Source organism: Kitasatospora sp. NPDC059462 (assembly GCF_042749955.1).
Taxonomy (GTDB): Bacteria; Actinomycetota; Actinomycetes; order Streptomycetales; family Streptomycetaceae; genus Kitasatospora.
The window spans coordinates 1-52,057 of record NZ_JBHYUU010000038.1; the positions used below are offsets into that span (position 1 = coordinate 1).

Annotated in this window: 41 protein-coding genes, 2 tRNA genes and 3 pseudogenes; 24 read left to right on the top strand and 22 right to left on the bottom strand. The window is 74.0% G+C overall.

Annotated elements, in window-relative coordinates; genetic code table 11:
• Positions 1 to 61 precede the first annotated feature (61 nt).
• The 3 genes from ACFXAM_RS12890 to ACFXAM_RS12900 all read right to left on the bottom strand — a co-directional run bounded on the left by ACFXAM_RS12890 (position 62) and on the right by ACFXAM_RS12900 (position 2,042).
• Positions 62 to 832, bottom strand: coding sequence for a CDP-alcohol phosphatidyltransferase family protein (locus tag ACFXAM_RS12890; protein ID WP_380290378.1), 771 nt, complete (start codon positions 830 to 832; stop codon positions 62 to 64).
• A 111-nt stretch (positions 833 to 943) separates the two neighbouring features.
• A complete protein-coding gene (locus tag ACFXAM_RS12895) occupies positions 944 to 1,666 on the bottom strand; it encodes a YidC/Oxa1 family membrane protein insertase (RefSeq protein WP_380290380.1) in 723 nt (240 codons plus the stop codon).
• A gap of 76 nt (positions 1,667 to 1,742) precedes the next feature.
• Positions 1,743 to 2,042, bottom strand: coding sequence for a DUF6412 domain-containing protein (locus ACFXAM_RS12900; protein ID WP_380290382.1), 300 nt, complete (start codon positions 2,040 to 2,042; stop codon positions 1,743 to 1,745).
• A gap of 150 nt (positions 2,043 to 2,192) precedes the next feature.
• Between ACFXAM_RS12900 and ACFXAM_RS12905 the strand changes: the two genes are divergently transcribed.
• Both ACFXAM_RS12905 and ACFXAM_RS12910 read left to right on the top strand, forming a co-directional pair.
• Positions 2,193 to 2,477 carry a type II toxin-antitoxin system Phd/YefM family antitoxin gene (locus ACFXAM_RS12905; RefSeq protein WP_380290384.1) on the top strand — a complete coding sequence of 95 codons (285 nt, stop codon included), beginning with the start codon at positions 2,193 to 2,195 and terminating at the stop codon, positions 2,475 to 2,477.
• Positions 2,470 to 2,892 (top strand): type II toxin-antitoxin system VapC family toxin, encoded by a 423-nt coding sequence (locus tag ACFXAM_RS12910; protein WP_380290386.1) that lies wholly within the window; start codon positions 2,470 to 2,472, stop codon positions 2,890 to 2,892. The genes ACFXAM_RS12905 and ACFXAM_RS12910 overlap by 8 nt, the downstream gene beginning before the upstream one ends.
• Before the next feature lie 51 nt (positions 2,893 to 2,943).
• Here ACFXAM_RS12910 and ACFXAM_RS12915 read toward each other — a convergent pair whose 3' ends face one another.
• Positions 2,944 to 4,047 carry a Gfo/Idh/MocA family oxidoreductase gene (locus ACFXAM_RS12915; RefSeq protein WP_380290388.1) on the bottom strand — a complete coding sequence of 368 codons (1,104 nt, stop codon included), beginning with the start codon at positions 4,045 to 4,047 and terminating at the stop codon, positions 2,944 to 2,946.
• A gap of 495 nt (positions 4,048 to 4,542) precedes the next feature.
• Between ACFXAM_RS12915 and ACFXAM_RS12920 the strand changes: the two genes are divergently transcribed.
• The 4 genes from ACFXAM_RS12920 to ACFXAM_RS12935 all read left to right on the top strand — a co-directional run bounded on the left by ACFXAM_RS12920 (position 4,543) and on the right by ACFXAM_RS12935 (position 8,738).
• Complete coding sequence (locus ACFXAM_RS12920; RefSeq protein ID WP_380290390.1) at positions 4,543 to 5,322, top strand: HAD-IIA family hydrolase; 780 nt, start codon at positions 4,543 to 4,545, stop codon at positions 5,320 to 5,322.
• An 84-nt stretch (positions 5,323 to 5,406) separates the two neighbouring features.
• Entirely contained in the window at positions 5,407 to 6,633 is a 1,227-nt protein-coding gene (locus tag ACFXAM_RS12925; protein WP_380290392.1) for a low temperature requirement protein A, read from the top strand.
• A gap of 168 nt (positions 6,634 to 6,801) precedes the next feature.
• Complete coding sequence (locus ACFXAM_RS12930; RefSeq protein ID WP_380290451.1) at positions 6,802 to 7,479, top strand: uracil-DNA glycosylase; 678 nt, start codon at positions 6,802 to 6,804, stop codon at positions 7,477 to 7,479.
• A 149-nt stretch (positions 7,480 to 7,628) separates the two neighbouring features.
• Positions 7,629 to 8,738: a glycoside hydrolase family 6 protein gene (locus ACFXAM_RS12935; protein ID WP_380290394.1), complete on the top strand. Its 1,110-nt coding sequence runs from the start codon at positions 7,629 to 7,631 to the stop codon at positions 8,736 to 8,738.
• Positions 8,739 to 8,848: 110 nt separating this feature from the next.
• Here the strand turns inward: ACFXAM_RS12935 and ACFXAM_RS12940 are convergent, their stop codons facing one another.
• The 4 genes and pseudogenes from ACFXAM_RS12940 to ACFXAM_RS12955 all read right to left on the bottom strand — a co-directional run.
• Complete coding sequence (locus ACFXAM_RS12940; protein ID WP_380290396.1) at positions 8,849 to 10,780, bottom strand: galactose oxidase-like domain-containing protein; 1,932 nt, start codon at positions 10,778 to 10,780, stop codon at positions 8,849 to 8,851.
• Between the two features lie 9 nt (positions 10,781 to 10,789).
• On the bottom strand, positions 10,790 to 12,775 hold the full coding sequence (locus ACFXAM_RS12945; RefSeq protein WP_380290398.1) for a glycosyltransferase family 2 protein: 1,986 nt from the start codon (positions 12,773 to 12,775) through the stop codon (positions 10,790 to 10,792).
• A gap of 332 nt (positions 12,776 to 13,107) precedes the next feature.
• A pseudogene (locus ACFXAM_RS12950) lies at positions 13,108 to 13,737 on the bottom strand (3-oxoacid CoA-transferase subunit B); the annotation flags it as partial.
• A 93-nt stretch (positions 13,738 to 13,830) separates the two neighbouring features.
• Positions 13,831 to 14,580 (bottom strand): annotated as a pseudogene (locus tag ACFXAM_RS12955) (CoA transferase subunit A); the annotation flags it as partial.
• A gap of 340 nt (positions 14,581 to 14,920) precedes the next feature.
• Between ACFXAM_RS12955 and ACFXAM_RS12960 the strand changes: the two are divergent.
• From ACFXAM_RS12960 to ACFXAM_RS12985, 6 genes are all read left to right on the top strand, one after another.
• Entirely contained in the window at positions 14,921 to 16,171 is a 1,251-nt protein-coding gene (locus ACFXAM_RS12960; RefSeq protein WP_380290400.1) for a substrate-binding domain-containing protein, read from the top strand.
• 146 nt (positions 16,172 to 16,317) lie between these two features.
• Positions 16,318 to 17,019: an ABC transporter ATP-binding protein gene (locus ACFXAM_RS12965; RefSeq protein WP_380290402.1), complete on the top strand. Its 702-nt coding sequence runs from the start codon at positions 16,318 to 16,320 to the stop codon at positions 17,017 to 17,019.
• Positions 17,016 to 17,795: an ABC transporter ATP-binding protein gene (locus tag ACFXAM_RS12970; protein WP_380290404.1), complete on the top strand. Its 780-nt coding sequence runs from the start codon at positions 17,016 to 17,018 to the stop codon at positions 17,793 to 17,795. The genes ACFXAM_RS12965 and ACFXAM_RS12970 overlap by 4 nt, the downstream gene beginning before the upstream one ends.
• Positions 17,795 to 18,661: a branched-chain amino acid ABC transporter permease gene (locus tag ACFXAM_RS12975; protein ID WP_380290406.1), complete on the top strand. Its 867-nt coding sequence runs from the start codon at positions 17,795 to 17,797 to the stop codon at positions 18,659 to 18,661. The genes ACFXAM_RS12970 and ACFXAM_RS12975 overlap by 1 nt, the downstream gene beginning before the upstream one ends.
• A 161-nt stretch (positions 18,662 to 18,822) precedes the next feature.
• Positions 18,823 to 19,872 (top strand): branched-chain amino acid ABC transporter permease, encoded by a 1,050-nt coding sequence (locus ACFXAM_RS12980; RefSeq protein WP_380290453.1) that lies wholly within the window; start codon positions 18,823 to 18,825, stop codon positions 19,870 to 19,872.
• Positions 19,869 to 20,840 (top strand): alpha/beta fold hydrolase, encoded by a 972-nt coding sequence (locus ACFXAM_RS12985; protein WP_380290408.1) that lies wholly within the window; start codon positions 19,869 to 19,871, stop codon positions 20,838 to 20,840. The genes ACFXAM_RS12980 and ACFXAM_RS12985 overlap by 4 nt, the downstream gene beginning before the upstream one ends.
• Positions 20,841 to 20,853: 13 nt before the next feature.
• Here the strand turns inward: ACFXAM_RS12985 and ACFXAM_RS12990 are convergent, their stop codons facing one another.
• Both ACFXAM_RS12990 and ACFXAM_RS12995 read right to left on the bottom strand, forming a co-directional pair.
• Positions 20,854 to 22,143 carry a hypothetical protein gene (locus tag ACFXAM_RS12990; protein ID WP_380290410.1) on the bottom strand — a complete coding sequence of 430 codons (1,290 nt, stop codon included), beginning with the start codon at positions 22,141 to 22,143 and terminating at the stop codon, positions 20,854 to 20,856.
• Positions 22,144 to 22,392: 249 nt separating this feature from the next.
• Positions 22,393 to 22,989 (bottom strand): DedA family protein, encoded by a 597-nt coding sequence (locus ACFXAM_RS12995; protein ID WP_380290412.1) that lies wholly within the window; start codon positions 22,987 to 22,989, stop codon positions 22,393 to 22,395.
• Between the two features lie 501 nt (positions 22,990 to 23,490).
• On the opposite strand from ACFXAM_RS12995, the gene ACFXAM_RS13000 reads away from it, so the two are divergent.
• Positions 23,491 to 24,606 carry an LLM class flavin-dependent oxidoreductase gene (locus ACFXAM_RS13000; RefSeq protein WP_380290414.1) on the top strand — a complete coding sequence of 372 codons (1,116 nt, stop codon included), beginning with the start codon at positions 23,491 to 23,493 and terminating at the stop codon, positions 24,604 to 24,606.
• A gap of 21 nt (positions 24,607 to 24,627) precedes the next feature.
• On the opposite strand, the gene ACFXAM_RS13005 is transcribed toward ACFXAM_RS13000, so the two are convergent.
• Together ACFXAM_RS13005 and ACFXAM_RS13010 are read right to left on the bottom strand one after the other, a co-directional pair.
• A complete protein-coding gene (locus ACFXAM_RS13005; protein ID WP_380290416.1) occupies positions 24,628 to 26,820 on the bottom strand; it encodes a putative bifunctional diguanylate cyclase/phosphodiesterase in 2,193 nt (730 codons plus the stop codon).
• Between the two features lie 424 nt (positions 26,821 to 27,244).
• Positions 27,245 to 27,673: an OsmC family protein gene (locus ACFXAM_RS13010; protein WP_380290418.1), complete on the bottom strand. Its 429-nt coding sequence runs from the start codon at positions 27,671 to 27,673 to the stop codon at positions 27,245 to 27,247.
• A gap of 291 nt (positions 27,674 to 27,964) precedes the next feature.
• On the opposite strand from ACFXAM_RS13010, the gene ACFXAM_RS13015 reads away from it, so the two are divergent.
• Both ACFXAM_RS13015 and lepB read left to right on the top strand, forming a co-directional pair.
• Entirely contained in the window at positions 27,965 to 28,327 is a 363-nt protein-coding gene (locus ACFXAM_RS13015) for a chorismate mutase (protein WP_380290420.1), read from the top strand.
• 130 nt (positions 28,328 to 28,457) lie between these two features.
• Positions 28,458 to 29,246: a signal peptidase I gene (lepB, locus tag ACFXAM_RS13020; RefSeq protein WP_380290422.1), complete on the top strand. Its 789-nt coding sequence runs from the start codon at positions 28,458 to 28,460 to the stop codon at positions 29,244 to 29,246.
• A gap of 19 nt (positions 29,247 to 29,265) precedes the next feature.
• Here lepB and ACFXAM_RS13025 read toward each other — a convergent pair whose 3' ends face one another.
• From ACFXAM_RS13025 to ACFXAM_RS13035, 3 genes are all read right to left on the bottom strand, one after another.
• Positions 29,266 to 30,354, bottom strand: a complete 1,089-nt coding sequence (locus tag ACFXAM_RS13025) for a DMT family transporter (protein WP_380290424.1) — start codon at positions 30,352 to 30,354, stop codon at positions 29,266 to 29,268.
• A gap of 85 nt (positions 30,355 to 30,439) precedes the next feature.
• Positions 30,440 to 32,932 (bottom strand): transglycosylase domain-containing protein, encoded by a 2,493-nt coding sequence (locus ACFXAM_RS13030; protein WP_380290426.1) that lies wholly within the window; start codon positions 32,930 to 32,932, stop codon positions 30,440 to 30,442.
• Between the two features lie 371 nt (positions 32,933 to 33,303).
• Positions 33,304 to 33,377, bottom strand: a tRNA-Lys gene (locus ACFXAM_RS13035).
• Positions 33,378 to 33,630: 253 nt separating this feature from the next.
• Here ACFXAM_RS13035 and ACFXAM_RS13040 point away from each other — a divergent pair.
• Both ACFXAM_RS13040 and ACFXAM_RS13045 read left to right on the top strand, forming a co-directional pair.
• Positions 33,631 to 34,377, top strand: a complete 747-nt coding sequence (locus ACFXAM_RS13040) for a DUF998 domain-containing protein (protein WP_380290455.1) — start codon at positions 33,631 to 33,633, stop codon at positions 34,375 to 34,377.
• Entirely contained in the window at positions 34,374 to 35,279 is a 906-nt protein-coding gene (locus ACFXAM_RS13045; protein ID WP_380290428.1) for an alpha/beta fold hydrolase, read from the top strand. Before ACFXAM_RS13040 ends, ACFXAM_RS13045 begins: the two co-directional genes overlap by 4 nt.
• Positions 35,280 to 35,395: 116 nt before the next feature.
• Here the strand turns inward: ACFXAM_RS13045 and ACFXAM_RS13050 are convergent.
• The 5 genes from ACFXAM_RS13050 to ACFXAM_RS13070 all read right to left on the bottom strand — a co-directional run bounded on the left by ACFXAM_RS13050 (position 35,396) and on the right by ACFXAM_RS13070 (position 40,650).
• Positions 35,396 to 35,469 (bottom strand) — tRNA-Lys (locus ACFXAM_RS13050).
• Between the two features lie 98 nt (positions 35,470 to 35,567).
• A complete protein-coding gene (locus ACFXAM_RS13055; protein WP_380290430.1) occupies positions 35,568 to 36,326 on the bottom strand; it encodes a DUF4239 domain-containing protein in 759 nt (252 codons plus the stop codon).
• Positions 36,327 to 36,401: 75 nt separating this feature from the next.
• Positions 36,402 to 38,576 (bottom strand): dipeptide ABC transporter ATP-binding protein, encoded by a 2,175-nt coding sequence (locus tag ACFXAM_RS13060; RefSeq protein ID WP_380290432.1) that lies wholly within the window; start codon positions 38,574 to 38,576, stop codon positions 36,402 to 36,404.
• A complete protein-coding gene (locus ACFXAM_RS13065; RefSeq protein WP_380290457.1) occupies positions 38,573 to 39,544 on the bottom strand; it encodes an ABC transporter permease in 972 nt (323 codons plus the stop codon). Before ACFXAM_RS13065 ends, ACFXAM_RS13060 begins: the two co-directional genes overlap by 4 nt.
• A gap of 122 nt (positions 39,545 to 39,666) precedes the next feature.
• Entirely contained in the window at positions 39,667 to 40,650 is a 984-nt protein-coding gene (locus ACFXAM_RS13070; RefSeq protein ID WP_380290433.1) for an ABC transporter permease, read from the bottom strand.
• 425 nt (positions 40,651 to 41,075) lie between these two features.
• Here ACFXAM_RS13070 and ACFXAM_RS13075 point away from each other — a divergent pair, with 425 nt between their 5' ends.
• Both ACFXAM_RS13075 and ACFXAM_RS13080 read left to right on the top strand, forming a co-directional pair.
• Entirely contained in the window at positions 41,076 to 42,782 is a 1,707-nt protein-coding gene (locus ACFXAM_RS13075; protein WP_380290435.1) for an ABC transporter family substrate-binding protein, read from the top strand.
• A 573-nt stretch (positions 42,783 to 43,355) separates the two neighbouring features.
• Positions 43,356 to 44,549 carry a low temperature requirement protein A gene (locus ACFXAM_RS13080; protein ID WP_380290437.1) on the top strand — a complete coding sequence of 398 codons (1,194 nt, stop codon included), beginning with the start codon at positions 43,356 to 43,358 and terminating at the stop codon, positions 44,547 to 44,549.
• A 170-nt stretch (positions 44,550 to 44,719) separates the two neighbouring features.
• Here the strand turns inward: ACFXAM_RS13080 and ACFXAM_RS13085 are convergent.
• Positions 44,720 to 45,658 (bottom strand): annotated as a pseudogene (locus ACFXAM_RS13085) (LysR family transcriptional regulator); the annotation flags it as partial.
• Between the two features lie 343 nt (positions 45,659 to 46,001).
• Here ACFXAM_RS13085 and snpA (ACFXAM_RS13090) point away from each other — a divergent pair.
• From snpA (ACFXAM_RS13090) to ACFXAM_RS13105, 4 genes are all read left to right on the top strand, one after another.
• The gene (gene snpA / locus ACFXAM_RS13090; protein ID WP_380290439.1) at positions 46,002 to 46,646 is read left to right on the top strand and encodes a snapalysin; all 645 of its coding nucleotides are present in this window, start codon (positions 46,002 to 46,004) and stop codon (positions 46,644 to 46,646) included.
• Positions 46,647 to 46,800: 154 nt separating this feature from the next.
• On the top strand, positions 46,801 to 47,415 hold the full coding sequence (snpA, locus tag ACFXAM_RS13095) for a snapalysin (RefSeq protein ID WP_380290441.1): 615 nt from the start codon (positions 46,801 to 46,803) through the stop codon (positions 47,413 to 47,415).
• Positions 47,416 to 47,669: 254 nt separating this feature from the next.
• Positions 47,670 to 48,326: a pentapeptide repeat-containing protein gene (locus tag ACFXAM_RS13100; protein ID WP_380290443.1), complete on the top strand. Its 657-nt coding sequence runs from the start codon at positions 47,670 to 47,672 to the stop codon at positions 48,324 to 48,326.
• A gap of 213 nt (positions 48,327 to 48,539) precedes the next feature.
• Complete coding sequence (locus tag ACFXAM_RS13105) at positions 48,540 to 50,654, top strand: phosphocholine-specific phospholipase C (RefSeq protein ID WP_380290445.1); 2,115 nt, start codon at positions 48,540 to 48,542, stop codon at positions 50,652 to 50,654.
• Between the two features lie 23 nt (positions 50,655 to 50,677).
• On the opposite strand, the gene ACFXAM_RS13110 is transcribed toward ACFXAM_RS13105, so the two are convergent.
• The gene (locus ACFXAM_RS13110; protein ID WP_380290447.1) at positions 50,678 to 51,475 is read right to left on the bottom strand and encodes a phosphoribosyl-dephospho-CoA transferase MdcG domain-containing protein; all 798 of its coding nucleotides are present in this window, start codon (positions 51,473 to 51,475) and stop codon (positions 50,678 to 50,680) included.
• Positions 51,476 to 51,716: 241 nt separating this feature from the next.
• On the opposite strand from ACFXAM_RS13110, the gene ACFXAM_RS13115 reads away from it, so the two are divergent.
• On the top strand, positions 51,717 to 51,983 hold the full coding sequence (locus tag ACFXAM_RS13115) for a hypothetical protein (protein WP_380290449.1): 267 nt from the start codon (positions 51,717 to 51,719) through the stop codon (positions 51,981 to 51,983).
• The last annotated feature ends 74 nt before the right edge of the window (positions 51,984 to 52,057 follow it).

Genomic DNA, 52,057 nt, shown 5'->3' on the forward strand with positions numbered 1-52,057 from the left:
CCGACCCGCAGGCCGGCGCGCCGTCGCGCGCCCGGTTCGGTCCCGGGCCGGCGGCGTCTGCTCAGCGCAGGCGCGAGGAGGACAGGATCGACGCCAGGTGCGCGACGACCATGCCCCAGGTGATCACGGTGATCGCGGCGACCGTCGCCTGCGTCGGGTCGGTGTGGCCGACCACCGCGTCCACGACCGCCGCCGCCAGCAGCACCAGCGAGGCCTCGATCCCGTTGGTCACCCGGTGGATCTTGAAGACCGACGCCAGCCGGCGTGCCGTCGCGATGCCCTGCGAGCGCGGCTGCGTCGACTCCTCGTCCGCCGGCGCCATCCCGCTGCGCGCCCGCGCCACGTCCACCAGGTCCGTCGACGCCTTCAGCAGCACCACGCCCAGCGCCGCCGCCAGACCCACCGACACCCACAGCTCCGACCCGCCCCGGGCCGCCCGGACGCCCGCGCCGATCATCAGCGCCGCGTCGGCCAGGTACGCGCCGAGCCGGTCGACGTACACCCCGGCCATGCTGAACTGCTTCTTCCAGCGGGCCACCTCGCCGTCCACGCAGTCGAACAGCAGGAAGCCCTGCATCAGCACCACCGCCAGCACCGCGCCCGGCAGCCCCGGGATCAGCAGCGCGGCCCCCGCGCCCACCCCGCAGACCACCATCACCCAGGTCAGCGTGTTGGGCGACACCGGGGTCCGCACCAACTGGCGGGTGACCCGCAGGGAGACGGCGCGCATGTAGAGCCGCCCCGCCCAGTGCTCCCCGTTGCGGCTCGCCAGCTTCGCCTGCGGCTGGCAGACCTCCCGCAACTCGGCCAACGCCGGAGCAGCGACCGTCATGGTCCGACCCTTCCCTTCGCCTGTCTGGTCCCACCTGTGTGATCGTCCGGCCGACCGGCCCAAACGATCACACAGGCTAGAGGAGGTCCGGCGCCGGCTCCGACCCGGGCGTCACACCAGCGCGACGCCGCCCGCCGGCTCCGGTGCGCCGTCCCGGTACAGCCAGGCGCGTTCGGCGGCGGACCAGGCGGTGGTGGTCAGCAGGTAGACCCCGGCCGCCAGCGGCACGAGGGCGGCGAACAGCACCGTGCCGAAGGACAGGTACGGCAGCACCGCCGACCCGGGCTGCGGCGGCGCGCCCCCGCCCCCCGCCGCCTTCGCCGCCTGCTCCGCCTGCGCGCGCCGGGCCCGCCGGAAGCCGGTGTACGCCACCGCCGCCAGGCCCGCGTGGAGCACGGCGAACACCGCCCACTGCCCCGCGCCCTGCGCCGCGCCCACGTGCAGGCCGAGCGGGGCGCCGAACAGGGTGTGGCCGAGCAGGTCGTTCGGGGTGGTGAACAGCCGGTACATCACCGAGAAGAAGGGGATCTGCACCAGCATCGGCAGGCACCCCGCGAAAGGCGAGGCCTGCTCCTCCCGGTACAGCTCGGCGAGCGCCGCCCGGAGCTTCTCCGGGCGGCCCTTGTGCTCGCGGTTCAGTTCGGCGATCCGCGGCGCCAGCCGGGCGCGCGACTTCTCGCCGCGCGCCGCCGCCCGCGCCAGCGGGTGCAGCGCCAGCCGGACGCAGACGGTGAACAGGACGATCGCCAGTGCCGTCGGAACGACCTGCGCGAGTGCGGCGACGGCATCGTGGGCCAGGGTGACGGCCGGGTCGAGCACAGCGAAAACGGACATGGTGGAGCGAGCCCTCCGGGGTCTCGGGGTACGAGTGGTCGACGGAGGACGGCCGCGCGGGCGGTTCTTCGAGGGGTTACGCGGCCGCCGGGACCGCTCCCGGCGCCCTCGGGCGCCGCCGGCCCCGGGCGTCCGGATCGCGCTGCGGGAGGAACGCCGTCCGGAACGCGCGCCTGCGCAGCATCCCGTCCCGCACGTTCGCCGGCGCCCCCGCCCCCAGCAGCCGGGCGACGACCAGCGCCCCCGCGACCGCCCCGGCCACCAGCACCACGGCGGCCGCTGCCGCCACCGAGGTCAGCGACCCGCCGCCCTCGGCGAGCCACCCGCCCCCGCTCAGCACCCGGAGCACACCGAGCAGCATCGCGACCACCGTCACGTCCCCGCCCTCCTCCCGCGCCCCGGATCGGGCCTTCGGACCAGGAAGACGACCGGGCCCCCGCCCGGGTTCCCGTTCCCGGGGCTCGAAGGACGGACCGGTGCCCGCACGGGTGTAGCCGTGGGTGCTACGCGGGGCTACCTTGGGAGGATGAAGACGATTACCCAGCGGGAGTTCCGGAACAACTCCGCCGCGGTGATGGACGCCGTGGAGGCGGGGGAGATCTTCCACATCACCAGGAACGGGGTCGAGGTCGCGGAGCTGCGGCCGGTGGCGGGGCGGCGCAGGCTCACCGCGGAGGAGCTGGTGGCGCGGCACGTGAAGCTGCCGCGGGTGGACTACCAGCAGATGCGCAAGGAGGCCGAGGACTACTTCGGGCCCGAGGAACTGGTCGGGGACGAGGACGGCGACCCGTTCGAGCGACCGCGTGGCTGAGCGGCGCAGGGCGTCCCGGCGGCGGCCGGCCGGGGTGCTGGACACCTGTGTCTACATCGACCTGGCCCTGCTCAGCCCGGCCGACCTGCCGGCCGTGCCGGAGCTGACCGCGATCACCTTCGCCGAACTGCAGCAGGGCGTCTCGATGGCCCGCGACCCGGTCAGCCGGGCGGCCCGGATGGAGGTGCTGGGCGCGGCCATGGCGGACTTCGAGCCGCTGCCCTTCGACGCGGCCGCCGCCGCCCGGTACGGCACCCTGGTCACCCTGACCATCGCCGCCGGGCGTCAGCCGCGTCCGCGCCGGATCGACCTGATGATCGCCGCGATCGCTTCCGCGCACGGCCTGCCGCTGTACACCCGCAACCTCGCCGACTTCAAGGGCCTGGGCTCGGCCGTCGAGGTCATCGGCGTCTGACCGGGGTCGGACCGGGGTCGGGCGGGTGCGCGGCGGCGGGCCGGCGCGCGGTCAGCCGAGGCGGACCGTGGTGCCGGTGGCGGCGGAGGCGCGGGCGGCCTCCAGGACGGCGAGGGTGGCGACGGCGTCGCGCGGGTCGACCGGGGGCGGGGTGCCGGGGGTGGCCAGGGCGGCGGCGACGCCCGCGTAGAAGGCGGGGTAGTCGCCGGGCTCGGTGGGCACGGTGACCGACGACTCGTCGGTGCCGAGCACGCCGTCGCGGGCCGGGTCCTCGGCGCCCCAGGGGGTCGCGGCGTCGGGGCGCAGGCCGGAACGCAGGGCGGCCTCCTGGGGGTCCATGCCGGACTTGACGTACCCGGCGGTGTCGCCGAGGACCCGCAGGTGGGGGCCGACCAGCGGGGCGAGGGCGCTGGTCCACAGGTGGGAGCGGGTGCCGTCGGCGTGGGTGAGGGCGACGAAGGCGTCGTCGTCGACCACCGCGCCGTCGCGCCGGACGTCGATCTCCGCGTACACGGTGTCGACCGGCCCGAAGAGCGTGAGCGCCTGGTCGACGAGGTGGCTGCCGAGGTCGTAGAGGGTGCCGCCGACCTCGGCCGGGTCGGCGAGCTCGCGCCAGCCGGGCTTGGGCTTGGGGCGGAAGCGCTCGAAGCGGGACTCGAAGCGGTGCACCCGGCCGAGCGCGCCCTCCCGGACCAGTCGGGCGGCGGTGAGGAAGTCGCCGTCCCAGCGGCGGTTCTGGAAGACGGTGAGCAGGGTGCCGTCCGCCTCGGCGAGCGCGCAGAGCTCGGCCGCCTCGGCGGCGGTCCCGGCCAGCGGCTTGTCGACCACGGTGGCCAGTCCGGCGGCCAGCGCGGCGCGGGTGAGCGGGGCGTGGGTGCGGTTGGGGGAGGCGATGACGACCAGGTCGAGCGCCTCCGGGTCGGCGAGCAGCTGCTCGGGGGTGTCGACGGCGCGGGCGCCGGGGTGCTCGCGCCGCAGCTGCTCCCGGCGCTCCGGGTTGGCGGTGACCACCGCGTCCAGCCGGAGCCCGGGGGTGGTGGCGATGAGCGGGGCGTGGAAGGCGGAGCCGGCCAGGCCGTAGCCGATCAGACCGACGCGGAAGGGCGGGTGGTTGCCGGAGGGGGTGGCCGGGGCTCGGCGCGCGGAGGTCGTCATGCGCCCTACTCAACCACGGCGCGCCCATCCGGCCCGGGTTTCGGCGCCGGGCGCGGGGGCGGGTCCGCGGCGGGGACGTGCGGGGCTGTGCGGGGCTGTGCGGGGACGTGCGGGGCTGTGCGGCGACGTCCGGGGGGACGTCCGGGAGGACTGTGCCGCCGCCGCGGTGGGGGACGCGGCGGCGTGGCGTTCACGGTAGCCGTGCCGGGCCGCGCTGCCGAGGGGCATCGCTGCGGTTAGGGACGCCTTAAGGAGCCCTTGAGGAGGGCATGTCGACCGGTGCGGGAGGGGCCGGGGCCGTTCCGTCCAGCGGGACGTACTGCCGTCGACCAGGTGTGCGGATTAGGCTGTGGCCGGTTGGGGCAGCCAGCAGTACCCCCGGCGGTCCGGTGTCCCGAGGAGGGTCCGGCCGGTGGGAGGCGCAACGGTGACGGCGATGCGCCGCAATTTCGTACGACCATCGCATGACATGGCAAGACTTCGGGAGACACGCACGTGGCAGACCGCAAGCCCATCGAGTCCTGGCTGACCGACATGGACGGTGTCCTCATCCACGAGGGCACCCCCATTCCCGGCGCGGAGGAGTTCCTGCGCCGGCTGCGGGAGTCCGGCAAGCCGTTCCTGGTCCTCACCAACAACTCCATCTACACCCCGCGCGACCTCAGCGCCCGACTGGCCGGCATGGGCCTGGAGGTGCCGGAGGAGTGCATCTGGACCTCGGCCCTGGCCACCGCCAAGTTCCTCAAGGGCCAGCGCCCCGGCGGCACCGCCTACGTGATCGGCGAGGCGGGACTGACCACCGCGCTCTACCAGGCCGGCTACGTGCTGACCGACAACAACCCGGACTACGTCGTCCTCGGCGAGACCCGGACCTACAGCTTCGAGGCGCTCACCAAGGCGATCCGCCTGATCAACCAGGGCGCCCGCTTCATCTGCACCAACCCGGACGAGACCGGCCCGTCCACCGAGGGCGTGCTGCCGGCCACCGGCTCGGTCGCGGCGCTGATCACCAAGGCCACCGGCGTCGAGCCGTACTTCGTCGGCAAGCCCAACCCGCTGATGATGCGCGAGGCGCTCAACACGGCCGGCGCCCACTCGGAGACCGCCGTCATGATCGGCGACCGGATGGACACCGACATCGTGGCCGGCATGGAGGCCGGCATGGAGACCATCCTGGTGCTCACCGGCCTCACCGCCGCCGCCGACGTGGAGCGTTTCCCGTACCGGCCGACCCGGGTGGTCAAGTCGATCGCGGACCTGGTCGAGCTGGTCTAGCCTCGGCACTGCTGTTTGCGGGCCCCGCCCCGGCCATGACGGCCCGGGGCGGGGCCCGTTCGCCGTGCGCGTCGGGGAGGACGAATGGGCAGCGCGGGGGAGCCGGCGGGTGAGCCGGTGGAGAAGCGGGTCACCTGGGCGGAGCTGTACTTCGACCTGGTGTTCGTGTTCGCGATCACCCAGGTGTCGGGGCTGTTGCACCACCACCACGACTGGGCGGGCGTCGCCCGGGCGCTGGTGGTGTTCGTCCCGGTCTACTGGTGCTGGGTCGGCACCACCGTGCAGGCCAACATCCGGGACGTGGACAACGCGCGGGACCGGCTCGGCATCCTCGCCGTCGGCCTGACCGGTCTGGTCATGGCCCTGGCCGTGCCCGGGGCGTACGGCAGCCGGGGCGTGCTGCTGGGCGCCGGGTACTGGGCGGCCCGGGTGGTGCTGCTGCTCCTGCTGGTCCGCGTCCCCGGCGTCTGGCGCGGCCCGTACGGGGTGGGCGTGCTGGTCAGCGGGCCGCTGCTGGTGGTGGGCGGACTGCTGCCGGAGGGGTCACGGGTCTGGCTCTGGGCGCTGGCGGCGCTCTGCGACCTGTCCGCGCCGCTGGTGTTCCGCCGCCGGCTGGCCGACGTCTCCTACCACCCCGCGCACATGCCGGAACGGTTCGCCCTGTTCCTGCTGGTCGCGCTCGGCGAGTCGATCGTCGGGATCGGCGCCACCGCGGCGGCGGCCCGCCTGGACGCGGCCGAACTGCTCGCGGTCACCGCGGCGTTCACCATCTCGGCCGGGCTCTGGTGGCAGTACTTCGTCTACGCGGCCGATGCCATGCACCACGCCGTGGTCGTCGCGGACTCGCGCCGGGACGTCGTGCGCCGGGTCTTCCAGTACGGGCACCTGGCGCTGGTCGCCGGCGTGATCGCGGTGGCGGTCGGCTTCGGCGAGACGGTGGCCGATCCGCGCCGGGCGCTCGGCGCGGGCTCGGTGGCGCTGCTCTACGGGGGCTGCGGGCTGTACCTGCTGACCTTCGGCTACACGCGCTGGATGATGTTCCGGTCGGTCGCGACGACCAGGCTCGGGGCGGCCGCGGTGGTGCTGGCGCTCGCGCCGGTGATGGTGCGCTGGCCGGCGATCACCGCGCTGCTGGCACTCGCGGTGGTGCTGGTGGCGCTGAACGTCGTCGAGCACCTGCGGGTGGCGCGGGCGGCGCGGGTGGAGGCCGGCGGGGCGGGCCGCGGGACGGCGGGCGAGGCGGCGGGCAAGACGGTCGGTGAGGCGGTCGGTGGGGCGGTCGGGGACCCGGTTGTCGGTGGGCCTGTGTAGCGTTCGGGGTGAAAGAGGGCGCACGGCGCGAGGGGCGCGATGTGCCCGCAGGTCGGGGCGGTGCCGCGGTGAGCGGCCGTCCGGTGGGAGGTTGAGGTCGTCGTGACGGACACGGTCGAGGCGGGGACGGTCGAGGCGAACGTGGGCGGGGCGGAAGCGGGTGCCGGCCTGGAACTGCCGGAGTCCTGGCGCGAGGTGCTGGGCGCCGAGACGGAGAAGCCGTACTTCGCGGAGCTGGCGGCCTTCGTGGCGGCCCAGCGCGCGGAGCACCAGGTCTTCCCGCCGAGCGGGCAGGAGTTCTCCGCGCTGGAGGCCACGCCGTACGAGAAGGTCCGGGTGCTCGTCCTCGGCCAGGACCCGTACCACGACGACGGCCAGGCGCACGGCATGAGCTTCTCGGTGCTGCCGGGCACCAAGACGCCGCCGTCGCTGCGCAACATCTTCAAGGAGCTGGACGCCGACCTCGGCATCCCGGCGCCGGACAACGGCTACCTGATGCACTGGGCCGAGCAGGGCGTGCTGCTGCTCAACGCGGTGCTCACGGTGCGCGCGCACGAGGCCAACTCGCACAAGGCGAAGGGCTGGGAGAAGTTCACCGACGCGGTGATCAAGGCGGTGAGCGCGCGCGAGGAGCCGGTGGTCTTCGTGCTCTGGGGCAACTACGCCAAGAAGAAGCTCCCGCTGATCGACACCGACCGGCACGTGGTGGTCCAGGGCGCCCACCCGTCGCCGCTGTCCGCCAAGCTGTTCTTCGGCAGCCGGCCGTTCTCGCAGATCAACACCGCGCTGGACGGCTTCGGCGTCGACCCGATCGACTGGCGGATCCCGGACCTCAAGCAGGCCTGAGCCGCCACGCCCCCTCGCTCCGCCTGACGGGGCGTCTCGCGGCCCACCGGCGCCCGCCGTTCACCCGATCGTGAGCGGCGGGCGCGGTCCGGTGTGCGAAGCTTGGGGCCCGCCGGGTCGCCCGGACCGGGCAGGGGGAGGGGCGGCACGTGCGCCGAGTGGGGCGAGGGGCGGGGTTCCGGCCGGCCGTGGGGGCGGCGCTGCTGGGACTGCTGACGGCTGTCGCGGGGTGCGCGGGGGCGGGCTCCGGGGGGAGCGCCGACGCTCCGGGCGGGACCGCAGGCGCCGGGGGTCCGACGGCTGCGCCCTCCGCTCCGGCGGCGTCGTCCGGGGCGGGGGGCGGGGCCGGCCCCGGCACGCTGCCGCAGCTGCCCGGTCAGACCTTCTACGTCTCCGACCAGACCCCCGTGGCCCGTCAGTCGGCCGTCCTGCGCGGCCAGGGCCGGACCGCCGAGGCCGACAGCCTGCTGCGGATCGCCGCCCAGCCGTCCTCGCACTGGCTCGGCGACCAGGCGGCCCGGGACATCGCCGACCAGGTGAGCCGCAGCGCCGCCCGGGCCGACCGCACGCCGGTCTTCGTCGTCTACAACATCCCGCACCGGGACTGCGGCCTCTACTCGGCCGGCGGCGCGTCCGACGCCGCCGCGTACCGGTCCTGGATCACCGGGCTGGCGGAGGCGCTCGGCGACCGCCGGGCCTGGGTGGTGCTGGAGCCGGACGCGATCGCGCACACCCTGGACAACTGCGGGGTCAAGGGTGATGCCGCCGCCGAGCGGTACGGTCTGCTGGCCTTCGCCGTCCAGGAGTTGAAGAAGCGCCCGCAGGTGCGGGTCTACCTGGACGCGGGCAACCCCGGGTGGACGCAGGACCTTCCCGCGCTGGCCGGGGCGCTGCGCAGGTCGGGGATCGCGGCGGCCGACGGCTTCGCGGTGAACGTCTCCAACTTCTTCACCACCGACCGCAACGCGGCGTACGGCGCGCAGCTGTCCGCCCTGCTGGACGGCAAGCACTTCGTCGTCGACACCAGCCGCAACGGCAACGGCCCGCTGGACGCCGAGGCGTGGTGCAACCCGCCCGGCCGTGCGCTCGGCGCGCCGCCCACGACCGAGACCGGGCGGCCCGGCGTCGACGCCTACCTCTGGATCAAGAACCCGGGGGAGTCGGACGGCGAGTGCGGCCGCGGGGAGCCGCCGGCCGGCGAGTTCTGGCTCCCGTACGCGCTGGGACTGACGGGGGCCGTCGCCGGTACGGCGCGGTAGCGGCCCGGCTGCGTGGGCGGCTCTACGGCGTCACGGCTCTATGGCTCTACGGCTCGGCGGCTTGTCAGCTTGTCGGCTCGGGGGTTTTCCTCGGCCCGGGGCGTGACCTGTCAGGGTGTGACCTGGATCCAGCGGGCCTGCGACGGGGTTCCGGCGGCGTCCGTGACGAACAGCATGTACCAGCCGGGCGGCAGCAGGTTCGGGTTGGCGGGCAGGGACAGCGTCACGCCGTCCGCCGTGCGCGCCGTGACGTCCAGGGCCACCGAGCGCTGCTCGACGTCGGTGGCGTGGGTGACCGAACTCGGCCGGACCAGCTTGGCGGTGACGACGCCCTCCGGCGCCGGGGTGGTCACCCGGATGCTGCCGCCGAGCGCGGCGGCGGCCGGGGCGCCGGTCAGCCGGGGCCGCTCGCCGTGGAACAGGTAGGGCGGGCTGTAGATCTCGATCCGCTGCTCGAAGGTGCCCGGTTCGGTGCCCGCCTTGTCGTTGAAGAGCGGGTCGGAGCCGAGCACCGCCACCCGGCCGTCGGGCAGCAGCAGGGCCTCGGCGTGGTAGTTGCGGCCGATGGCGGGCTCGGCGGCGGTGCTGAAGGTGTTGGTGTCCGGGTGGTAGGTCTGCGCCTTGAGCAGGTCGCTGCGGTGCTTGCCCCGGTAGTCGCTCGATCCGCCGGTGGTGAAGACGGTGTCGTCGGGCAGGATCACGCTGTTGAGGTACCGGGTGCCGCCGGCCGGCAGGTCGGGGCCCGGGGTGAACGCGGGCCGGGCGGCGGCGAGGTCGGCGATGTCCGTGCGGGCGGTGGACAGCGGGGACTCGCCGACGCCCCCGCCGCCGAGCACCATCACCTTCTGCGCCTGCGCGGGCGGCAGCAGGACGGAGGAGGACGTCTCGGTGAGCTGTGGGTCGCGCAGGCCGGGGACGGGGTGGAAGCTGTTGTCGGCGAGGTCCCAGAGGCCGGGCTCGCGGCCCTTGTCGGCGGGCCCGTAGCCGGCGTTCGAACCGGAGTAGAAGAGCTTGCCGGACGCGGTGAGGAAGATCGACGGGTACGTCGGGAAGTAGCGGTCGGGCGCCTTTGACCAGGTCCGGCTCGCCGGGTCGTAGATCTCGTTGTCGTTGCCGCTGAGGATCTGGCCGGTGTCGTCCAGCCCGGAGACGGTGACCACCCGGCCGTCGCCCAGCCCGGTCAGCGTCGGGTACCAGCGGGCGTAGGCCATGTCGGTGACCTGCTCGTACATCTCGGTGTCCGGGTTGAACTCGAAGGCGGCGCGGATGCCCTGGTAGTCCTGCTTCTCCAGGGTCATCCGGTCGGCCGTGCCGTAGAGGTTCCGGGCGTCGGCGCCGGTCAGGCCCTTGATCGTGTACTGGGCCGGGGAGTCCAGCACCGAGTCCCGGCCGGGTGCCACCGCCTCGGCGAACACCTTGACCTCGGAGGCCTTGACGACGGTCGCGGCGCCGGCGCCGGTCTTGGTCGCGGCGGGGACGGTGAGGTCGGCGGTGGAGACGTACTCGCGGCCGTTCGGCGCGCGGAAGACGGTGCCCCGGGGGAGGCTGCGGGCGGCGTCCGGGTCCTCGTTGCGGACCCGCATGGTGCCGGCCGCCTTCTTGACCGCGCTGTCCAGCGCCTCGTAGCGGCGGGTGCCGCCGGCGACCAGCATCCTGCCGTCGGGCAGCGCGGTGTGGCCGCCGCAGAACATGTCGGCGGGGGTCGGGACCGCCTTGTAGGTGTTGGCGGCCGGGTCCCAGAGCAGGCTCTTGAAGGTGCCGGCGTCGAAGTCCTTCTGGTTGTTGCCGGACCCGGCGATGATCAGGACCTTGCCGGTGCGCAGCAGGGCGGCGTGGATGGCGTTGATCCGGAACTCGGCGGGGAGCACCAGGGTCTGCCAGTGGCCGTACCCCGCCTTGTAGGCGGGGCGGTTGACGACGTAGTGGTGGTACTGGCCGGTGGCGAAGCCGAGTACGGCGGGTGCGTTCATCCCGGCCACGGTCAGGGCGACGGTGCTGCCGAGGGCGAAGCGCCGGGTGCGGCCGGTGTGGCGGATCTTCACGGTGGTTCGTCATCCCCTCGTGGCGGGTGCGGGCTCTGCGGTGTCCGTGTCCGTGTCCGTGTCCGTGGCTGGTGCTGGTGCTGGTGCTGGTGCTGGTGCTGGTGCTGTGGCGGTTGCTGGTGCGTGGGCGGAGCCGGCGGCTGCTCCGGCCGGGGTGAGGGCGAGGGTGGAGACGGGCCGGGCCCGGCGGCGGCGCACGGCGTCCGCGGCGAGCAGCAGCACCGGCAGCACGCTGAGGAGGAGGGCCAGGCAGGCCCAGGCCCGCATGGCGACGTGGTCGTGGCCGGTCCGGAAGGAGGCCGCGACGGCGCCGCCGAACACCACGGCCCAGAAGAGGTGGAGGCGGAAGGTGGCCGGCCGGTCGGGGCTGGTCGAGGTGCCCTTCGGCGTCACCACGAAACGGCTGCGGATCCGCAGCAGGGTCTGCAGGAGCGAGGCCGCGTAGACCGGGCCGCACAGGGCCGACATCACCATGCCCGCCACCCCCGACGAACCCGCCGGCTCGTGCGGGCTCACGTTGTGCTTGCGGTTCCAGGTGTAGAGCAGCATCTGCAGGGCGGCCGCGTCGCTGTAGAGCGCCATCCAGACCTCGGAGGACACGTGGACGCCCGAGGCGCCGAAGCCCAGGTAGAGCACGCTGGAGACCCCGCCGAGCAGCCAGGTCAGCGCGGCCATCGGGTAGAAGGAGACCAGCAGCGTGTAGTTCAGCAGCCGGCCCGGCGACAGCCCCCACGCCGCCCGCCAGTACTGGGTCAGCAGCGTCTCGTACGTCCCCCGGCTCCAGCGCAGTTGCTGGGAGAAGAAGTCCGTCCAGGAGGACGGTCCCTCGCCGATCGCCAGCACGTCCGGCGTGTAGACCGACTTCCAGCGCGCGCCGGTGGCCGGGTTGCGCCGCCGGTGGAACTCCAGGCCGGTGGCCATGTCCTCGGTGACCGAGTCGTAGAGCCCGCCGATCGAGCGCAGCGCCTCCAGCCGCACGGCGTTGTTGGTGCCGACGAACATCGGTGCGCCGTAACGGTTCCCGGCCCGCTGGACCAGGGCGTGGAACAGGTACTGCTGGCTCTCCGAGAACTTGGTGACCAGTGAACCCGAGCTGCGGTAGTTCCCGTAGACCTGCGGGCCGACGACGAACGCCACGTCGGGGTCGCGGAAGTAGCCGAGCATGCGCTCGCAGAACTCGGGCAGCGGCACGTGGTCGGTGTCCACCGAGATCCAGAAGTCGTAGTCGGCGCCGTACGCCTGGAGCCAGCTGTTGTAGTTGCCGTGCTTGGTCCTGGCGCGGAACCGGCCCTTGGGCGTGTTCCACTGCGGGATCTCGTCCCGGCTGAAGTGGCGAACGCCCAGCTGCTCGCAGAGCTCGCGCATGGCGGGATCGTTCCCCTCGTCCAGCAGCCAGACCTGGTAGGGCCCGTCGTGCCGGACGGCCAGGGCGGCGGTGAGCGTGGCGCGCACCATCTCGGGCGGTTCCTTGCCCGGGACGAAGGTGGTGAGGAACGCCACCCGGGTGCCGCGTTCGGGCGTCACCGGGACCGGATCGCGGGCGGCCAGCGTCGCATGGGCGTTGGAGACGACGTTGACCAGCCGGAACGCCTCGACCACCGCGATGATCCCGATCATCACCTTGTCGCCGACCAGCAGCCAGGTGTCGGTCTCGCCGGGCCGGACCGGCCAGTGGCCCGGCTGGAGCAGCCAGACCAGCAGCACGGTCTCGACCAGGGGCGCGGCCAGCAGGAGCAGCGCGGCCCGGATGCGGTGCGGCTCGCGGCTCAGCAGGCTGCGGTACCGCACCTGGTACGGCTCCCCGGCCGCGCCGGCCTCGGTGGCGCCGGCCTCGGCCGGGGTGACGTCGGTGGCGGTGACGTCGGTGGCGGGGCCGGCGAGGTGGCTGAAGTAGGCGTAGTCGTACGGGGCTTCGGGCACGGCGACCGGCTCCGGCGGGGCGGGCGGAGCGGACGGGCCCGCGTCCTGCACCCGACGCGAGAACGGCCCGGCCATGTGCGCTCCCCCTCGTGGCCGGCCGTGCGGACCTGCCTCTGGTGCGTACTCCGACCGGGGGTGTGCGACCCGGTGCGCCGCGCGGTCGCACGGCGGCGGACGACCGGTTCCCCCGGAGCCCCGCGCCGATGCCGGGCCGGCGTCCGGCGAACCGCTCCGCCTCCGGGATTCCTGCGGTTCCGGCGGCCCCGGACTCCCTTCCGGGGATGCCGGGATCCCCGGGCTTCCTCAACTGTCGCGGAGGGGCCGCCCGATTGCAACCGGTCCGGGGAATGATCGATGTGCGGGCATGTGGACATGGCGATTCCCGGCCAATCGCAGGTGGGCCCGTGCTATGCGGGGGCCGAACCACCCGGTGGCAGCAGGGCGGCCCCGGTGGCCGCCCGCACCTCGTCGAAGGTCACCCCGGGTGCCGTCTCGACCAGCCGCAGGCCCTGGGGCGTCACGTCGATCACCGCGAGGTCGGTGACGATCCGGTCCACAACCCCGAGGCCGGTGACGGGAAGTGACAGTCGTTCGACGATCTTCGGCGAGCCGTCCCGTGCCGTGTGCTCCATCACGACGATCAGCCGCCGGGCGCCGTGCACCAGGTCCATCGCGCCGCCCATGCCCTTGACCGTGCTGCCGGGGATCATCCAGTTGGCGAGGTCCCCGGCGGCTGAGACCTGCATCGCGCCGAGCACGGACACGTCGATCCGGCCCGACCGGACCATGCCGAAGGAGGACGCGGAGTCGAAGGACGAGGCCCCGGCGGCGAGCGTCACGGTCTCCTTCCCCGCGTTGATCAGATCCGGGTGCTCGTCGCCCTCCACCGGGTACCCGCCGACGCCCAGGACGCCGTTCTCGGAGTGCACCACCACGTGTACGCCGGGCGGGGGGTGACCGGGGATCAGCGTCGGCAGTCCGATGCCCAGGTTGACGTACTGGCCGTCGCGCAGCTCGCGCGCTGCCCGGGCGGCGAGCGCGTTCCGGGCGTCGGTGGCGGTCGGTGCCGTGGGGGTCGGCGTGGTGGGGGTCGGCGTGGTGGTGGTCGGTGCGGTGGCGGCATGCGTGCTGCCGGCGGCGCGGACGGTGCGCCGCTCGATCCGGCGGTCCTCCGGGTCGGCCGCGACCACCCGGTCGACGTACACCCCCGGCAGGTGGACGGCGTCCGGGTCCAGCTCGCCCGGCTCGACGATCCGGTCCGCCTCGACCACGGTGATCCGCCCGGCCATGGCGCAGAGCGGGTTGAAGTTCCGGGCGGCAGCGTGGAAGACGCAGTTGCCGTGCCGGTCGGCGACCTCGGCCCGGACCAGCGCGAAGTCCGCCGTGATGGCCTCCTCCAGCAGGTGGCGGCGGCCGCCGAACTCCCGGACCTCCTTCGGCGGTGAGGCCACCGCGACCGACCCGTCCGCCGCGTAGCGCCACGGCAGCCCGCCCTCCTCGACCTGGGTGCCGGCCCCGGCGGGGGTGAAGAACGCGGGGATCCCCGAGCCGCCGGCCCGCAACCGCTCGGCGAGCGTGCCCTGGGGTGTCAGTTCGACCTCCAGCTCGCCGGAGAGGTACTGCCGCGCGAACTCCTTGTTCTCCCCGACGTAGGAGGACGTCATCCGGGCGATCCGCCCGGCCCGCAGCAGCAGCCCCAGCCCCCAGTCGTCCACCCCGCAGTTGTTCGACACCACCCGCAGCCCGGTGGTGTCCGTGGCCGCGAGCGCGCCGATCAGGGTGCTGGGGATGCCGCAGAGGCCGAAGCCGCCGACGGCGAGCACCGCGCCGTCGGGGATGTCGCCGACCGCATCGGCGGCGGAGTCCAGGACCTTGTCCAAGGTGTCACCTCGTGGAGGGGGAGCGGGAGGGAAGGGGGAGCGGTGTGCGGCGGGTCCGGGACGAGCCCGCGTCGGGCCTGAGCCGGGCCGGGTTCCGCTGCCACGCCAACCGTCACCTCGGCCGGCCCGGTACGGCCATGTCGGCCGCCGCCACGCCTCGCCGGTGGCTCATGGCGGGCCGTCACACCGGAGCGCCGCCGGGCCGTCGTCCGGCGGGCGGTATGGAGCCGGCCGCCATAGCGGAGCGGGCCGATCCGTAGGCCGGGCACATGTCGCCGCCCGCACACCCCACCTACGGTTCCGGCAACCACCCCCACGCCACCCTCAGGAGCCGGTCACCATGCGCAGCTCGACAGCCCCCACCCGGACCCGCTCCGGCGCCCGCCCCGCGCGCGGGCTCGCCGCCGTCGCGGCCTGCGTCCTCCTCGCGGCCGGCTGCGCCAAGGCCGGCACCGCGGGCACCACCGCGGCGGACGGCGCCGGATCCAGGAGCCCGGTCAAGGTCGGCCTGGTGTACTCGAAGACCGGCCCGCTCGCCGCGTACGGCAAGCAGTACCTGGAGGGCTTCAAAGCGGGGCTGAACTACGCGACCAAGGGCACCGGCGCGGTCGACGGGCACCGGATCGAGGTCGAGGAGCAGGACGACGCGGGCGACCCGGCCAAGGCGGTGTCGGCAGCCAAGGACCTCATCGGCAAGGGCCACAAGATCCTGGCGGGCTCCACCGCCTCCGGCGTCGCCCTCCAGGTCGGCCCGATCGCGGCCCAGAACAAGGTGCTCTTCATCAGCGGCCCGGCCGCCGCCGACAAGGTCACCGGACTCAACACCTACACCTTCCGTTCCGGCCGCCAGTCCTACCAGGACATCCGGACGGCGGCCTCGTTCATCGGGGACGCCAAGGGGCGGAAGGTCACCGTGCTCGCCCAGGACAACGCCTTCGGGCAGGCCAACGTGGCCGCCGTCAAGGGCGTGCTGGGCGCCCAGGGCGCCACGGTCGACGCGGTCCTCGCCCCGCCGAGCGCGACCGACCTGACCCCGTTCGCCACCCAGGCCAGGAGCGCCAAGCCCGACCTGCTGTTCGTGGCCTGGGCCGGTGACACCTCGGCGGCCCTCTGGACGGCGCTCAACCAGCAGGACGTCTTCGCCGACACCAAGGTCGTCACCGGGCTGGACCTCGCCGCTTCCTACCCGCTGTTCGGCCCGGCGGGCGAGAAGATCTCCTTCCTGAACCACTACTTCGGCGGGGCCGCCGGCACCCCGGTGGAGAAGGCCATGGACGAGGCCGTGACCGCCGCCGGCGGCAAGTCCGACATCTTCACCCCGGACGGCTTCACCGCCGCCCAGATGATCGTGCACGCCGTGGAGGCCAACCAGGGCTCGGCCGACGACACCGCCGCGCTGGTGAAGGCCCTCGAAGGCTGGAGCTTCGACGGGGTCAAGGGCCGAACCACGGTGCGCGCCGAGGACCACGCCCTCCTCCAGCCGATGTTCCAGGTCCGGCTCACGGGCTCCGGTGCGGCCGCCAAGCCCTCGGTGGAGAAGACACTGAGCCCCGACGAGGCCGCGCCCCCGGTCACCCCGATGGCGGGCTGATCATGTCCCGACCTTCCTCCTCCGCTCCGTCCTCCTCTGCTCCTCCCTCCTCCGCGTGGGCCCCTCAGGGCGGTTCTCCGGCCACCGCGGCGGCCCCGGCCGCCCCGGTGCTGCGGGCGACCGGCCTGGGCTGGTCCGTCAGGGGTGTGCCGATCGTCGAGGACGTCTCCTTCACCGTCCCGGAGGGCGAGTTCATCGCCTTCATCGGACCCAACGGCGCAGGAAAGACCTCCCTGTTCAACCTGATCTCCGGCCTCTACCCGGCGAGCCACGGCCGGCTCGAACTCGACGGCACCGACATCACCGCCGAGCCCGTCCACGCCCGTGCCCGCCGAGGCCTCGGCCGGACCTTCCAGACCTCCTCCCTGTGGCCCGGGATGACGGTGGCGGACCACGTCCGCCTCGCCGCGCAGGCCGCCGCCGGCCCCCGGGTCTCGTACCGGCTCTGGCGCCGCGCCGGCCGCTACCCGGAGCAGGTGGCCGAGACCCTGGAGCGCACCGAACTCGCCCACCGCGCCGACACCCTGGCGAGCGCGCTCTCCCACGGCGAGAAGCGCAAGCTCGAACTCGCCGTCCTGCTGGTCTCCGACCCCCGGCTCATCCTGTTGGACGAACCGATGGCCGGGGTCAGCGCGGAGGAGGTGCCGGCCCTCACCGCCCTCATCCGCTCCGTCCACCGCGATCTCGGCCGCACCGTGCTGATGGTGGAACACCACATGGACGTCCTGCTCGGCCTGGCCGACCGGCTCGCCGTGATGCACCACGGCACGCTGCTCGCCCTGGATGCGCCGGACGCCGTGATGGCGGACGCCACCGTCCAGCAGGCCTACCTCGGGGAGGCGTTGTGACCGACGGCCACGACTCCACCGCCTCCGACCGCTCCCTCCTCTCCGTCCGCGATCTGCGCGTGGTCATCGACGGCCTGCACATCCTGCACGGCGTCGACTTCGACGTCGCGCCGACCGGCGTGACGGCCCTGCTGGGCCGCAACGGCGCCGGCAAGACCACCACGGTCAAGGCCGTGATGGGCCTGGTGCCGCGGACCGGCAGCATGCGCTTCGCCGGTGCCGAACTCTCCTCCCTTCCGACGCATCTGGTGGCCCGCCAGGGCATCGGATACGCCCCGGAGGACCGCGGGATCTTCGCGGGCCTGACGGTCGCCGAGAACCTCCGCCTCGCCGAGCGGGGCGGGGGCTCCGAGCCCGACTACCGGCTGGTCCACGAGCTGTTCCCCGAACTCGAACAGCGGGCCGGTCAGTTGGCCGGGACGCTCTCCGGCGGGCAGCAGCAGATGGTGGCCATCGGCCGGACCCTGCTCAACCGGAACCGGCTGATCATCGCCGACGAGCCCACCAAGGGCCTGGCGCCGAAGATCGTCGCCGAGGTGGCGGACGTCCTGGCCCGCGCGGCGCAGGCCGTCCCGGTCCTGCTCGTCGAGCAGAACCTCGCCCTGGTCCGCCGGCTGGCCGGGACCTGCGCCGTCCTGGCCGACGGCCGCACCGCCCACCGGGGCGACACCGCCGCGCTGTTGGCCGACGAGGACGCCGCCCGCCGACTGCTCGGTGTCGGCGGCCGCCGCCCCGGCGGCGCCACCGTCCGCGTCACTACGGAGGTGAACCCCTGATGGACACCGTCGTCCTCCTTTCCTGTACCGGTCTGGGTCTGGGTGCGCTGTACTTCCTGGTCGCCTCCGGTCTGTCGCTGATCTTCGGTCTGATGGACGTGCTCAACTTCGCGCACGGCGCCCTGCTCTCGGTCGGCGCCTACGCCACCTGGTGGGCCGGTGCCGAGGCCGGACTCTCCTTCTGGCTCGCCGTGCCCTTCGGCACGCTGGTCGGAACGGCCGCCGCCGTCCTGCTGGAACTCGCCCTGATCCGCCCGCTCTACAGCCGCCCGCGCGACCAGATCCTCGCCACCGTCGGCGTCGGGCTGGCCGTGCCCGCGCTGCTGATGGGGATCTGGGGCGCCGACGCCCGCCCCTTCCCCCAGCCGGCACTGCTCTCCGGCACCTGGCACGTGCTCGGTGCGACCGTCCCGGTGAACCGCTTCGTGCTGGTGGCAGCCGCCGTGCTGCTCCTGCTCGCTCTGAAGATGTTCCTCGCCCGTACCCGCTACGGGCTGATCGTCCGGGCCGGCGTCGAGGACCGGGTGATGGTCACCGCGCTCGGCATCGACGTCCGCAAGGCGTTCACGCTCGTCTTCGCCATCGGGGGCGCCGCCGCCTCGCTCGGCGGCGCCCTCGGCGGCCTCTACTTCGGTTCGGTCAATCCCGGCCAGGGCACCGGCCTGCTCGTCTTCGCCTTCGTCGTCGTCGTGATGGGCGGCATGGGCTCCGTCACCGGAGCCGCCGTCGCCTCGGTGTGCGTGGGCCTGGTGCAGCAGTTCGCCAACTACTACACCGCCGCCGGCCTCGGCGACCTCTCGGTCGTCGTCCTGCTGGCCGTCCTGCTCCTGGTACGGCCCCGCGGACTCACCGGGAGGCTCGCGTGAGTGCGAAGACCCCCGCCGCGAGCACCGGTGGCACCGCCGCCGACCGCACTGCCGTGACCGTACGACCCGGCACCGACAACAACGCCGCCGAAAGCCGTCCAGGAGGCCCCGAACGGGCCGGAATCACTCGAACAGGTGAATCGATCACAAATCGCTCGACAATTCTGCGCCGAGGGCTACGATCGTGGCCGATCGCTCTGCTGATCCTGCTCCTTGTCGCCCCATACAGTGCGCTTCCCGTTCCGGGTCTGCTCGACGGTCCGCTCGGCAGCCCCGGGAGTCTCCAACTCATCGCCCTGTGCCTGCTCTACGGGGCCCTCGCCTCCGGCTACGACCTCCTGCTCGGCCGTACCGGACTGCTCTCCTTCGGCCACGCGCTCTACTTCGCGACCGGCCTCTACACCACCGACCTCGCCATGCTGGAGCTCCGGCTGCCGTTCGCGGCGGCGGCCGTCTTCGGCATCGGCTGCACCGTCGCGCTGGCCCTGCTGCTCGGCTCGGTCAGCCTCCGCGTCACCGGCATCGGCTTCTCCATGGTCACCCTGGCCTTCGCCCAGGCCGGTTCGATCCTCGTCCAGCGCAACCCCGGCGGGCTGACCGGCGGGGAGGAGGGCCGGTCGGCGCCGGCCGACCGACTGCCCGCCGCCCTCCTGGGCATCGAGAACACCGCCAACCTCTACTGGATCGCCCTCGCCTACCTCGTGCTGACCCTCGCCGTCGTCCACTGGGCCGTCGGCTCCCCGGCCGGCCGGGTCTGGGAGGGCATCCGGGAGAACGAGCGCCGGGTCGAGGTGCTCGGACTGCGGCCCTACGGCTACAAGTTGATCGCCTTCGTGCTCGCCGGAGGACTCGCCGGGGCGGGCGGGGTGGTCTACCTGCTGCTCACCGGCGGCGCCACTCCGCAGACCGCCACGTCGGACGCGACCCTCTCGCTGCTGGTGATGGTCGTGCTCGGCGGGTCCGGTACGCGCTGGGGCCCGCTGCTCGGCGGGGTCATCTACACCTGGGCCGGTCACCGGCTCGGTGACCTCGCCAACTCCGCTGCTGTCGCCGACCTGCCGTCGGTCCTGCGCGTCCCGCTCTCCCAGCCGCTCTTCCTGCTGGGCGGTCTCTTCGTCGCCGTGGTCTACGTCCTGCCGGGCGGCCTGGCCAAGTTGCCCGCCCGGATCCGTGCCGCCAAGTCCCAGTCCACCGGAGGTGGTCCAGCATGAGCCAGTTCGAGAACCCGGCGATACACCCCACGGCCGACCCGTCGGCCGACCCGTCGCCCGGGCCGGCAGCACCGGAAGAGCTGCGCGTCCCGGTCGCCGACGGGGAGCTGTCGGTGCTCCGGTGGCCGGCCACCGCGCCCGACGCCCCGACCGTCGTGGCGGTGCACGGCATCACCGCCAACGGCCTCGCCTGGTTCGAGGTGGTCCGCCGGCTCGACGGCCGGGCCACCCTGATCGCGCCGGACCTGCGCGGGCGCGGCCGCAGCCGCGACCTCGACGGGCCGTACGGACTGACCCGCCACGCCGACGACGTGGCGGCCCTGATCACCGGGCTGGACCTGGGGCCGACCGTCGTGATCGGCCACTCCATGGGCGCGTGGGTGGCGGCCCTGACCGCCGTCCGCCACCCGGAACTGGTCAGCCGGGTGGTGCTGGTCGACGGTGCCGTCACCTTCCCGCTGCCAGAGGGCGTGGGCGAGGACGACGCCCTGGCCGCCGTGCTCGGGCCGGCGCTGGCCCGGCTGTCGATGACCTTCCCCGACCGGCAGGCGTACCGCGAGTTCTGGCAGCGGCACCCGGCCTTCACCGCCGACTGGTCCGACGGGATCGACGCCTACGTCCAGCGCGATCTCGTCGGCGACGAACCCGAGCTGCGCTCCTCCTGCGTGCTGGCGGCGATCGAGACCGACGGGACGCAGGTCCTCCTGGACCGGGAGGCGGCGGCCGCGGTGCACCGGCTGCCCTGCCCGGGCGAGCTGATCCGGGCGGAACGCGGCCTGTTCGACGAGCCGCAGGGCCTCTACGACGAGAAGCGGCTCGACGACGCCGGGCTGGACGGCGCCCACCCGGTCCGGACGTCCTGGGTGCCGGACACCAACCACTACTCGATCGTCTGGAACCGCGCCGGCGCCGAGGCGGTGGTCCGTGCCGCGCTCGGCCCGGCCGCCGCCGGCCCGGCCACCGCGTAGCCGTCGCGACGGGTCAGCCGGCCGCGCCCAGGAAGGACTCCCAGCCGCCGGCCGGCGCCTGTCCGACGTTGAGGGTGCGCAGCTTGCGCAGGGTGGACTGGTCCTGGACCTCCAGCCACTCGACGAGCTGCTTGAAGGAGACCAGCCGGACGTCGGGCTTGGCGGCGACGGTCTTGAGCGTCTCCTCGACGGCGTCCATGTAGATGCCGCCGTTCCACTGCTCGAAGTGGTTGCCGATGAAGAACGGCGCGCGGTTGCCGTTGTAGGCGCGGTCGAACCCGGCCAGGTAGGCGTCCCGGGCCTGGGTGCGCCAGTCGTTGTACTTGGCCGGGTCCCCCTTGGTGCTGCCGGAGGACTGGTTGGCCAGGATGTTGTAGTCCATGGAGAGCACCTGGTAGGCGTGGCCCGGGAAGGGGATGCTCTGCAGCTGGAGGTCCCAGATCTTGCCGTCCTGCACCTTCTGCGGCCAGATCTGCTGCCCGCCCGAGGAGCTGGCGTCGTACTTCCACCCCAGGTTGGCGATGGTCGGCAGCAGGGCCTTCTGCCCCTCCAGGCAGGGGGTGCGCCCGCCGACCAGTTCCTTCTTGTAGTCGAAGGGGAGCGGCTCGACGTCGGTGAAGCCGGTGTTGGTCCGCCACTGGGTCACGAAGCCGACGGCCTGGTCTATCTCGCTCTGCCAGTCCTCGGGGGTCCACTTGTTGACGCCGTTGCCGTCCGAGCGGGTCGAGCAGAAGTGGCCGTTGAAGTGGGTGCCTATCTCATGGCCGGCCAGCCAGGCCTGGCTGATGAGCTTGAGGGTGTTCTTCACCGCACCGTCCGACAGGTAGGGGATGTCGGAGGCGCCGACCGCGTGCTTCGGCGGGTGGTACAGGTCGGCCCTGCCCTTCGGCAGGGCGTAGATGCCGGAGAGGAAGAAGGTCATCGAGGCCTTGTACTCCTCGGCGAGCTTGAGGAACCGGGGGAACTGCCCGTCCTCGGTGGCGCCGGCGCCGTCCCAGGAGAAGACCACGAACTGCGGCGGGCGCTCGCCCGGCTTGAGCTTCTCCGGCTTGGGCTGGTTCGGCTGTGCTCCGGTGTCGGAGGTCGATCCGTCCCCGATCGGCGTGCCCTTGGCCGGGGTCCCGGTGGGGGTGCCGGTCGGTGCGGTGCTTCCGGTGCCGGTCGTGGGGGCGGGGGCGGAGCCCGAGGCGGATCCGGTGGGATCGGCCGAGCCCGAGCCGCCCCCGGAACAGGCCGCCACCGCTCCGAGGGCCGCAGTCGCGGCGGTGGCTGTGAGCACGGTCCTGCGCGAGATGCTGGCCATCGTCTCCCCTGGGTGTCTGGACCGGGTGGCGGCCAGACCGAGGCCGCTCCGGTCATATCGGACAATTGATTGATTATCCGTCGTTAGCATGTCACGCGAACGTAGGGGGCACCAAAGGCCCGAGGTTCGTCGGCACTGAACACGCGTGGCACGCCTGTGCGGGATGCGAAGGAATGTCTTCTGTTGCCGTCCTGTGACGCTTCGCCCGTTTCGCGGAAGGGGAGCTCCGCGGGCGCTGCCGCCGCGGCGTCAGTCGAGGGAGAGCCGGCGGTTGCGGCGCACGACCCGCGCGATGGCGGTGCTCACCACGGTGGCCGCCGTGCAGGAGACCGCGAGGCTCAGCCAGGCGGTTTCGAACCAGTGGCTGTTGAGCCAGCCCAGGGTCACGATGTAGGCCGCCCAGACCATCGCGGCCAGCGCCGACCACCGCAGGAAACGGTGGGGATGGGCGGGGGAGTGGCCGATGGCCAGGTCGAGGACGGTCCGCCCGGCCGGCACGAAGCGGGCGATCACCACCATGGCGGCCGCCGCCCGGGTGGTGCGTTCGTCCAGGGCCTGCTGGACCCGCGCCACGCTGGCCGCCAGCTTCGGGCGGTGCTCCAGACGCCGGCTGACCACCGGGGCGCCGCGACGGGCCAGCCGGAGCAGCAGCAGATCGCCGAGGAAGGAGGCCGCGGCCACCCCGAGCCCGAGCATCACGGGGGCGCCGTCTATCTGCGCCGTCTTGAGCACCGCGAGGATGACGAGGGTCCCGCTGGGGATGAAGGGGAGGAAGGCGTCACCGAGGACGGCGCAGAGCGCCAGCGCGCAGATCCACGAGGATCCGACCAGCGTCGCGATGTCCATGTCCCTACTTCCTCCAGGCTGCCCGGGGGAGCAGTGGTTGCAAGGGACAACGCTAGCGCCTCGACTTTTCATGCCATGAAGCACCCCGGCTGTGCGATGGGCCACAGCCCATGGGTTCCGGTGCCGCTCATGGCACGAGCCCCCGGGGCGGGGTGCCGCTCCGGGGGCTCGCGGGGATCGGTCGGCGCTGGTCCAGCCCGACGATCTTGCTGGTGAGTGCGGATCCGGTTGGGTGATCCGCCTGAGCCCTAGCCTGCCGGAAGCCGGCCGCCGACCGCGAGCCCCCGGGCTGGCGACTTCCCGCGCTGGCGTGAAGTCGCCACGGGTGTTCGTCCGCTGGCTCTGTGTCAGCCCCGGTCGGGCGCGGGCCGGGGAACAAGCGGGCCCGGGATCGGGGTTGACCAGTGTCGGCACCGGCAGCGGCACCGACCGTCACCGGTGCACGGCGCCGGTGGACCGCACCGGCGGACGGGACCGAACACGGCCAGGAGGACGGACGGCATGACGACCGAGGACAGGCAGGAGAACCGGCGGGGGAACGGCACCGGGCCGCAGGCCGCGGACGCGATCCGGGGCACCGCCCGGGGATCGGCGCCCGCCCCGCTGTCGATCCTCGACCTGGCCACCGTCGGGGTCGGCCACACGCCCGCGGAGGCGCTCGCCGCGACCACCACGCTCGCCCGCAGCGCCGAGCAGTGGGGCTACCACCGCTTCTGGGTGGCCGAGCACCACGGCATGCCGGGCGTCGCCAGCTCCACGCCCGCCGTCCTGCTGGCCCACCTCGGGGCCCACACCACTACCCTCCGCCTCGGCTCCGGTGGCGTGATGCTGCCCAACCACGCCCCGCTGGCCATCGCCGAGCAGTTCGGCCTGCTGGAGGCGCTCCACCCCGGCCGGATCGACCTCGGGCTCGGCCGGGCCCCCGGCACCGACCAGGCCACCGCCCGGGCCCTGCGCCGGGGCCTCGGCGAGGGCGCCGACGACTTCCCCCGCCAGCTCTCCGAGCTGACCCACTTCCTCGACGGCAGCTTCCCCGCCGGGCACCCGTACGAGCGGCTCACCGCCGTTCCGAAGGGGGAGGGGCGGCCGCCCGTCTGGCTGCTCGGCTCCTCCGGCTTCAGCGCCCAGCTGGCCGGCCGGCTCGGCCTGCCGTTCGCCTTCGCGCACCACTTCAGCAGTGCGAACACCCTGCCCGCGCTCGACCTCTACTGCTCGGAGTTCCGCCCCTCGGCGGTCCTCGACGAGCCGTACGCGCTGATCGGCGTGAGCGCGGTCGCGGCCGACGACGAGGCCTCCGCCCGCCGCCTCGCCCGCTCCGCGGCGCTCGGCATGCTGCGGCTGCGCCGGGGCAACCCCGGCCCGATCCCCACCCCCGAGGAGGCCGAGTCCTACCCGTACAGCCCGGTGGAGGCGGACTTCATCGACGACTGGCTGGGCAACGTCGTCCTGGGCGCGCCGGGCGAGGTGGCCGACGGTCTGGAGGCACTGCGCAAGCGGACCGGGGTGGACGAGCTGATGGTCACCTCGCACATCCACGGCCACGAGGCGCGGCTGCGGTCCTACGGCCTGATCGCCGAGGCCTACGGGCTGTCCGCTCCCCGGGCCGCGACCGTCTGAGCGGACCGGCGCGGGCCCCGGCTAGCGCCCGCCCGGGGCGTCGCGCTCCGCCCGCTCCGCCCGCTCCTCCTGGCCGTCCCGGCCGTCGCGGAGTATCGCCGCGACCAGCTCGGCCTCGCCGGGGCGGGCGAAGTACCAGCCCTGGGCGGTGTCGCAGCCGGTGAGGCGCAGCCGCTCGGCCTGGGCGGCGCTCTCGATGCCCTCGGCGGTCACGGTCAGGCCGAGGGTGTGGGCCAGCTGCACCATCGCGCCGACGATCTGCTCGTCGGCGTCGCTCCGCCGCGAGCCGAGCTCGGGGAGCTCCGGCCGCCCGCCGGCCGGAGCCGGGGCCGGGTCGCGGAACCCCTCGATGAAGGTGCCGTCCAGCTTCAGCACGTGCACCGGCAGCCGGGAGAGGTAGGCGAGGTTCGAGTAGCCCGTCCCGAAGTCGTCGATCGCGATCCGCACGCCCATGTCGGCGAGCGCCTGGAGTGCCTGGAGCGGCCGTCCGCCGGGGCCGAGCAGCGCGCTCTCGGTGATCTCCAGCTGCAGCAGCCGGGCCGGCAGGCCGGTGCGGTCGAGGGCCTGGGCGACGTCGGCGACCACGTCGGAGTCCCAGATCTGGCGGGCGGCCAGGTTGACGCTCACGAAGGTCTCGGTCTCGGGGAACTCGGTCAGCCAGCGCCGAGCCTGGCGGCAGGACTCCTCCAGCACCCACTTGCCGAGCGGCACGATCGCCCCGGACTCCTCGGCGAGCGGGATGAAGCGGTCCGGCGAGAGCGTCCCGTAGCGGGGGTGGCGCCACCGGACCAGGGCCTCGGCGCCGTGCACCGCGCCGTCGGCCAGACCGACCAGCGGCTGGTACTCGATCGTGAACTCGCCGCGTTCCAGCGCCGGGCGCAGCGCGGTGGCGAGCAGCTGGCGGGTCAGCTGGTGGGCGCCGCGGTCGGGATCGTAGAGGGTCCAACGGGCCCGTCCGTCGGCCTTGGACCAGTAGAGGGTGGCGTCGGCGTCCTTCACCAGGTCGGTCGGGGTGGTCTCGTGCACGGAGCGTTCGACGACGCCGACGCTGGCGGTGACCACCAGCCGGTGGCCGGCCACGTCGAAGGGGCGTTCCAGGGCGTCGAGGATCCGGGCGGCCAGGTCGGTGAGCTGGTCGCTGCCCCGGCTGCCGGTCACCAGGACGGCGAACTCGTCGCCGCCCATCCGCGCGACCAGGTGGGCGCCGTGCGCGGAGAAGCCGCGCCGCAGCCGGGTCGCGACGGCGATCAGCAGTTGGTCGCCGATGTGGTGGCCGAGGGCCTCGTTGATCGCGGCGAACCCGTCGAGGTCCAGGTAGCAGACGCCGACCCGGGGCCCGTCCGCCGTCCTCCCGTCGGTCGTGCTCCACGCGGCCGTCCCGTCGGCCCCGGGGCCTTCGAGGGACCCCGCCCCGGCCCCCTGCCCCGGGCCCGCCGACCGGTCGGGGGTGAGGCAGGCGGCGTCGAGGCGTTCGAAGAAGTACGTCCGGTTGGGCAGCCGGGTCAGCGGGTCGTGCAGGGCCTGGTACTCCAGGCGGTCGCCGAGCCGGCGCTGCTCGGTGATGTCCTCGACCAGGGCGAGCGTGTACAGCGGGCTGCCCTCGGTGTCCCGGATCAGCGAGACGGTCACCTTGGTCCAGACCGTCCGCCCCGCGCGGTGCTTGAGCTGCTTCTCGACCCGAATCCGGTCGTGCTCGCCGTGGGAGAGCGCGCGGAACAGCCGGCGCGGCATGCCCTCGGGGTCGGTGATCTCGTGGATGTGGGTCCGCACCAGCTCGTCGACGGTGCGGCCGGTCAGCGCGGCGAAGGCGGGGTTGACCTCGATGATCCGGTCCTCGGGATCGATCAGGGCCATGCCGATGCCGGCGTCGCAGAAGGCGGCCCGCAGCCGGGATTCGCTGGCCCGCAGCGCGGCCAGCTGGGGGTCGTCGCCCCCGGCCACCGCCCGGCCGTGCGCATCGCCGTGACCCGTACGGCCGTCCGCACCGCCGCTGGCCGCACCCTCGCTGTCCGCACCGCCGCCGTCCGCACCCTCGTCCGGCGCCCGGTGCACGCCGTCGGTGAGCGGCGCGGAGCAGGCAGGGCAGCGGAGGGCGCCGTCGTCGGCCGGGGCCTGCCGGGGGTCGGCCAGGACGGCCCGGGCCGTGCCGTTGGCCGGGGCGGCGTGGAGGGCGGGCGGCAGGAGGCGGCGTGGCCGCGGGTCCTCGTGCCGCACGCCTGGGTGGTGTGCGTCGGCCCCCTCGTTCTGGCCCGGCACGGCATGCTCCCGTCCGCTGCTGACGCTTGACGCTGGTCCGGCCGGTCACCCGACTTCGGCGGCCGGCCCGCACTCTGCCGCACTCGCGGAGGTGGGACTCCGGTGCGGGACGCTCGGGACGGAGCGGCCGGGTGGGAACCCGCCTGAGGAACCGTGAGGAACAGGGCGCTGCGGCCGATCATAGGACGCGATGGCAACGCGCGGTGACCGCCGCCAGGGTGATTCGTCTGGTTTGGGGGCAAGTGTGGTGATACATGCGGACGCCCCCGGTGCACATCACATGATGTGCACCGGGGGCGTGTGCTCCGGGAGTGCGCCCTCGGGCTCCGGTTCGGCGCCGGACGTGCGCCCGGCCGGGCCCGGGGGCGGGACGCCCGGGAGGTCAGCCGGCCAGGTTGGCCGTGAGGGTGATGGTGGTGCCGGCCAGGGCCTGGCTCACCGGGCAGTTGGCCTTGGCGTCCTCGGCGGCCTTCACGAAACCGGCCTCGTCCAGCCCGGGCACCTGGCCGGTGACCGTCAGGTGGATGCCGGTGATGCCGGTGCCCGGCTGGAAGGTGACGTCGGCCTGGGTGTCGAGCTTGGTGGGCGGGGTGCCCGCGCCGGTCAGGCCGTGCGAGAGGGCCATCGAGAAGCAGGCGGAGTGCGCGGCCGCGATGAGCTCCTCCGGGCTGGTCTTGCCGTTCGGGGCCTCGGCGCGGGCCGGCCAGGAGACCGGGTACTCGCCGATGCCGGACGACGCGAACGTCACCTGGCCCTTGCCGTCGACCAGGTTGCCTTCCCAAGCGGTGCGGGCGGTGCGGGTGGTTGCCACGATCGGTACCTCCGGTAGTTACTGAGGAACTGCTGACTCGTCACGTCCGGTCATGCCGCGCCCAGCCTACGGGCAGGCCGGGGGCGCGCCACAAGTAGCGCACCGGACCGCCGCGTCCGAAAACACCCCGTCCGTCACGGCGGGCCGGAACGGTCCGACGGGCCGTCCGCATCGTGGACGTCGGGCCGGACGGTGCGGGCCCGCCCCGGGCGCCCTGTTAGATTGGCCCGGGCCCGGGCCCGGCCGCCGCACGGTCGGGCGCACCACCGAGAGAGCCGCGGAGCCGCCCCGATGACGGACCACCCCACGACCCCCGACGCCGGACTGCCCGAGGGGGTCGACGATGCCGTGCGGGCCGAGCTGACCAGCCTGCGCGAGAGCATCGACAACATCGACGCCGCGGTGGTCCACATGCTGGCCGAGCGCTTCAAGGCGACCCAGCGGGTCGGCCGGCTCAAGGCCGAGCACAAGCTCCCGCCGGCCGATCCGGCCCGCGAGCGCACCCAGATCAAGCGCCTGCGCGAGCTGGCCGCCGGCGCGCACCTGGACCCGGTGTTCGCGGAGAAGTTCCTCAACTTCATCATCGCCGAGGTCATCCGCCACCACGAGGCCATCGCGAGCGACGCCGTGACCGGCGGCAACGCCTCCGCCTGACGGCGAGCCCGGCCCGGCCGGATGTCCGGCCCGGCGGGATGTCTGGCGCGGGTAAACGTCCGATTTCGCCTGGATCCCCGGTTGGCGTAGCGTGCAGGTTCCCCCGCAGCCGGAGAGTGGAGCAGCGACGATGGCGGTGAACCTGCCCGATACGCACGGCGGCGACGCCGGGGCCGGGCCCGCCGCCCCCGTCGGGGGCCGGGCCGAGGCACGGCGGGCCCGTCGCGCCGCCGAGGGCCGTCGGAGCAGGCCGCCGAAGGGCCGTCGCTCCGGCCGCCGGCCGCGGCCGTGGTGGATCGAGATCCCGGCGATGGCGGCGGTCGGCCTGGTGGTCGCGCTGCTGATCAAGACCTGCCTCTTCCAGGTCTTCACCATCCCCTCCGGTTCGATGGAGAACACCCTGCGGGTCGGCGACCGGGTCGGGGTGAACAAGCTCGCCCCGCTGACCGGCTGGGAGCCCGAGCGGGGCCAGCCGGTGGTCTTCAAGGACCCCGGGGACTGGCTGCCGCCGCAGCCGACCGGCGGCAACCCCGTCACCAACGCGCTGGGCTCGGTGCTCTCCTTCGTCGGCCTGGTGCCGCCGAAGGACGACAACTACCTGGTCAAGCGGGTCATCGCGACCGGCGGGCAGACCGTGCAGTGCTCGGGCAGCACGCTGACCGTCGACGGCGCCACGGTCGACGAGCCGTACCTCCACCCCGGGGACGACTCCTGCGCCGGGCTGGACTTCGGCCCGGTGACGGTGCCGCAGGGCTACGTCTGGGTCGAGGGCGACCACCGCAGCGACTCCGCGGACTCGCGCTACCACCAGCGCGGCCCCGGTGGCGGGGCCGTGCCGGTGGACAACGTGGTCGGCCCGGTGTCGGCCGTCGTGTGGCCGCTCGACCACTTCGACTGGTTCGGCTGGGTCGGCCGCTGAACCGGGCCGGGCGGCGGCGCTAGCGCCGTTCCCGCCCCTGCTCCCGAGTCCGGGGGGTCTGCGCCTCGGCGGCCCGGGCGAGCCGTTCGCCGAGGGCGGTCGCCCCGGCCGGTACCGTGTCCGCCCCCGCGGCCCCCGCCGGTGGGGGTGCGGCCGCCGCGAGGTCCTTCCCGGCAGGCGCGGCGGGCTTGCTCGCCTGGGCGGCGAACGCCCCGGCCAGCACCAGCAGGCCGCCGGCCATCTGCGGCACACCGAGGTGCTCGCCCAGCAGGACCCAGGCCAGCATCGTGGCCACGACGGCCTCCAGGTTGGCCACCACCCCGGCGACCGGCGGCGACAGGTGCTGGACGGCGACCACACCGGTCAGATAGGCGAGCACGGTCGCGACCAGGACCATCCAGGCGGCCGGGATCAGGGCGGGCAGGCTGTGCCCGTTCATCACCACGTCCCCGCCGAGCCTGCCCCAGTCCGCCTCCCAGGGGCGGGTCAGGGCGGTGAGCACGATCGAGCCGATCAGCAGGCCGTACGCGCTGACGGCGATCGGGTCGACCGGGCGCTCGCCCCGGCTGCCGGCGTCGGCGAGCACGAAGTAGCCGACCTGGCAGCAGGCCGCTCCCAGGGCGAACAGGACGCCGAGCGCGTCGAAGCTCAGGCCGTTCCAGACCTCGACGACGCAGGCGAGCCCGGCGACCGCGACGCCCGCGCCGATCGCCGCGCCCCGGCTGATCGGCCGGCGCTGGACGAACCGCACGTAGCCGATGAGCAGCGGTGGGCCGAGGTACTCGATCAGCAGGGCGACGCCGACCGGTATCCGGGAGATCGCCGCGAAGTAGCAGGCCTGGACTCCGGCCACGGCGAGCAGGCCGAAGCCGATCAGCAGGCCGGGCCGGCGCCGGACGGCGTCGCGGTGGCGGTAGGCCAGCGGCAGCAGGACGACGGCGGCGCCGGTGACCCGGAGCCAGACCACGTGGAGGGGGGAGAGCCCGGCCTCGATCAGCGGTTTGGCCGCGGTGCCGGAGCCGCCGAAGGCGAACGCGGAGACGAGGGCGAGGGTGAGACCGAGGGTCCGGCCGGGGGAACGGCCGAGCAGGGGGTCGGAGCTGTGCACCGACGAATTGTGACAGCCGCACCGGCCATCCGGTAAGGGGTCATTCCGTCATTCGGTCCTGCACGGCACCGTCCGCGAGCGCTCGTCACCCACCGGACGCGGCGCCGGCGCCGGCCAGGGCCCCCGCCCCGGCACCCGCGTTCGTCCCCGTGCCGCCGCCGGACCCCGAGCCCGTGCCCGTGCCCGTGCCCGACCCTGTGCCCGACCCCGACCCCGACCCCGAGCCCGTGCCCGAACCGGAACCCGAACCCGTGCCCGACCCCGACCCGCCCGTCCCCCCGGTCGGCTCCGTCGGCTTGGTCGGCTTGCTGCTCGGCTGCGGCGTCGTCGGCTGGGTCGGCGCGGTGCCCGACCCACCGGAACCGGAACCGGAACCGGACCCGGCGCCCGATCCCGAACCAGAACCCGACCCCGAACCCGACCCCGAACCGGAACCCGACCCCGAGCCGCCGGCGCCGCCCGAGGGCTGCGGGGCGGTGGTCGGGCCGGTCGACGGCGCGGTGGACGGCGTCGAGCCCGAGTCGCCCGAGGAGCCGGAACCGCCCTGGCCGGACTGCGAGGACGACCCGCCGGACGGCGTCGCCGCCCCGCTCGGGGTGTTCGACGGCGTGCTCGAAGGACCGGACGAGGAGCCCGACCCGGAGCCCGGCCCGGAGGAGCCCGAGCCGCTGCGCGAGGAGTAGTCCGCACCCGAGGGAGCGGGGAAGTCGCTGACCGGCTGCCCCTTCAGGGCGGCCTTCATGTAGGTGGTCCAGATCTTCGCGGGGTACTGGCCGCCCGCCGCGCCGTCGATCCCCCCGGTGCCGCTCAGGCTGACCTGCGCGCCGGTGCCCGGGTCCTGCCCGAACAGCGCGACCGAGGTGACCAGCTCCGGGGTGTACCCGACGAACCAGACCGACTTCTGGTCGTCCGTCGTCCCGGTCTTGCCCGCCGCCGGACGGCTCAGGTCCTTGGCGCGCCAGCCGGTGCCGCCCTGGTCGCTCACCACGCCCTGGAGCATCGAGGTGACCTCGCGCGCGGTCTGCTCGCTGATCGCCTGGGTGGCCTTGTGCGCGGGCAGCTCGATCGGCTCGCCCTCGTGGTCCACCGTCTGCACCAGCCACGGGGTGATCTGCTTGCCGCCGTTGTCCAGCGTGGCGTACACGCCCGCCAGGTCGAGCACGCTCGGCGTGGCGGTGCCCAGCGGGATCGAGGGCACCGGGTCCAGCCCGGGGGTGTTGCTGGGCAGGCCGAGCGCGATCGCGGTGTCCCGCACCTTCGACAGCCCGGTGTCCTGGGCGAGCTGGGCGAAGGCCGAGTTCACCGACCAGTTGGTGGCCTGCTGCAGGGTGATCTGGCCGTAGCTCTTGTCGCCCTCGTTCGGCGGCGCGTACGGGGTGCCCTTCCCGCCGCGGACCTTGCGGCCGCTGGTGCCGTCGTAGACGGTGCGCGGGGTGATGGTCTGGCCGGACTGGGTCTTGGCGTCGTTCTCCAGCGCCGCGGCCAGCGCGATCGCCTTGAAGGTCGAGCCCGCCTGGTAGTCCCGCCGGGTGGCGTTGTCGACGTAGTGCTTCGTGTAGTCGACGCCGCCGTACAGCGCGACCACCGCACCGGTCTTCGGGTCCACCGAGGCGGCGCCGGGCTGGGCGGCGGCGTCCTTCTTCCGCTTCTCCGGGTTCAGGGTGTCGTGCAGTTGGGCCTGCACGGCGCTCTCCAGGGCCTGCTGGCGGTTCGGGTCGATGGTGAGCTTGATCGTGTAGCCGCCCTTGGCCAGCTCCGACTCGCTGATGATCTGGTTGGTGGTGAGGTACTCGGTCGCCGCGTTGACCAGGTAACCGGCCTGGCCGGACAGCCCGAGCTGCGCCTGCGGGTCCCTGACCTCGGGGAACGTGGTGGCGGCCCGCTCCTCGGCGGAGAGCCAGCCCTCCTTCACCATGCCGTCGAGCACGTAGTTCCAGCGGTTGACGGCGTTCTGCTTGCCGGCCGGGGTGGCGGTGGCCACGTCGTAGGCGCTCGGGGCGTTCAGCAGCGCGGCGAGGTAGGCGCCCTGGGCGGCGTTGAGCTCGGAGGCGTCGACGCCGAAGTACTGCTGCGCGGCGGCCTGGATGCCGTAGGCGCCGCGTCCGTAGTACGAGGTGTTGAGGTAGCTGGAGAGGATCTCGTCCTTGCTCTCGGTGGCGTCCACCTTGATCGCGATGAAGAGTTCCTTCACCTTGCGGGTGATCGACTGCTTCTGGCTCAGGTACGTGTTCTTCACGTACTGCTGGGTGATCGTGGAGCCGCCCTGGGTGCCCTCGCCCTTGGCGGTGTTGAGGGCGGCCCGGACCAGGCCGGGCACGTTGACGGCGCCCTCGTGGTAGAAGTTGCGGTCCTCGGCGGCCAGCGTGGCGTGCTGCGCGGCGGGGGAGACCTTGTCCAGCCCGACGTTCTGCCGGTTGGTCTCGCCGGTCCGGGCGATCACCGAGCCGTCCTGGTAGAGCCAGGTGTTGCTCTGCGCGGTGGCGGCGGCGTGCGCGTCCGGCACCTTGACCAGCGCGATGCCGAGCGCGAACAGGCCGACCCCGAGCAGCAGCGCGGTCGCGAAGCCGATCAGGCTCATCCGCCAGGTGGGTATCAGTCTGCGCCAGCCCGTGCGCCGGGGCCGGCGCGGTCGGCGGGCCTTCGGCTTGCGGGTGCGGATGCGCGGCGCGCCGCTGGGGGCGGTACGGGACAAAGCGGCGGCCTTTCCTGCGGGCGGGCGGCTGGGCGGGCGGCAGGACGCTGGGGGAGCGTGCCGGCCCGCGCGGCCGGGATCGTCGGCGGTCGGGGACCTTTGCCCCTTTTCCGGTTTACAGCCCAGAACGCGCCGAAGGTGCCGGTTGGCTCCACGGCGACCGGAAGCGAGACCGACATCACACACAAATCGGACGTCAATGGGCAGCGAAAAGCCGGAGAGCCCCTCGTTGTGAACGAGAGGCTCCCCGGTGTCGGTGCGCCGCCAGGGACTCGAACCCCGGACCCGCTGATTAAGAGTCAGCTGCTCTAACCAACTGAGCTAGCGGCGCCTGCTGACGGGGGAAACAATACACGCTTCCGGAGGGTGCCTCGAGCCACCGGCGGCGTCACCGGGGCCGGCCTGCCCGTTTCCTCCCGGTTGGGGCGGGGTTTACCGCCGGTTAGGGTGGAAACGTGCCCAGCTCCCACCCCGGTCGCCGGAGCGCTCGGCTCAGCTCCGCCCACGCCCGAAGCGGCGCCCGCGCCCGTACCCGTGCCCGAACCGGCGCCCGTACCCGCACCCGAACCGGCGCCGTCGCCGCCCTGCTGCTGCTCAGCGCGGTCGCGTACACCGCGTGGGTCCTGGAAGTGGTGCTCAGCACCGGGCTCGACCCGGTGCAGGCGTACCTCAGCGAGCTGGCCGCCGAGGACCAGCCGCTGGGCGGCCTCTTCCGGGCCACCGACCTGGTCGCCGGGCTCGCGGTGCTGGCGGCCGCCGCACTCGCCCTGCCCGGCGGCCGGCGGCCCTGGGCGGTGACCGGGTGGGCGGCGCTCGCCCTGTTCGGCGCGGCCACCGCCGCCGACTCCCGGCTGCCCCTGAGCTGCGCGCCCACCAGCGACGAGATGTGCGCCGCCCGCGAGACGGCCGGCCTCGTCCCCGCCACCCACACCGCCCACGCCGTGACCAGCAGCCTGGCCGTGCTCGGCGCGCTCGGGGGCCTGACCGCGCTCACCGTCGCCGCCCGGCGGTACGGCTGGTGGCCGCCGGTGCGCCGGTACGGACCGTGGCTGCTCGGCGCCGAACTGCTCGCCACCGGGTGGAGCCTCGGCGCGATCGCGGCCTTCGAAGCGGGTCGCGGCACCTGGGCACTGGGCGCCGGCCAACGTCTCCAGGTCCTGCTGGTCGCCCTGTGGCTGGCCCTGCTCGCGGCCGCCCTCCGCCCCGGCGCCGGGGCGGAGGGCGTCGCCGAGGCCCGTGCCGAGGAGCCGGGCGCCGGCGGACTCGGCACCGTCCCCGCGGCCGTCCCCGCCGCCCGCCCCCGGACCGGCCGTCGGCGGGAGCCGGCATGACCGGCGCGCACCCCTCCCGCACACGCGCCTCCGGCGGGCCCGGCGCCGACGCGCTCGTCCTGCGGATCGACGGCATACCCCTGCACGTCCGGGCCGAGGGGCGCGGCCCCGCCTGCCTGCTCACCGGAGGGCTCGGCAGCAGCTGGTTCGACTGGGACCTCGTCGTCCCCTTCCTCACCCCGTACCGCACCGTGGTCCGTTTCGACCGGCCCGGCTACGGCCTCAGCGCGCCCGAGCCGGCCGACCGCCCGCTGCCGACCGCCGCCGGTGAGGCGCACCGGATCCGGGCCGTCCTGGACGCCCTCGCACTGACCGGGCCGTGCACGGTGGCCGGGCACTCGCTCGCCGCGTTCCACGTCGAGGCCTTCGCCCGGCTGTACCCGGCGCGGACGGCCGGGCTGGTCCTGCTGGACGGCAGCGTCGAGCCCGATCCGCACCCGCGCCCGGCCCCCGGCCTGCGCGATCTCGCGGCGCGCGCCACCGCCCGGGCCGCCACCGCCGCCGCCGTGCCGTACCTGCTCGGGCCCGCCGTGCGCCGGCTGACGGCCCGGGCCACCACCGTGCGGCGCGAGGACCTCGCGCCCGCGCCGCTGGTCCGGCGCTGCTACCGCACCGGGCGCTCCCTGCGGGCACTGCTCCGGGAGAACACCCGCTACCTGGACGCGGCGGCCGAACTGGCCGCGCTGCGCCGGACGGCCCCGCTGCCGGCGGACCTGCCGGTCACCGTGCTCGCCGCCGACGACGGTCTGCGCGGGCGCCGGACCGGGGAGTGGCTGGCCGCCCAGCAGGAACTGGCCGCACTGCTCGGCGCCGAGTACCGCAGCACCGCCCCGGCCGGGCACCTGCTGATGTTCGACCGCCCGGACGCGGTGGCCTCGGCGGTCCTGGACACCACCCGCTGAAGGGGACGCGGCCCGCCCCGGCCCCGCCGGGTCCGGGTTCCACCGGGCCGGGACGCCGGTGCCCGGGAACGCCGAAGGGCCCCCTCGCTGCTGCGAGAGGACCCTTCGACCGTCTGTGCGCCGCCAGGGACTCGAACCCCGGACCCGCTGATTAAGAGTCAGCTGCTCTAACCAACTGAGCTAGCGGCGCCTGCTGACCTGGACGACATTACACGGCGTCGGGCCGATCCGCCGAATCCACACCATTCGGTGACCCGGAGTGACCGGAGGGCGGGCCGGACGCCGGCCTCAGCGGCTGGCCGGCAGCCGGTTCAGGAACACCTGGAACGCGTCGGGCTGGACGGCGTTCACACCGTCGAAGGGGTAGTTCATCTCCTTGATCACGATCAGCACCACGCAGATCATCGCGGTCATGGTGAGCACCATGGCGAGGTGCAGCCGGATGCTGGCGATGCCGAACACGAAGGCGAAGCCGACGGTCAGCACCGCGCCGGCGATCAGCGGCACCCAGAGCAGCGGCGGCACCGCGTCCTGGACCTGGGTGAGCCGGGCGCGGCGCTCGCTGGCCAGGCCCTCCACGTGCTTGAGGGCGTTGTCGAAGTGCGCCTGCTGGCGGGCGTCGACGGGCTGCAGCGCGTTGGTGGTGTCGCGGATCCGGTACACCAGCTCGGTGGTGTGCGGGTCGGTGCGGTGGTCGGCCATCAGCTGCCACTCCTCGCCGATGACGTTGTGGGCGTACTGGAGGGTGAGGTTGGTCAGCTCGATGCCCGCCGGGCTGTCGAACTGACGGGACGTCCAGTAGAGGCCGGCCAGCTGGTCGGCCTCGCGGAAGGTGGTGGCCCGGGCGTCGTCGGCGGCCTCCCACACCACGATCACCACGAAGGCGAGCAGGACGGCGTAGAGCACGCCGACCATGGCGAAGATGGCCGCCGTCACGTCGTTGTGCGGTTTCCGGGCCTCGGCGGAGACGAAGCGGGGCAGCAGCAGGAGCACCACGGTCGCGAGGGCCAGCGAGCCGACCAGGATCGTCAGGTTGGGCCAGGTCATAGCAGCAGTTGTCGCACGGCCGCCGGGCACCCGCCAGACGGGGTGCCGTTCGGAGGTGTCCGGCGGACGCTCCCGTCACCCCTGCGGGAAGTGGCAGGCGGCCCGGTGGCCGCCGTCGGCCGGGCGGTCCGCCGGCCCTCCCAACGACCCGCCCCCCGATCCGCTCCCCGATCCGCCCCCGGATCCGTCACCCGGACCGTCGGCCGCCGTGAGCGCCGGAGCCTCGTTCGCGCAGCGCTCGCGCTGCGCCGCGCCGAGCCCCGGATGGACGGGGCAGCGGGCCCGGAACGGGCAGCCGGTGTGCCGGACGGTGGGGGAGGGCGGATCGCCGGCCAGCAGGACCCGGCTGCGCGCGCGTTCGGCGGCGGGGTCCGGCAGCGGGACGGCGGAGAGCAGGGCACGGGTGTAGGGGTGCCGGGGCCGGTCGAAGACCTCGGACACCGCGCCCTGCTCGACCGTCCGCCCGAGGTACATCACGCTGACCCGGTCGGCGAGGTGCCGGATCACCGAGAGGTCGTGCGAGACGAAGAGGTAGGAGAGGCCGAGCTCCGCCTTGAGGGACTGGAGCAGGTTGAGCACCCCGGCCTGGATCGAGACGTCCAGCGCGGAGACCGGCTCGTCGAGCACCAGCAGCCGGGGCCGGACGGCCAGCGCGCGGGCGATCGAGATCCGCTGCCGCTGCCCGCCGGAGAACTGGTGCGGGTAGCGGAGGGCGTGCGCCGGGTCGAGGCCCACCTGGCGCAGCAGTTCGGGCACCCGGTGGGCGATCTCGTCCTTCCCGGCCCGCTGGGCGCGCAGCGGTTCGGCCACGATGTCGCCGACCGGCATCCGGGGATCCAGACTGGCCATCGGGTCCTGGAAGACGATCTGCAGCCGGGACCGCATCCGGTGCGCCTCGGCGCGGGACAGTCCGGCGGTGTCCCGGCCGAGCAGCTCGATCCGGCCCGACTCGGGGGCGGCGAGGCGCAGCAGTTCGAACAGGGTGGTGGACTTGCCGGAGCCGGACTCGCCGACCAGGCCGAGCGTCTCGCCCTCGCGGATCGACAGCTCGACGCCGTCCACCGCGTACACCGAGCCGACCCGGCGCTTGAAGACGGTGCCCTTGACCAGCGGGAAGGTCCTGGTGAGCCCGCGGACCTCCAGGACCGGCGGGCGCCGCTCCCGGGGGACCTCCGCGCCGGCGGGCGCCGGGAGCGGCGGCACGGGGTACACCTCGGTGGGCGCGGGCCGCCGTTCGGCGAGGTCGGCGGCCCGGACGCAGGCGGCCAGATGGCCGTCCCCGCCGGTCAGCGGCGGTTCCGCGGTGCGGCAGCGGTCCTCGGCCAGCGGGCACCGGTCGGCGAACGGGCAGCCGTCCGGCAGGCCGGCCATCGGCGCGGGCGTGCCGGGGATCGGGACCAGCGGTCCGCGCCGCCCGTCCAGCCGGGGGACGGCGCCGATCAGGCCGAGCGTGTACGGGTGGCGCGGTGCGGCGAACAGCTCGTCGACCCCGGCCGTCTCGACGATCCGCCCCGCGTACATCACGGCGACCCGGTCGGCCATCCCGGCGATCACCCCGAGGTCGTGGCTGACCAGGACGAGTGCGGCGCCGGTCTCCCGGCGCGCGGTGCGCAGCACGTCGAGCACCTGGGCCTGGATGGTGACGTCGAGCGCGGTGGTGGGTTCGTCGGCGAGCAGCACGTCGGGGTCGTTGGCGACGGCCATGGCGATCATGGCGCGCTGGCGCATGCCGCCGGAGAACTCGTGCGGGAAGCTGTCCAGGGCGCGGCCGGGGGCCGGGATGCCCACGAGGTCGAGCAGTTCGGCGGCCCGTTTGCGGGCCGCGGGCCGGTCGAGGCCGGGCCGGTGGATGCGCAGGGCCTCGATCAGCTGGTCGCCGATCCGGTAGACGGGGGTGAAGGCGGAGAGCGGGTCCTGGAAGACCATGGCGATCCGCCGGCCCCGGACGGCGGCCAGTTCGCGCCCGGGCAGGCCGAGCAGTTCGCGGCCGTCCAGCCGGACCGAGCCGCGGACGCGGGCGGTTCCGGGCAGCAGGCCGAGGACGGCCAGCGCGGTGACGGACTTGCCGGAGCCGGACTCGCCGACGATGCCGAGGGTCTCGCCGCGGCGCAGGGTGAGGTCGACTCCGCGCACGGCGGGGACGGCGGCGGTGCCGCGCGGGCCGCCGAAGTCGACCCGCAGGTCGCGCACGTGCAGCAGCGGGGTGCCGGCGGTGGTGGCCGGGGTGGCGGGCGTGGCGGTGCCGGTCACGTGCGGTTCCTCTTCCTGGTGGCGCGGTCGTGCCCGCGATCGCCGTGGTCACCGTGGTCCGGGCCGCGCCCGGGCCCGGGCGAGCGCGAGCGGCGGGAGCGCCGGGGCCGGCGGGCGGCCTCGGCGGTGGGGTCGAGGGCGTCGCGCAGCCCGTCGCCGATCAGGTTGACCGCCAGGACGAAGAGCACCAGCAGCCCGGCGGCGAAGTAGAACAGCCAGGGGAAGACCGGGGCCTCGCTGGTGCCCGCCGCGAGCAGGGTGCCGAGCGAGACGTCCGGCGCCTTGACGCCGAAGCCGAAGTAGGAGAGCGCGGTCTCGCTCATCACCGCGCCGCCGACCGCGACGGTGGCGTCGATGATCAGGAAGGAGGCGACGTTCGGCAGCACGTGCCGGGTGATGATCCGCAGCGGGTGGACGCCCATGAACCGCGCGGCGAGGACGAACTCCCGCTCGCGCAGCGAGAGCGTCATCGAGCGGACCACCCGGGCGGTGATCATCCAGTTGAACAGGGCGAGCAGCAGGACGAAGGCGAGCCAGCCGGCGCCCTTCAGCCGGGGCGAGACGATGGTGATGACCAGGAAGCTCGGGAAGACCAGCATCAGGTCGACCAGGAACATCAGCAGCCGGTCGGTCCAGCCGCCGAAGTAGCCGGCGCAGGCGCCCACCAGGGAGGCCAGCACGGTCGAGAACAGTGCCACCAGCAGACCGATGACCAGCGACTTCTGCAGGCCGCGCAGCGTCTGGGCGAAGACGTCCTGGCCGATCCCGTTGGTGCCGAACCAGTGCGCGGCGGACGGCGGTCGGCGCAGCGCGCCGTAGTCGGGGGTGGCGTAGTCCCAGGGCGTCAGATGGGGGCCGACGAAGGCCAGCAGGAACAGCAGCAGGACGACGACGGCGCCGGCCACCGCCCCGCGGGCGGCGAGCAGACGGGTGAGGACGATCCGCCCCCGACCGGCCGTCCCGGGCACGGACCCGGCGGGGGAGCCGGGCTCGGCGGGCTCGACAGGCTCGGCGGGGGACGTGGGCCCGGCGGGCTCGACGGGTTCGGCGGGTCCGGTGATCGCGGCGGTCACGGCGCTCCTCCTCGGGGTCAGGCCCGCACGCGCGGGTCGAGCGCGGCGTGCAGCGTGTCGGCGAGGAGCCCGGAGGCGAGCACCACGACCGCCGCGAACAGATTGACCGCGACGACCGCGTTGACGTCCTGCTCGTTGACGGACTGGATGAACCACTCGCCCATGCCGTGCCAGCCGAAGATGGTCTCGGTGAAGGCGGCGCCGGTGAAGATGCCGAGGAAGCTGTAGGCGAACATCGTCGACATCGGGACGACCGCCGTCCGCAGTCCGTGCCTGATCAGCGCCCGGCCCCGGGTGAGCCCCTTGGCCTCGGCGGTGCGCAGGTAGTCGGAGCCGAGCACGTCGAGCATGGTGCCGCGCTGGTAGCGGCTGTAGGTGGCGAGGCCGCCGAGCGCCAGCGAGAGGGTGGGCAGCAGCAGGTGCAGCGCCCAGTCGGCGAGGTGCGCGCCGAGGCCGCCGGTGAGGCCGGGCGTCTCGTACCCGGTGAAGGGGACGACCTCGTGGCCGACGGCGTCCTTGGCGGCGATGGCGCCGTTCTTGAGGAAGAGCGCGACCAGGAAGACCGGGGTGGAGAGCAGGACGAAGGACAGGACGGTCAGCAGCCGGTCGGAGATCCGGTACTGGCGCACCGCGCTCCACGCCCCCGCGGCGACGCCGAGCACCATGCCGAGCAGGCTGCCGACCAGCAGCAGCCGCAGCGAGACCCAGACCCGGCGGCGGAAGTCGTCCATCACGGGGGTGTCGTGGATGGTGCGGCCGAGGTCGCCGTGCAGCAGCAGACCGCCGGCCCAGTGGCCGAACCGCAGGACGACCGGGGTGCGGTCGTTCAGGTTGAGGTCGGTGAGCTGGCGCTCGACCGAGGCGGCGGCCGGGCGCGGCACCTTGGCCTCGAAGTAGGCGCGCGGCTGCAGGGCGGCGCCGGCCAGCGCGTACGCCAGGAAGACGGCGGCGACCAGCAGGACGGCGTAGTAGGCGAGCCGCTTGGTCAGGTAGCGGAGCATCAGCGGCCGTCCGGGGTGGGAGCGGGGCCGACGCGTCTGGTGGGCATCGGAGGGTGGCCTTCGGGTCGGGGGCGAGGGTGTGAGGGTGGGGGTGCGAGGGTGCGGAGCTGCGGGTGCCGGGGTGCGGGCGTGAGGGGGGAGCAGGGCCGCCCCGGGGAGCCGCCGGCGGGGGCGGTCGGCCGTGGTTCCCGACCGTGCCCGGGAAAGCGCAGCTCAGAGTGTGGCACCGGCCGGCGGCCGCGGTGTTGCGGTCGTGTTGCGCCCCGTTTCGTTCGGATCAGGTGTCAACCCCGCCCCCTGGTACTCGTTCTGATCGGCTGTTACGTTCGGTCCCCGGCACCGACTTGGCTGCCCACGATCAAGCCTCGCCACACCTCGCGACGCCCACCTCTCACCACGTGCCCGACATCACCGGGGGGACCCTCATGGACGCTTCCGCCACGCCCGCGCGCCGGCTCGGCCGCGCCGCCGCCCTCGCCCTCGCCGTCACCCTGGCGGCCACCGCGTGCAGTTCGGACGGCGGCGGTTCGGCGGACACCGCGGTCAGGAGCGAGGCGCCGGGGCAGGCGTCGATCGACATCAACGCCAAGCCGCTGGACCAGGTCCGCGACGGCGGTGAGGTGCGCTTCCCGCTGTACCAGTGGATCACCCAGTGGAACCCGTTCCAGGTGGACGGCCGCTACGGTGACGCGGTCGACATCATGCGCACGCTGGAGCCGAGCCTGTTCAGCACCGACGAGACCGGCACCTTCAAGCCGGTCGCGGACTACCTGGTGGGCGCCGAGGTCACCTCCGCCTCGCCGCAGGTCATCACCTACAAGCTGAACCCGAAGGCCAAGTGGTCGGACGGCAAGCCGCTGAGCTACCTCGACTTCAAGGCCGACTGGGAGGCCACCAACGGGAAGAAGGACGGCTACAACATCGCCGACTCGGCCGGCTACGAGCTGATCTCCGCCGTCGAGCAGGGCGCCGACCCGGCCGAGGTCAAGGTGACCTTCTCCGAGCCCTACGCCGACTGGCAGAACCTCTTCCGCCCGTTGATCCCGGCCGCCGGGATCGCCACCGCCGACGACTTCAACAAGGGCTGGGTGGAGCGGATCCCGATCACCGCCGGCCCGCTGAAGGCCGGTACCTTCGACAAGACCGCGCAGACCCTCACGCTCGTCCCGGACCCGAACTGGTGGGGCGCCAAGCCCAAGACGGAGAAGATCACCTTCCGGGTGATGGCGCAGTCGGCGACCACCCAGGCCTTCCTCAACAACGAGATCGACTTCGCCGCGGCCGGCACCGCCACCGCGTACGGGCAGCTCAAGGACGCCAAGGACGCGGTGATCCGGTCCGCCAGCCCGTGGGACGAGGTGCACATCTCCTTCGGCGGCGGCGGTCCGCTGGCGGACGTGAAGGTCCGCCGGGCGCTCGGCCGGGCGCTGGACCGGAACGCGCTCGTCAAGATCGCCAACAACGGCGTGCCGGTGGAGTTCAAGCCGCTCGGCAACCACATCTTCATGCCCAACCAGAACGGCTACCAGGACAACTCCGGCGACTGGGCGAAGTTCGACCCGGCCGCGGCGAAGAAGCTGCTGGACGAGGCCGGCTGGCAGGACGCCGGCAGCGGCCGGCCCCGGACCAGGGACGGTCAGGCGCTGACCCTGCACTGGGTGCTCAACGAGTCCACCCCGCAGGCCCAGGTCGACCTCGCCACCGCCGCCCAGGCGATGTGGCTGGCGGTCGGCGTCAAGGTGGAGATCGACAAGGTCGCGGCCAACGACTTCTTCACCAAGTACGTCAACCCGGGGAAGTGGGACATCGCCAGCTGGCGCAACACCGATTCGTTCCCGCTCTCCAGCAGCCTGATCAACTTCCGCCTGCCGCAGGGCGACAACGTCTTCGGCAACTACTCCAAGCTGGGCAGCGAGGAGATCGACGCGCTGCTGAAGAAGGCGGCGGGCACGATCGACCCGGTGGAGGCCGCGAAGCTCTACAACCAGGCGGACGCCAGGATCTGGGAGCTCGGCCACACCTACGAGCTGTACCAGCGGCCGACCGTGGTGGCGGCCCGCAAGGGGCTGGCCAACTACGGGGCGTTCGGGCTGGCCAGCTCGGACTACAGCAAGGTCGGCTGGGAGAAGTGACCGGAGCCGGTGCCGGTGCCGGAGTAGGGGCCGGTGCCGGAGCCGGAGTAAGGGCCGGAGCCGGAGTCGGAGTAGGGGCCGGTGCCGGGGCCCGGACCGGTGGAACGGCGCCCGGCGGTCGGGCGGGCGTACGGCGGGCACTGGCGAGCAGCGCGGTGATCACGAGGCCGGTGGCGCGGACACGGGGGGACCGGCGTCGCCGCCCCCGCTCTCCTGCCACCCGCCTTGACCTTCCGCGATGCCCGCAGGCCGCCCGTGCCGCGGGGCCGTCCCCGGGCCGCGCTTCGAACCGGGGACGAATCTAGCGGGCGGTCCGGACCGTCACGTCGTACCGCGCGGGCGCGTCCGGAAACCCGCCGCGCTGTCACCCGGTTCGCGCACCGGGACGTCAACTCTCGCTGACGACACGACATATCGGGACATAATCGGTCAGTTGCGGTGCTCGCCGACACCTTGTGCACTCCCGGACAACAACCGGTGCTCCCCAGTGCCCTCGGGTGCGTGCGCGGGGTGCGGCGCGCTGTCAGGATGCGGCGGGTACCGTCCGCCCGTCCGGAGTCCGGAGCCCCGTTCATGAGCAGTGATTCCTCCGCCGTCCCCCTCCCGCACCCCGTCGATCCGCGCCCGGTGCGCCGGATGGTCCCGCGCAGCCGGGACGAGCCGCACCGGGTCGCCACCCCGCTGGAGCTCTTCTTCGACCTCTGCTTCGTGGTCGCGGTCGGCCAGGCCGGCCGGGAGCTCGCCCACGACCTCGCGGGCGGTCACTGGGGCGACGGCCTGGCCGGCTACCTCTTCGCCTTCTTCGCCATCTGGTGGGCGTGGATGAACTTCACCTGGTTCGCCTCCGCCTACGACTGCGACGACGTGCCGTACCGGATCACCACCCTGGTCCAGATCGCCGGTGTGTTGGTCCTCGCGGCCGGCGTGCCGCGGCTCTTCGCCGACCAGGACATCGTGCTGGTGGTGCTCGGGTACGTGGTGATGCGGCTGGCCATGGTCACCCAGTGGCTGCGCGCGGCGGCCGCCGAGGAGGGGCTGGCCCGTACGGTGGCGCTGCGCTACGCCGCCGGGATCACGCTCTGCCAGATCGGCTGGGGCGTGGTGATGCTGCTGCCGCACGACGTGCGGACGGTGGTGATCCCGATCGGGATCCTGGCCGAGCTGGCGGTGCCGGCGATCGCCGAACTGCGGCTGCAGACGCCCTGGCACCCGCACCACATCGCCGAGCGGTATGGCCTGTTCACGCTGATCGTGCTCGGCGAGACGGTGGCGGCGGCGACCGTGGCGGTGCAGTCCGCGGTGGACGAGCACGAGGGGCTCGGCCGGCTGCTGCCGGTCGCGGCCGGCGGTCTGCTGATCTGCTTCTCGGCCTGGTGGATCTACTTCGCCCGGCCGGTCCACGAGCACCTGCGGTCCAGTCGGCAGGCCTTCCTCTGGGGGTACGGCCACTACCTGGTGTTCGGTGCGGCGGCGGCGATCGGCGCCGGTCTGGAGGTGGCGGTCGAATCGGCCGTGCACAAGGCGCACATCTCCGAGACGGCCGCCACCGCGACGGTGACCGTGCCGACCGCGCTCTACCTGTTCACCGTCTGGGCGCTGCACGCCCGGCACGCCAAGACCGGCGCGGTTCAGCTGGCGCTGCTCCCGGTGGCGTCGGTGGCGGTGCTCGCCTGTACGGTGGCGGGCGGCTCCGGCGTCCTCGCGGCGGGCCTGGTGACGGCGGTCACGGTCGCGGCCGGGGTGGCGCTGCACACGAGGGAGCGCTGAACGAGGACCGGACCGCGGCGCTGCGGTGAGCCCTCCCGCGGCTGCCCGTCGCGGGGGTGCTCCCCGGCCCGGCCGGTCGCGCCGTCCGGCGGGCCCGCGCCGTTCAGCACCACGGGGCCGCCCGCCCGGAGCGGGTCCGGCGGCGGCCCCGGCAGGGCGCGCAGCACCTCGTCGTGCCCGGAGAGCCAGGTCCGGTACGCCGGGCTGGCCTGGGCGAGGTCGCAGTAGGCCGCCCGCAGTTCCTCGTACAGCGCGTCGCGGGCGGGCGGGCCGAGCGCGCGCGGCCGCCAGACCAGCAGCAGCCGCACGGCCAGCGGGTCGCCGTGCAGCCGGCGCACGACGCTGCCCGGCCCGGGCAGGGAGGTCGGCTGGCAGGGGCGGACCGCCTCCCCGGAGGCGACCAGTTCGGCGGCGGTGGCGTTGTCCCGCACCTGGACCACCCGGGGGTTGAGCCCGGCGGCGCGGAACACCCGGCGCATCGCGGCGTACTCGTGGTCGGCGGTGGGGTCCACCATCCAGGTGTCCTCGGCGAGTTCGGCCAGCCGCACCACCGGACGGGCGGCCGCCGGGTGGCCGGCCGCGAGCGCGACGAACTGCGGCTCGCGGGCGAGCAGCACCCGGTGCTCGGCGTCCGGGGGCAGCCGCAGCGGGAAGCCCTCGCTCTCGTGCACGAAGGCGACGTCCAGCTGGTCGGCGGCGATCATCCGGAGCAGGGCGTTGGCCGAGATGTCGATCTGGATGGTGGTGTCGGTCTCCGGCAGCCGCTCGTGCAGCCGGCGCAGCCAGGCGGCCACCGCCCGGCTGCCGACGCTGCCGATCCGCAGCCGCCGGGCCCGCTCGCCGCCGGCCGCCTCCCGGGCCTCCTGGCGGGCGGCGGCCACCAGTGCCGCCATCTCGGCGATCACCGGCCTGGCCCGGGACAGCACGGAATGGCCGAGCGCGGTGGGCCGGCTGCCGGTCTGCTCCCGGGTGAACAGCGTGCCGCCGACGGCCCGTTCGATGCGGTGCAGCTGGGTGGTGAGCGACGGCTGGGTCATGCCGAGCTGCAGCGCGGCCTTGCGGAGGCTTCCGGTGTCGGCGATCGCGCACAGCACCCGCAGGTGTCTCACGTCGAGCTCCACACCGGGGAGCGTAACGGCCGAAACGGTCTTGCGCCAGGGACATGACAGGCCGTCCGGCCGACCGGGCATCGACGGCGGCCCCGCCGCGGCGGCCGCCGGACCGATCCCCGCGCGGATCCCCGGACGGGGCGTCGGGCGGGGCGTCGGGCGGGGGCGGACGGGGCGGCGGGCGGATCGTCGGGCGGTGCGGTGATTGGTCCGGGCTATCGCCGGTTGACATCATCCGCCGGGCCGCCGGCCTGGCCGAAGCTCTGGGGGCAGCAAAGCATCCATCCGTTGCCCGCGGCCCGGCCCCCACCGGCCGCGGCGCACTCGCGAAGCGGAGCCCCCCATGAACCGTGTGCCGCGCACGCTCTCCGTCGCGCTCGGACTGGTCCTGGCCGCGGGAACGGCGGCCGTCCTGCCGACCGCCGCCGGCGCCGCGCCGGCGGCCGCCCCCGGAACCGTCCGGCACTACGCCCCGGGCGCGCCCGCCGGGGGCGCGGGCAAGGCGGACGACCGGGCGTTCTTCGAGGCCGTCATGAAGTCCGCGCGGGCCAAGCAGGCCGCCAACCCGTTCCTCCTGGCCGTCACCGTGACCTACGACGCGAGCAACGCGCCGTCCTTCGCCGCGCAGATAGCCCAGAGCGCGCAGATCTGGAACGGCTCGGTGAGCAACGTCCGGCTCCAGGAGGGCGGCAACGCCGACTTCGCCTACTACGAGGGCGACGACCCGGACAACGGCTCCTACGCCAGCACCGACGGCCACGGCAACGGCTACATCTTCCTCGACTACACCCAGAACCAGCAGTACGCCTCGCTGCGCGTCACCGCGCACGAGACCGGGCACGTGCTGGGGCTGCCGGACCACTACTCGGGCCCGTGCAGCGAGCTGATGTCCGGCGGCGGCCCCGGCCCCTCGTGCACCAACCCGTACCCCAACAGCACGGAGCGCAGTCGCGTCAACTCCCTGTGGCGGTACGGCCTGGCCGGCTGATCCGGCCCCTTCGACGGCCGCCCGCCAGGCGGCCCCCCGGCGTGCGCCGACCGGACGACCCCCTCCGGCCGGTCGGGAGCGTGCCCATGCGCACCACCGCCCCACCGCACCACCTTTCACCCCCACCCCTCGACCCGTGAACGGGAGCCCCCACATGAACCGTGTCTCGCGCACGTTCTCCGCCGCCCTCGGCCTGGCGCTCGCCGCCGGCCTGGCCGCCCTGCCGACCAGCGCCGCCGCCGCGCCGACCCAGGGCTACACGGCGTCCGGCACCGCCTACGCCGGTTCGGCCGCCGAGGACGCCAACAACCAGGCGTTCTTCGAGGCCGTCATGAAGTCCGCGCGGGCCAAGCAGGCCGCCAACCCGTTCCTGCTGGCCGTCACCGTGACCTACGACGCCAGCAGCGCGCCCACGTTCCGCAGCCAGATCACCCAGAGCGCGCAGATCTGGAACAGCTCGGTCACCAACGTGCAGCTCCGCGCCGGCACGGCGGCCGACTTCCGCTACTACGAGGGCAACGACTCGCGCGGCTCCTACGCCAGCACCGACGGCCACGGCCGCGGCTACATCTTCCTCGACTACGCGCAGAACCGGCAGTACAACTCGGTGCGCGTCACCGCGCACGAGACCGGCCACGTGCTCGGCCTGCCGGACCACTACTCGGGCCCGTGCAGCGAGCTGATGTCCGGCGGCGGCCCCGGCACCTCCTGCACCAACCCGTACCCGAACACCACCGAGCGCTCCCGGGTGAACTCCCTCTGGCGGTAACCCCCAGGGCCTCGCCCGCGCACCGCAGTGACGGCCCGGTCGCCGCAACCCCGGCGACCGGGCCGCCCCGCGTGCGTTCCCGCCCCCGTGGCGTACCCGAGCAGGGCCGGCGGTGCGCGCCCCACCGTGTCACCGCCGCGCCCGCTCGCGCCGGACGGCCGCCGCGCCCGTCGGCCCCGGACTGTCGGTGCCCCGTGCGAGCATGCGGACCAGGACCACGACCCGTCCGCCGCCGACCGCGAGGTGCCTCCGTCATGCCCCAGCACGTCCCCGACCGCCTGGAAGACCTGCCCTACGCCGGCCACCTGACCCCGCACACCGGCCCGCTGCGCAGCGACGGGCGCTACGACACCGTGCACTTCGACGGCGGCGAGTACACCGGGCAGGCGGCGGGCGGCGCGACCTTCCTGGAGTGCGCCCTCACCGGCGTCGCGCTGAGCGGCGTCAAGCTCCGCCAGGCCCGGTTCAACGAGGTCTGGGTGCAGGCCGGCCGCTGGGTGGCCTGCGACCTCGCCGACAGCGAGTGGCAGGACAGCGCGGTCACCGGCGGTGTGCTGGCCGGCATCGCCGCCCACGGCTCGGCGCTGCGCCGGGTGGTGTTCCGCGGCTGCAAGCTGGAGGCGGTCAACCTGCGCGCGGCCGTGCTGCGCGACGTGGTCTTCGAGGACTGCCTGCTGCGCGACGTCGACTTCGGCGACGCGAAGCTCACCGACGTCACCTTTCCCGGCTCCACCCTGGAGGAGGTCCGGCTGCGCGGTGCCGCCCTGAGCAAGGTCGACCTGCGCGGCGCCGTCTCCCTCGGCCTGCCCGACGGCCACCAGGGCCTGCGCGGCGCCCTGATCAGCCCCACCCAGCTCTTCGAACTGGCCCCCCAGTTCGCCCAGGCCCTGGGGATCACGGTGCAGGCCTGAGGGCGCCCCGCAGGTCGTCGATGCCGTCCGCCGCCGGTAAGGGGCATGTCCGGCTCCGTTCAGCCACGCGTCGTTCGGCGACCCCGGGGGGAACAGTGCGCCAACCCTGACGCCCGCCCCTGGTGGGGCGGTTCGGGCGGGTGGAGGATGCTGCGCGGTCGAGTGGGCCCCGACTTGTGTGCACAACCTCCAGTGAAGGGACGGGCTGGGCTGATGGTCGAGCTGAGTCGTAGGAAGTTCGTGACCCTGTCCGGTGCCGCCGCCGCGGGTCTCGCCGTGGCCGGTGCCGGAACCACCGGTGCCGGGGCGGCCCCGGCCGCCGACGCACCGGCGGGCACGCCGGCCGCCGCGCCGGCCGCCGCGCCGTCGGCGGCGCTGTCGCAGACCGGCACCCTCGCCGACGCGCGGCACATCGTGATTCTGATGCAGGAGAACCGCAGCTTCGACCACTACTTCGGCATGCTGCGCGGCGTGCGCGGCTTCGCCGACCGCTCCGCCGTCCAGATCGCCGGCGGCTACTCCGTCTTCAACCAGCCCAACGGCCTGCTGGCCCGCCAGTACCCGTGGCAGTTCAGCCTCACCAAGCCGGCCGGCGGCGCCGACCCGGAGCGCCTGGCCCAGTGCAACGGGGATCTCAGCCACGGCTGGAGCGATCAGCACCGCGCCTGGAACGGCGGGAAGCTGGACTCCTGGGTGGCGGCCAAGGGCAACGTCCGCACCCTGGGCTTCCTCACCCGCCAGGACATCCCGTTCCACTACGCGCTGGCCGAGAACTGGACCATCGCCGACGCCTACTTCTGCTCGGTGCTGAGCGCCACCGGCCCCAACCGCACGTACCACTGGTCCGGCCAGATCGACCCGTCCGGCGCGGCGGGCGGCCCGGCCTACGACGGCGGCGACGAGAAGGGCCTGCGCTGGCAGACCTACGCCGAGGCGCTGGAGAACGCCGGCGTCAGCTGGAAGGTCTACCAGAACGCCGCCGACAACTACGGCGACAACGCCCTGGCCTACTTCACCCAGTTCGCCGGCGCGCCCGCCGGCAGCCCGCTCGCGGTCAAGGGCATGGGCTCCGTGCCCAAGGTCACCGGCCGGACCCCGGACGACATCGTCGCCGCGATCAAGGCCGACGTGCTGGCCGGCAGCCTCCCGCAGGTCTCCTGGATCGTCCCCAACCAGGAGGTCTCCGAGCACCCGTACGCCACCCCGGCCGACGGCGCGCACTTCGTCCACAACGTGATCGACGCGCTCAACGCGGACCCGGACGTCTTCAACTCCACCGTGCTGCTCCTCAACTACGACGAGAACGACGGCTTCTTCGACCACGTCCCGCCGCCCGCCGCGCCGGCCGGCACCCCGGGCGAGTTCTACAACGGCACCGCCATCGGCCTCGGCTTCCGCGTCCCGCTGATCGCCGTCTCGCCGTGGACCCGCGGCGGCTGGGTCTCCTCCGAGGTCTTCGACCACACCTCGGTGCTGCGCTTCCTGGAGAAGTGGACCGCGGCCGTCGGCAAGCCCGCCACCTGCGTCAACATCAGCGACTGGCGCCGGCGGGTCTGCGGCGACCTCACCGGCCTGTTCGACTTCGCCAACCCGGTGTACGGCTTGCCCGCGCTGCCCGCCACGGCCGGCGCGGTGGTCGGCATGGCCAACTGCGGGCCGCTGCCCAACCCGGCCCCGGTCGACAACAAGCTGCCCGCCCAGGAGATCGGGACCCGCCCGGCCCGCGCCCTGCCCCACCAGCCGAACGCCGTCCTGGACCACCTGGAGTTCGGCTCCGGCGGCGTGATCAAGGTCTGGCTGACGATGGCCAACCAGGGCGCGGTGGCGACGAAGTCCGCCCACTTCGCCGCGTACGCCAACGCCTACCGCAGCGGCGGTCCCTGGCAGTACACCGTCGACCCGGGCGGCAGCCAGAGCGACTTCTTCAACTGCGGCACCGGCTACGGCAGCGGCCAGTACGACCTGAGCGTGATCGGGCCCAACCGCTTCCTGCGCCGCTTCAGGGGCGACGCCACCAAGGCCGGCAGGAACGCGGCCGTCACCTGCTGGTACGCCGTCGAACCGGGCACCGGCAGGCCGGCGGTGTACTTCGGGCTCGCCAACACCGGCACCACCGCGCTGACCTTCACCATCACGTCCACCAACTACCGCACCGACGGCCCCTGGACGTACCAGGTGCCGGCCGGCGGCAGCGTGAGCGACTTCTTCAACGCCGTCGCCCTGACCAACGGCTGGTACGACTTCACCGTCACGGTGAACGCCGACAGCACCTGGTCGCAGCGGTTCACCGGTCACCTGGAGACCGGCGCCGCCAGCGTCAGCGGCTGAGGCCCGGCGGGCGCGTCACCGCCTCACAGGCCCCGGGGGAACCACGGGTCGTGGACCTCCCGGGGCCCGTAGGGCGTGAGCAGGGTCAGGGACAGCGGCGACGCCGCGTACTCGGCCAGCAGCACCGCGCCGTGCCGGGTCTCCAGCTCGGCCTGGACGGGCACCCGCAGCCGGCTGAGCGCCCGCCGCAGCTGCAGCGCGTCGCGCCGGCTCACCGGCTGCGGCGCGCGCAGCACCAGCCGCAGCGGGCTCAGCGGGCCGGCCACCGGTTCGCCGGTGGCCAGCTCGTAGCCGATCGCGCCGATCGGCCCCCAGGCCAGCCGGTGGTCGGCGATCAGCTGTCCGGCGAGCGGCAGCACGGTCAGCGCGGGAACCGCCGCCACCCGTTCGGGCGACAGCAGGGAGAGCCGCCCCGGCAGCTGTTCGGGGCGCAGCGTGCGGGCCACCGCGGCCCGGGGCGCCAGCGCGTCCAGCCGCTGCCCGCGGTGGGGGCCGCGCACGGTCACCGGCAGCCAGGTCTCCGGCGCGGCCGAGACGTCCCGGGTGCAGCGCACGGGGTGCGGGGTGTCGGCGGGGGTGCCCGCCACGGCCGGCGCCCGCCCGACGGTCACCCAGGGGTGCGCCCGCAGCACCTGCCGCGCCCAGTCCGGCAGGGGTCCGCCGCCGAGCGGCCGCAGCGAGCTGGGGCACTGCATCAGCAGCAGGTCGTGGACGCCGGCCTGCCGTCCGTCGAGCGCGGCCAGTGAGCCGACCAGCCGGCGCGGTCCGCCGTGCGGCTCCTCACTCGGGCGGGGGACGCGGGGGCGGGCGGCGACGGTCACGGCGGGCTCCAGGGGTGGGATCGGGACCGGCTGACGGCTCCACCCTCCCCCCGGCCCCGCCGGGAGGGCTACGGCCTTTCGGCGCCCGCGACCAGGGACCAACGGCTCAACGGCCGCCGGCTCCGGTCCGGCCGCCGGGCCCCGGGCAGCGGGTGCGGTCGGCGGGTCCGGTCAGCGGGTGCGGGCCGGGCGCGGCGGTGTGAGAGTGGGGGCAGTCCGGAATTCGCCCGGAGGAGGAGTCATGGGAATCTTCGACAGGTTCCGCCACAAGGCCCCGCAGACCGCCGAGGAGAGCAGGTCCTCGCTCGCGGCGGGCGCCGAGCGGGACACCACCGCGACGACCGACGCCGCGCAGCGTGCCGCGCTGGCCCACGACGAGGCCGTCGACGCCTTCAGCGCCGAGACGGAGAAGGCCCGCGAGGCGCAGGAGGCCTCCGCGGCCGGGGAGCGGGAGGCCGAGGAGCGTGCCCGCCAGGACATGACCTCCGAGGGCGACCCCTGGGGCTGACCGCCCGCCGCGCCCGTTTCACCGCTCCCCGCTTCACCGCCGCCCGCTTCACCGTCGCCCGCCGCTGCCGCCCC

Bases quoted from the DNA above. Each gene is read 5' to 3' on its own strand.
- ACFXAM_RS13075 (WP_380290435.1), top strand. From the start codon at position 41,076: ATGGACGCTTCCGCCACGCCCGCGCGCCGGCTCGGCCGCGCCGCCGCC.
- ACFXAM_RS13045 (WP_380290428.1), top strand. From the start codon at position 34,374: ATGACCGGCGCGCACCCCTCCCGCACACGCGCCTCCGGCGGGCCCGGC.
- ACFXAM_RS13015 (WP_380290420.1), top strand. From the start codon at position 27,965: ATGACGGACCACCCCACGACCCCCGACGCCGGACTGCCCGAGGGGGTC.
- ACFXAM_RS12995 (WP_380290412.1), bottom strand. From the start codon at position 22,989: ATGGACATCGCGACGCTGGTCGGATCCTCGTGGATCTGCGCGCTGGCG.
- ACFXAM_RS13100 (WP_380290443.1), top strand. From the start codon at position 47,670: ATGCCCCAGCACGTCCCCGACCGCCTGGAAGACCTGCCCTACGCCGGC.
- ACFXAM_RS13080 (WP_380290437.1), top strand. From the start codon at position 43,356: ATGAGCAGTGATTCCTCCGCCGTCCCCCTCCCGCACCCCGTCGATCCG.
- ACFXAM_RS12960 (WP_380290400.1), top strand. From the start codon at position 14,921: ATGCGCAGCTCGACAGCCCCCACCCGGACCCGCTCCGGCGCCCGCCCC.
- lepB (WP_380290422.1), top strand. From the start codon at position 28,458: ATGGCGGTGAACCTGCCCGATACGCACGGCGGCGACGCCGGGGCCGGG.
- ACFXAM_RS13055 (WP_380290430.1), bottom strand. From the start codon at position 36,326: ATGACCTGGCCCAACCTGACGATCCTGGTCGGCTCGCTGGCCCTCGCG.
- ACFXAM_RS12895 (WP_380290380.1), bottom strand. From the start codon at position 1,666: ATGTCCGTTTTCGCTGTGCTCGACCCGGCCGTCACCCTGGCCCACGAT.
- snpA (WP_380290439.1), top strand. From the start codon at position 46,002: ATGAACCGTGTGCCGCGCACGCTCTCCGTCGCGCTCGGACTGGTCCTG.
- ACFXAM_RS12905 (WP_380290384.1), top strand. From the start codon at position 2,193: ATGAAGACGATTACCCAGCGGGAGTTCCGGAACAACTCCGCCGCGGTG.
- ACFXAM_RS12915 (WP_380290388.1), bottom strand. From the start codon at position 4,047: ATGACGACCTCCGCGCGCCGAGCCCCGGCCACCCCCTCCGGCAACCAC.
- ACFXAM_RS12990 (WP_380290410.1), bottom strand. From the start codon at position 22,143: ATGGCCAGCATCTCGCGCAGGACCGTGCTCACAGCCACCGCCGCGACT.
- ACFXAM_RS12985 (WP_380290408.1), top strand. From the start codon at position 19,869: ATGAGCCAGTTCGAGAACCCGGCGATACACCCCACGGCCGACCCGTCG.
- snpA (WP_380290441.1), top strand. From the start codon at position 46,801: ATGAACCGTGTCTCGCGCACGTTCTCCGCCGCCCTCGGCCTGGCGCTC.
- ACFXAM_RS12945 (WP_380290398.1), bottom strand. From the start codon at position 12,775: ATGGCCGGGCCGTTCTCGCGTCGGGTGCAGGACGCGGGCCCGTCCGCT.
- ACFXAM_RS13000 (WP_380290414.1), top strand. From the start codon at position 23,491: ATGACGACCGAGGACAGGCAGGAGAACCGGCGGGGGAACGGCACCGGG.
- ACFXAM_RS12925 (WP_380290392.1), top strand. From the start codon at position 5,407: ATGGGCAGCGCGGGGGAGCCGGCGGGTGAGCCGGTGGAGAAGCGGGTC.
- ACFXAM_RS12975 (WP_380290406.1), top strand. From the start codon at position 17,795: ATGGACACCGTCGTCCTCCTTTCCTGTACCGGTCTGGGTCTGGGTGCG.
- ACFXAM_RS12890 (WP_380290378.1), bottom strand. From the start codon at position 832: ATGACGGTCGCTGCTCCGGCGTTGGCCGAGTTGCGGGAGGTCTGCCAG.
- ACFXAM_RS13115 (WP_380290449.1), top strand. From the start codon at position 51,717: ATGGGAATCTTCGACAGGTTCCGCCACAAGGCCCCGCAGACCGCCGAG.
- ACFXAM_RS13070 (WP_380290433.1), bottom strand. From the start codon at position 40,650: ATGCTCCGCTACCTGACCAAGCGGCTCGCCTACTACGCCGTCCTGCTG.
- ACFXAM_RS13105 (WP_380290445.1), top strand. From the start codon at position 48,540: ATGGTCGAGCTGAGTCGTAGGAAGTTCGTGACCCTGTCCGGTGCCGCC.
- ACFXAM_RS13030 (WP_380290426.1), bottom strand. From the start codon at position 32,932: ATGAGCCTGATCGGCTTCGCGACCGCGCTGCTGCTCGGGGTCGGCCTG.